We start from the raw sequence: 44,149 nt of genomic DNA on the forward strand, positions 1-44,149 counted from the left end.
GTATGGTCCCGTAAGGCCCCACCCGGTTCGGTCCGATACGACACTGGAAAAAGGCACACACTTTACGTTCCACGTAGATCAGCACGAGGGCGATCACGGCGTATCCCACGAGCAGGCAAAGCCCAATTAGGATAAACTCAACCAGCGTGGCAGCAGCGTGCGGGAGAAAACTCCTCAAGAGTTCATCTACCCATTGTGTTATAGTTGAGAAATCAAACATATACTAATTTTAGATTTAATGATTTTAGATTTTAGATTCCAGCCGCACAAGGCCGACGCTTCCTAATTTCCTACTTTCAACTTTTAGTTTTTATCTTTTAACTTTTATCTTCCAAGTTATCTGTCAATGTCCGGAACAACGTAGTCCAGCGTACCGCCGATAGCGATCAGGTCGGCGATTTTACCGCCTTTCGTGATCAGGTCGACGATGGATACCAGTGGCAGGCACGGGGAACGGAATTTTACCCGGTAAGGGTATTTGTCTCCCCGGCTTTCGAGGTAAACACCGAACTCACCCCGGCTGGCTTCCACGCTCTTGAAATAGTGACCTTCCGGCAATTTGATCAGCGGTTTGGTCTTTACGGCGTAGTCTCCCGCGGGGATGTTATCTACTAGTTGTTCCAGTATATGTAATGATTCGAGAATCTCTTCCATGCGCACCATGTAACGGGCAAACGAGTCTCCTTCCGGGTAGAGGATTTCCTTGAAATCCACCTTGTCATATACCCCGTACGGCGTGTGTTTACGCACGTCACATGACCACCCGCAGGCGCGTCCCGTCGGGCCGGATGCCCCGTAACTGATGGCGTCCTCTTTCTTGAGAACGCCGACGCCTTTCAGACGTTGTTGGGCGATCACGTTGCCCGTGAACACGTCGTGATATTCCTTGATCATCGGGGGGAGGTATTTGATGAACTCTTTGATCCGGTTGATCAGGTTCGGGTGGATGTCTGCCATCACGCCACCGATCACGTTGTAGTTCTGAATCAGTCGTCCTCCCGTGGTTTCTTCCATGATGTCCAACACCTTCTCCCGGTCACGGAAACCGTAGAAGAAAGCGGTCAGCGCTCCCATATCCATGCAGAGGCATGACCAGAACAAGAGGTGAGAGGAAAGACGGTTTAGCTCGTCCATGATGGTGCGGATGTATTTCACCCGTTCCGGGATTTCCAGGCCCATGGCTTCCTCGATGCACATACAAAGCGCGTGGCGGTTCTGGTGCGCGGCAAGGTAATCCAAACGGTCTGTCAAAGCCAGCGTTTGCGGGTAGGTGAGGCTTTCACACAATTTCTCGATGCCTCGATGGATGTACCCGCAGTTGACATCCACCTTTTTCACGATCTCTCCTTCCAGTGATACCCGGAAACGGAGTACACCATGAGTGGCGGGGTGTTGTGGCCCGATGTTCACCACGTACTCGTCTTCTTCAAACAAGATGTTCTCTTTCTCGCTGACTTCCCCGTCGTGGGAATTAGCCTCGAACGTGGGGGTTGCATCCAGCGTTTCTTCGCTTTCCAGAGGTACCGGGTTTATTTCGGGGTCTGCATTGTAGTCTTTACGTAACGGATAGCCGACCCAGTCGTTCCGCAGGAACAGACGTCGCATATCAGGATGGTTGATAAACCGTATACCGAGAAAGTCGTACACTTCACGTTCGTTCAGGTTGGCCGTGGCCCAGATGTCCGAAACTGTGGGCAGTTCCGGGTTTTCCCGGTTGGCGGTGAACGTCTTTAAAAATAATTTATGCTCGTGAGCCGTGGATTGTAACAGGCTGATCACGCCTAACGTGTCGCCCCAGTCCATTCCCGTCATGCAGATCATGAAGTCGAAAGAGAGATCCTGGTCCCCTTTTAGCCGGAGAGCCAGTTCCCTGTACTTGGCGGGCTCTACCGTCACGGTAAGGATACCGCTCTCGTCGATCTCTGCCTCGGGGACAATATTTTTTATTTTATCTACTAACATGTACTAATTTTAGATTTAATGATTTTAGATCCTATTGATTAAGTGATTTAATGATTTAATGATTAAGTGATTTTAATCACCCAATCATCGAATCGGCAATCACGGAATCTTTTTCATTCTAAATTCTACATTATTCTTTGTTCTCTTTTTCCTTGTGGTTTTTGCCACCGAGGAAACGTTCCACTTTTACCTTACGTTGCAGTTGGATCATCCCGTAGAGGAGGGCCTCCGGTCGCGGGGGACATCCGGGGATGTAAACGTCAACGGGGATGATGGAGTCAACCCCCTTCACCACGTGGTAAGAGTTTTTGAACGGTCCACCGGAAATGGCACATCCCCCCACGGCAATCACGTATTTGGGTTCGGCCATCTGGTCATAGAGACGTTTCAGCACGGGGGCCATCTTGTGTACGATGGTTCCCGCCACCATGATAAAGTCGGCTTGGCGCGGGCTGGCTCGTGTTACCTCGAACCCGAATCGGGAGAAATCGTAACGTGCCGCTCCCACTGCCATGAATTCAATACCACAACAGCTTGTCGCGAAGGTAAGCGGCCAGAGGGAATTCGAGCGTCCCCAGTTGATAACATCGTCAAGGCATCCCACGATAACATTGGTGCCGGATGCCCGAAGTTGTTCAAGATATTCGTTATCATTGAACTCTTCATATTTCATGGATTTAATTTTTACTTCCATTCCAATGCTCCTTTCTTCCACGCGTAAGCCAATCCGAGAATAAGGATCAGCATGAAAAATAATACATTCAGTAAACCGTTAATTCCGGCATCCTGAACGGTGACCGCCCAAGGATAGAGAAACACGGTTTCCACGTCGAACATCAAAAACAAGATGGCGAACAGGTAGTATCCTACCTTGAACTGCATCCATGATTTTCCTCGCGTAGGCACGCCACATTCATAGGCTTCCCCCTTCTGTTTGTTGAAGGTACGGGGAGAAATGGCCCGAGCAATGCTCATAGCGATAACCACCAGCAAAATGGCTGTAATCAACACAACCACGAATAAAGTAAGATTCATAATTATAAAAAGTTTCAGGTTTTCAAGTTTCAGGTGACAAGTTTAGTTACAGGGGAAAAATACGGCAAGTTGCAAACTTGTAACTGCAATTTGCTGGGCTATCGACCAACCTGTAACTTGTTTGATCTCGGCTAAACAATGATTTCTCGCAGGGCAAAGACGTAGTATTTGGTCTTCCCGAGAGTCGAATACGGGTGAAAATACAAGTTGCGTTTGGAGTGTGCTACCGCAGTGTTGTTCTTGCTATTCCTTTGCAGGAAAGAGGGAACCAATTGTGATTTGGAGTCCGGGACAACATGGGAGTAACCCAGTGTGAGTTCGCAACTTTCGTGAAGAAAGAGTAATAGGGGAACCGTGGAGACTTCACAGATTTCGTTCCGGCAGAATTTACGTTCTAAACAGGTTTCTTTGAAGGACAGATTTTGTCCTTTTGCTAATATCCCGCTGGAACTTACCAACACGAATAACACGATCAATATACTATTCTTCAGCACGTTCAACATCATTCTTTTTACTTAAGGTTCGCAAAGATAACCTAATTTTGAATTTTGGTTGAAAAATGTGTGGTAAAGAATGTTAATCGTGAGATTAACATTCGGGGCCATAAGGTTTATAAACCATATTTTTTTCTTACTTTTGTAATCTCTCCGGGAAAGGAGAATATCTCGGGGGTAATATATGAAATTAGGGAAAAAATATGAGTGACACCATTCATCACGAGTGTGGTTTCGCATTGATTCGATTGCTGAAACCATTGGATTATTATCAGAAGAAATACGGTTCTTACCTTTACGGGCTAAACAGGTTGTACATATTAATGGAGAAACAGCGTAACCGCGGCCAAGACGGCGCGGGAGTCGTGGGGTTGAAACTCGACATGGAACCGGGGTACAAGTATATGGACCGCGTACGTTCCTGTGACGCGAACCCGATACAGGATGTGTTCGACCGGATTCACGAACCGTTTACACCGGAGATTCTCCGGGAGAAGAATGCTGTTTGGGCAAAGCAGAACCTTCCATTTGTTTCCGAGGTTTACTTGGGGCATTTACGTTACGCGACTTTCGGAAAGAATAATATAGATTACGTTCACCCACTGAAACGGGCAAGTAACTGGCGGGCGCACAATTTAGCGCTGGCGGCGAACTTTAACCTGACGAACGTGGACGAGCTGTTCGAGAGTTTGATTCGGGCGGGACAGTACCCGCGAAATTATTCCGATACGGTGACTCTGCTTGAGAAGGTAGGCTATTTTCTGGATAGCGAGATTCAGGATTTGTACCGTTTCTACAAAGAAAAGGGATTTTCGAAACAGGAGATTACCCCGTTGATTGAACGTACGGTTGATTTACCCAAGGTCCTTTCCCGGAGTAGCGAGGATTGGGACGGGGGATATGCCGTAGCAGGAGTGGTCGGGCATGGCGATGCTTTCGTGATGCGTGACCCGTGGGGGATACGTCCGGCTTATTACTACAAAGATGACGAGGTGGTCGTGGTGGCATCCGAGGCATCCGTGATCCAGACCGCTTTCCAAGGCATGAACATGGAAATTTCCGAGATCCGTCCGGGATACGCCCTGTTGATCAAGAAAGATGGAACCGTGACCGAGGAACTCGTGCGTGAACCACGACAACGTGCCAGTTGTTCGTTCGAGCGTATCTACTTCTCCCGCGGGAATGACAGGAATATATACCGGGAACGGAAAAAATTGGGCGAGTTATTGACGCCTCGTTTAGTAAAGGCCGTGGATGGCGATCTCGACAACACGGTGTTTTCCTTTATCCCTAACACGGCGGAAACTTCCTTCTACGGGATGGTGAAAGGAATCCAGCAGTACATGGTGGAGGAGAAAAAACGTTTGATCCGGGAGGGAAAGGCAACGTGGAGCGAGGAAACGCTCGACGAGATCATTTGCCGCGAACCCCGTATCGAGAAAATAGTGATCAAGGATGCCAAGCTGCGCACGTTTATTACCTCGGATTCCGGACGTGACGGGCTGGTGGGACACGTGTACGACGTGACCTACGGGGCAGTGCAGCCCACGGATAACCTCGTGGTGATTGATGACTCGATCGTGCGGGGAACTACTTTGAAAAAGAGTATTCTGCGTATTCTCGATCGTCTTGGCCCGAAACGTATCGTGGTGGTGTCTTCCGCCCCGCAGATTCGTTACCCCGATTGTTACGGGATCGACATGACCCGGATGAACGAGTTTATAGCGTTCAATGCGGCCATCGAGTTGTTGAAGGAACGAGGCATGGAGGGATTGATTGACGAGGTGTACCGGAAGTGTAAAGCACAACAAGGACTGCCCAAAGAGCAGGTGGTGAACCACGTGAAAGAGATTTACGCACCTTTTACCGAGGAAGAGATTTCCGACAAGATTGCCGAGATGGTGCGTGACGAGCATCTGAATGCCGAGGTAAAAGTGGTTTTCCAGTCTGTCGAAGATTTGCACGTGGCTTGCCCGAATGACACGGGTGATTGGTATTTTACCGGAAATTATCCCACTCCCGGTGGTAATAAGGTGGTCAACACCGCTTATATCAACTGGGTAGAAGGGAGGAATGAAAGATCTTATTAATTTTAGATTGAACCCCCTCTAGCTCCCCCTTGGAAAGGGGGAGAACTCGCTGCATTGTCACTTCGTGCCATCTCCTTCTTGCGCCTGTCTCTCCCCCTGTGTAAGGGGGAGTTGGTGGGGGTAGTTGGAAAGTTAAAAGATAAAAACTAAAAGTTGAAAATCAAGAAGCGTCGGCCTTGTGCGGCTAAAATCTAAAATTTAAAATTACCAAGTTTTTACTTTCCCGTTCAAAGTTATTGCAATTTGTTTGTAAATGTTTAAATTAGTAGCGGATATTAAAAAGATCGGCTATGAAACAAGTTGTGTCATTTATTCTATTATTTGTATTTTCCATTTGTTACGGGAATGACCCGTTAGTTGCACAAATGCGTAAAGAGAGGCAAAAAGGGAAGGAAAAGAAGATCGTTCGGGAACAAGCGGTGGATTTGTTGCTGAAAGAGCAGCAAGTAGCCGCGGAACGAGCCGCTTTGAAAGAATTGTACTGGGTTCTGGGAGGGGAAGATTGGCGGGCGAAGGAGAATTGGCTGAGTGACCGGCCTGTTGAGGAGTGGTACGGGGTGAAGCGGAACTATGATAACGGGAAATTGAGTATATATCTGGGAGCAAACGGTTTGAAGGGAGTTCTGCCGGGAGCTATTTTCAGGCTGAAGACATTAGAGGTGCTTAACTTGTGTAATAACGAGATCACAGGGAGTATGCCAACGGATATTGGAGAGTGTACAGCGTTGAGGCAGTTGTCACTGAACGGCAATCGTTTGACGGGAGAAATACCTGTCGGGATTGGTAAACTGGAAAATCTGGTGACGCTGGATCTTTCTCGTAACCAGTTGTCGGGGAAGATCCCGGAGGAAATCGGAGGGCTTAAGCAATTGAAATACCTTCGGATGGGTACGAATAGATTGACGGGGGACATTCCGGCTGCCATTGGGAACCTCTCGTTGTTAGAGTGTGTGGATATTCCTTCGAATTTGCTGACAGGAAAAATTCCGGACGAGCTTATGTTTCTGGAAAACTTGGAAGAGATAAATATGTTCGGTAATCGCCTACGGGGTGAGTTGCCTGCTGACTGGAGCCGGCTGAAAAAGTTGAGAATTTTATCATTGGGACAAAACCGGATAGACGGAGAGATTCCCGCCTCGTTGGGGAGCGTAAAAACTTTGCAAGATATTTCACTGGACAATAATTTATTGCGAGGGGCGATCCCCACTACTTTAGGGCATCTGAAGGAATTGTGGGCGTTGGTTTTGTCGACTAACCGACTGACGGGAGAGATCCCCGGCGTGTTATTCACTTTGCCGAAATTGTATCGTCTGGAATTGTCTGATAATGGCCTTTCAGGTTCGTTACCCGCTGAAATCAAGGAGGCAGTGTCGTTTACATCCCTTGATTTGAGTAATAATCGTTTGAGCGGGCCGTTGCCGCCGGAACTTTGTGAGTTGGTGCGATTGAATTACTTGAATTTGCAAAATAACAGGTTTTCCGGACCTTTACCCGCTGAAATCGGGAAAATGACGGGATTGACTTTACTGGACTTGACATCGAACAGGTTTTCGGGGCCTCTTCCGGAAGAGATAGGGCGATTGATTCACTTGCGGTCGTTATTGCTCTCGGAGAACGAGTTTTCCGGGGAGTTGCCAGAGACGTTGGGGAATCTGATAAACTTGAGAAATTTCTACATGAAAACGAATCGTTTGTCCGGACCATTCCCAGTGGCGTTAACGAAGTTGGTCAAGCTGGAATACTTGAACTTGAGTTTTAATAATTTCTCGGGGACGATCCCCGCGGAAATCGGGAATTGGGAAGAACTAAAACATTTGTATTTATGGAAGAATCAGTTTAGCGGGAGTATTCCCCCGTCGATTGGTAAGTTGAGAAACTTGACTGAATTGAGTTTGGGAGAGAACCGTTTGTCGGGCGAGCTACCCAAGGAATTGGGGCAGTTGGAGAATTTGGTTAGGTTGTTCTTGAACAATAACACGTTCACCGGAAAGTTGCCCGCCGAGATGACACGTGTGCGGAGTTTGAATTTCTTGAACTTGCAGAATAACCGTCTTGCTGGTAACTTACCGGACGAAATTGGTGATTGGGAGTCGCTGGTGGAGTTATACTTGGCGAATAACGAGATCACGGGGACACTGCCGGCCTCGATCGGTAGGATGAAACGGTTGAAGACCTTGGACGTGTTCGGGAACCGGATGAGTGGGGTGTTACCGCCGGAACTGGGAGAGATGGAAGGTTTAGAGAGGTTGTACCTGACAAATAATCATTTTAACGGGGCCTTGCCTCCCGAGATCGGTAATTTGAGACGGTTGAGAATATTGGCTATGCCGAATAACGAGTTTTCCTCGCTCCCGGAGGAAATCGGGAATATAGAGTCGTTGGAGGAATTGAACGCTTCGAATGCTTTCACCGGAGGTGTTTTACCCGCGAGTATCGGGAATTTGCGGAATTTACGACTTTTGTTGTTGGGGAATAACAAGTTATCGGGCGAGATTCCTGCCGGGATCGGGGAGTTAACCTTGTTGGAAAGGATGGATTTGTCAATGAATAAGTTGAGCGGTGAGATTCCTGCCGGGATCGGTTACTTGGATAAATTGACAGTTCTGGCTCTCCTAGGAAATAACTTGACCGGAACGATTCCAGCTGAAATTGGGAATATGCGAAGTTTGAACATCCTCTATCTTGGTAGGAATATGTTGGAAGGGGAACTACCTGCCGAGTTGGGGTGGCTTTCTGAGTTGGAGATGTTGGATGTTGGGGTGAATAAGTTGACAGGGACGTTACCCGCAGAATGGGGAGAATTGAGAAAACTAAAAAAAATGGCTCTCTTTGCGAATAAGTTTAGTGGGGAAATCCCAGATGAATGGGCGGGAATGAAACGGTTGGAAGATGTCCTTGTGCAGAATAACGAGTTGACGGGAAAGGTTCCGGATTTCTTGTTTCATTTACCCGCATTAAAACGGTTGTGGTTGGGAAATAATTTCTTGGAGTTGACCGAGGAACAAAAGGAGTTGACCGGTAAGGATAGGCGGTATCTTTTATTGCCACAGGGGGAAAAGTAGGGAATAGTCTCGTGAGTTTGAAAACAAGAGGCTGACTTAAGAGTCTTGTTTGTATTAACCAGCTACCCCCTCCAGCTCCCCCTTACACCGGGGGAGAGCTGATTACCAAATGGTATTCCCTCCTGTGTAAGGAAGGCTTAGATAAGGTCGTCGCTTCATGATGGGTTACTTGAGTATGAGTGGTTCCTCGATAATGATTTCAGCACGACTCGTGTTTTCTACCGCAATTTTCGGTCCCGGAATGAGGGGACTGTAATCAAGTACGTGTCTGATGCGGGTTCGTTGGTCGGGGGTAATACGATCACGATAGCCATAATAATAGTCCATTATGTTATATGACGTGAAGGTGGTTCCATTGCGATCTTGGCGCTGTGCTGCTTGGGCAAAAGTTAGTCGGGATACACTCGCTAACCAAGTGTCGTAAGCCGGGCGATCATAATCGGGAGTATCTTCACAGTAATCGGTTGTTTGCCCGTTGTCTCCACCGGAAAATACATGGAATAACCCGAGATAATGCCCCAGTTCATGGGCGAGTGTGGTGGGCCATACCGGTTGTGGGCCGTAAGCCCCGGTCTCTGCTTTATCTACAAATAACTTGTTTATCATCACGGCTTGTACGGAGTTGGTGGGAAGACTGGTATAATATGTATCATTTCTTCTTAAACCCGGCAGGGATTTGCCTTGCGGGGTGTACGGGGTCATGGCGATTCCCGTCACGTTTTCTTCGGTAAAGGAGCAGATGATAACGTTGATATACTTGTTGGGGTCCCATGTTATTTGTGTGCCGTTGTATGTGTTGTATCTTAAATAATTATCGACATTGAACGAGGTGGATGAACTTTGAACGGTATTTATTCCGGGTTCAACCAAGGGAGTTCCTTCAGGCGTGGTGGTGGCAAGGGTGAATTGCAGGTTGAGATTCTCGCTTTTCCCGTTGTTGCCCCGGTAGAAGTTATTCACGTAATCCATACATTCCTGAATGTAGGCGGCGGTGACTTTTGCATCATTTGCGGAACCGTCCGAGTACACGTGGAAAATGACCGGAAGTTCGAAGTAGATTTCTCCCTTTTGGGTCACGGTAAGGATTTTTTGTTGGTCTGAGTTGGAGATCGTGACGGTCCCCGTACGTTCGGTTGTGGTCGTGTTGACTTGCGTGTTGATCACAAGTGTATCTCCTTGCGGCGTACTGATTTTGCTTGCCCGGCACCAAGAGGTTGGGCTGGCAAATGACCAGTCTGAACCACTCCGAAGAGCAATGCGGATGGTTTGTTGCTCGCTGCTTACCTGTATTTCGTTGCCTGTTGATAATTCTATTCCCTCGAACTTGTCCTTCTCGCAGGAAGTGACAAGTAGGAACAGAAGGTAAATAAGAATGTATTTTTGCATGTTTGTAGGTTTTATTTTTTCATGTAGCGGTCCATTTCCCGTTTGGCGTCTTTTTGTTTGAGGGTTTCCCGCTTGTCGTACTCTTTCTTTCCCCGGGCGAGGGCGATGCGAAGTTTGGCAAAGCCTTTTTCGTTAAGAAAGAGACGGACGGGGACAATGGTAAGTCCCGATTCCTTGGTCTTGCGTTCGAGCTTGACAAGTTCTTTCTTTTGTAGTAAAAGTTTACGTTCGCGGCGTTCGATGTGGTTGTAGTAGGTACCTAGTTTGTACTCGGCAACGTACATACCCTTAATCCACAGTTCGCCGTTGTGGAAGTAACAGTAGGAATCCACCAACCCGGCTTTCCCGGCCCGGATGGATTTGATTTCGGTACCGGTGAGCATGATACCGGCGGTGTATTCTTCCAAGAACTCGTAGTCGAAGGATGCTCTTCTATTTTTTATATTAATGTCGTTTTGCATAGGTTTTGACGTTTAAGCGTAAATAGTGGGTATTCTGAACATAATCATCAACAATTGCTGGATGATGATCGGGGACACGATCACGAGTAAGCCGATGATGACGATGGCGCTTTTGCGGTATTGTACGTCGAGGGCTGTCAATTGGTTCAACCCGACGTAAAGGGTACGCAGGCACAGCAGGCTACATATTGCCATGAGTTGGGATATAAATCCTTCCGAGAATCCACTGGAAAGGCAGTGGAACGGGATGAAGACGGCCGAGCTGTACACGGCAAGGCGAAGGGCCATCCGGTTGGCTTCAGCCACTTTATTAGAAAGATATTCCCGGGTCACCCGGTAGGCGATGTAGCTCCCCACGACGGAGGCCATGAACAGGATGATGCCGGTTCCAATGGCGTAGAGAGGTGAGGTTGACAATAAACGTAACAATATTGCACATACAGAAGAAAGCATGGATAAAGGCACGAGGAAATTCTTGAAAAGTTCGATTCCCTCAATGTTCTCCCGGCCGATCACCTGCCATTCCGTTTCGGGGTGAAGTAGTAGTTTCCGGGGCCTTGTGAATATGCTTTTGATGTCCAATTTCTTCATAGTAACGCGAAAATACTGTTTTTTATCGAGATTAATTCATAAGGTTCGTAAAGTTTGTAAAGTTTATAAGGTCCATGGATCTTATAAACTTTACAAACTTTTACATGAAAACGTAACCATCCTGTAACAAATCTTTCATTTCTTCGTTAAATTTTACGTGAAACAGAGAGTCGAGTATTTGGCTGGTGAGGTGAATGAAAAGAAGTTTAATGTTTAAAACGAAAGGTGTATGGAAACTTTTTTTGCTTCAATTCCCATTCTGGTGTTAATCGTTTTGATGGGGGTATTCAAGGTGGCGGGGGATAAGAGTAGTATTATTACTTTGTTGATCACGGCTTTTTTGGCCATTTTAGCGTTTCATAGTCCGGTTCCGGACACGGTGAATTCTTTTCTTTACGGGATGTTGAAGGCGTTGGTGCCTATTCTGTTTATTATTCTGATGGCGATATACAGTTATAACGTTCTGTTACAGACGAAGAAGATCGAGGTGTTGAAACAGCAGTTTTCTTCAATTTCGACGGACAAGAGTGTACAAGTGTTATTGATCACGTGGGGATTCGGTGGGTTGTTGGAAGGTATGGCGGGATTTGGGACGGCGGTAGCTATCCCGGCGGCAATTTTGATCAGTCTCGGGTTCCGGCCCGTGTTTTCAGCGTTGGTGAGTTTGATTGCCAATAGTGTACCGACGGCTTTCGGGGCGGTGGGAGTTCCGGTGATCGTGCTGGCACAGGAAACGGGGTTACCCGTGATCCCGTTAAGTACGGCGGTGGTGTTACAGTTGTCGGTGTTGATGTTGCTCGTACCTCTGGTGATCACTTTTCTGGCTGACCCAAGAATGAAAGCATTGCCGAAAAACCTGTTGTTGAGTTTGCTGGTAGGTGGGGTATCGCTTGCGACACAATATCTTGCAGCACGTTATATCGGGGCGGAGACTCCCGCGATCGTGGGGGCGATTGCTTCTATTATCGTGATTGTTGTTATTGGTAAGTTGATGGGAAAAGGCGGGGAGAAACTGATACCGATGACGTATTCGGGAGGGGAAGTGTTCCGAGCCTGGGCGGTGTACGTGTTGATCATGGTATTGATCCTGTTCACGAGTCCCTTGTTTCCGGCGGTGCGGGAAATGCTGTCGGGGGTTTGTAGTTCCACGATGAGTTTCATGATTGGCGGGGAGGAACGGAAGTACACGATTCAGTGGCTCACGCAGGGCGGGGTGTTGTTGTTTATCGGTTCGTTCGCGGGTGGATTGATACAAGGAGGCCGGGTAAAGGATTTGCTGGTGTTGTTGTGGAGGTCTGTGGTGCAGTTGCGGAAGACGATAGTGACGGTAATTTGCCTGGTCGGTTTTTCGTCGATCATGGAGACTTCGGGGATGATCAACCAGTTGGCGGTGGCCTTATCGGCAGCCACGGGTGCCTTGTACCCGCTGTTCGCACCCACGATCGGGGCCTTGGGTACATTCCTGACGGGAAGCGACACTTCGGCGAACATCTTGTTCGGTAAGTTGCAGGCAGGGGTGGCCGGACATATCGGGGTGGACCCGAACTGGCTGTCGGCAGCGAACACGGCGGGAGCGACAGGAGGTAAGATTATCTCACCGCAAAGTATAGCGATAGCCACGTCCGCTTGTGACGAGCAGGGAAAAGAGGGGAGTATTCTAAAAGCTGCCTTGCCATACGCTCTGGTTTACGTGGTGATTACCGGGGTGGTGGTTTATGTTTTTGCCTGATGAGATGTATTTCTGATTGATTTTTTGGATAGAAACTTGTAATTTTATAAGCTGTAACTTGTAACTAATTAATATAGTATGAAAATAGGATTATTTATTCCCTGTTATATTAACGCGATTTACCCGAGTGTGGGGGTGGCCTCATACAAGTTGCTGACCTCGCTGGGATTGGATGTCGATTACCCGCTGGATCAGACTTGCTGCGGGCAACCAATGGCGAATGGTGGATTCGAGAAGGATTCGACCGAGCTGGCCAAGCGGATGGAGGGATTGTTCGAGAAGTATGATTACGTGGTGGGACCATCGGCCAGTTGCGTGGTTTTCGTGAAGGAGCATTACCCGCGGTTGTTGAACCGGGAGGAACATGCTTGTATCAGTAGTCGTATTTACGAGATTTGCGAATTCCTGCATGATGTGGTGAAGGTAGATAAGCTGAATGCCTCTTTCCCACACAAGGTAAGTATTCATAATAGTTGCCACGGGGAGAGGTTGTTGCATCTTTCTTCCCCGAGCGAGTTGATGATTCCCCGTTATTCCAAGTTGCGGGATTTGTTGTCGCTGGTGAAGGACGTGGAAGTGTTCGAGCCTAAGCGGGTGGACGAGTGTTGCGGTTTCGGGGGAATGTTCTCGGTGGAGGAACCGGCGACGTCCGTGTGCATGGGACAGGATAAGGTGCATGATCATATGTCAACCGGGGCGGAATACATCACGGGAGCGGATAGTTCTTGCCTGATGCACATGGAAGGGATTATTCGCCGGGAGAAATTGCCGATAAAGACAATACACGTGGTGGAGATATTAAGTCAAGGGTTATAAACTTTATGAACTAATTTTGAAAATAACGTAAATCAAATAAATATGAGTTCACACGCTAAAGCTGCCAAGAAATTTATAGCTGACCGGGAAAGAACAGCATGGCATGATCAAGCGCTGTTTTTCGTGCGGGAGAAACGAGACCGGATGGCCCATGATGTTCCCGAATGGGAGGCGTTGCGGGAGATGGCAAGTAATATGAAACGACACACGATTGCCAATTTACCCTATTATCTTGAAATGTTCGAGAAGAACGCCACGGCAAACGGGATTCATGTTCACTGGGCGAAAAATGCCGAGGAACATAACCGGATTGTTTACGAGATTATCCAGAAACATGGGGGAAAGAATCTCGTGAAGAGTAAGTCGATGCTGTCGGAAGAGTGCGGGTTGAGTCCTTATCTGGAGGCTAGGGGAATTGATGCCGTGGAGTCGGATTTGGGTGAACGGATCATGCAGTTCATGGGTACACCGCCAAGTCATATTGTGTTGCCTGCCATTCACGTGAAACGGGAAGAGGTGGGGAAGGTGTTTGAGAAAGAGTTGCACACGGAACCGGGGAATAGCGATCCGACTTACCTGACTCACGCGGCTCGGGCTGCCTTGCGGGAGAAGTTCCTGCACGCGGATATTGCCATGACGGGTGTTAATTTTGCCGTGGCCTCGTCAGGGGCTTTTGTGGTCTGTACGAACGAGGGAAATGCTGATATGGGAACTTCTTTTCCAAAAGTACATATCGCGATCATGGGGCTTGAGAAAGTAGTGCCGGATTATGACGCTCTGGCCCTGTACGTGCGCTTGTTGGCCCGCTCTGCCACGGGACAGCCTTCAACGACGTATACCTCCCATTACAAGAAACCGGTGGAAGGGCAGGAGATGCATATCGTGATCGTGGATAACGGGCGAAGTGATATTCTGGCCTGTACGGAACACGTGAATATGTTGAAGTGTATTCGTTGCGGGTCATGTATTAACACTTGTCCCGTGTATCGTCGGACGGGGGGATATTCTTACTCGTATTTTATACCGGGTCCCGTGGGGATTAACTTGGGTATGTTGAAGTCGCCGGAGAAGTATTCAGGGAACGTGTCGGCCTGTTCGCTTTGTTATTCCTGTTCGAATGTTTGTCCGGTGAAGATCGATCTGGCTGAACAGATTTACAAGTGGCGGCAGAATCTGGCGCCCTTGCATTTGGCTGATCCGTCGAAGAAGTTGATGGTGAAGGGAATGAAGTTTATCATGAATCATCCCGGTTTGTTCTATAATGCTATTGCTGCCGGACGTGTTGCCGAGCGTATGCCTCGATTCGTGTTGTATAATTCTCTCGATGCGTGGGGTATCGGACGGGAACTTCCGGAGTTTGCGAAGGAGACGTTTAACGAGATGTGGAAAAAGGGATTGAAAGCCGATTAATTTACGATTTATGAATGACGATTTACGATTGAAAAAGTGTTGGCCTTGTGCGGCTGGAACTAGAAAGTTAAAAGTTAAAAGATAAAAACTAAAAGTTGAAAGTCAAAAAGTGTCGGCTTTGTGCGGCTGGAATTTAAAATTAAAAATTAGAACATGGGTAGTAAAGAAGATATTTTAGCAAGGCTGAAAAAGCATGCGGTGGATCAAGTGGAACGACCGGAGATGACGTTCGAGCCGTTGACGTTTTCTGATCCGCTGGTACAGTTCGAGAAGATCATGAAGGCAGTGGGAGGAAATTGCGTGGTGTTGGAGAAAGGGCAGGACGTGAACGAGGTAATCCGGAATGTGTTCCCCGATGCCAGGTCGATCGCATCGAATTTACCGGAAGTTACATGTGCTACGGTGAATCCCGATATGTTGGATGATCCGCGGGAATTGAACGGTACGGATGTCGGGGTGATCCGGGGTGATTTCGGAATTCTGGAAAATGGGATGGTATGGATTAACCAACGTACCCGTTACAAGGCTCTCTTTTTTATTTCCGAGGCCTTGGTGATCCTACTTGACCGGAATCGTCTGGTGAATAATATGCATGAGGCATACAAGCAACCCGCTTTTGATGATTTTGGGTACGGTTGTTTCATTTCCGGTCCCTCGAAGACGGCCGATATTGAACAGGCGCTAGTCATCGGGGCGCATGGGGCAAGAGCCGTGACGGTGATATTGGAGTAAAATAATAAAGGCCATTTTTAAATGGTCTTTATTATTCTTCGTCTTTTTTCTTTAATTCTTTCGAGAAGAAGAAATAGGCAACGATACACACGATTAATGGGAAAACGTAAACCAATCCCGGAGAAAAGATAGCGAAATACCACGGCATTCCCCATTCTTCATGGGCTGATATTTCTAAGGCTTTATAGCCCACGTGTACAATTCCGATCGAGAGGAATGCAACGGCGGCAATCCCGAATAATTTTTGATTTTTGGCAGCTTTTGTTTTGTCCATAGCTTGATTCGCCTACGGCGAGTTACAGGTTAATAAGTTGCAAGTTACAAAATACAAGTTTGCAGGTTAGTGATAAACTTGTAACCTGCAAACCTGAAATTTGTAACTATTTTTTATAAAGGTGTTTGATTCCAACCCGGTGTCCGGCTACCGCAAAGTACAAAATGAATAGGTAGCAAGGCAACATCATCCAGTAGGCTCCTTGGTGTCCCATAGAAGCGGTTAGCGAACCGTATAACATTGGAAGTAAGGCTCCTCCGGCGATAGCCATGATAAGCAGGGCCGATCCGGTCTTCGTGTGACGTCCCAACCCGAAGATGGCAAGCGGGAAGATGGCGGGCCACATGAGTGAGTTTGCCAGACTTAACAGCGTCAGGCACCAGATGGAGATCTCTCCCGGCAACATGACGGTACAGATTCCGAGGATAACTCCTAGGGCAGCACAGCAAGCAAGGGCTTTTTCCTGACTGATGTATTTCGGAATGGCGATGATTCCGATGATGTAACCGACAATCATGGCGATCATACCGTAAGTCGGGAATATCCGGGCGGTATCCATGTCCATTTTCATGGATTGGGCATAACCAATGATCGTGTCAATAGCAATCACTTCAACTCCCACGTACAGGAACAGGGTCACAATTCCGATCCAGAGGTGGGGAAAACTGAATATGCTTGATTTCCCGCTGTGTTGCAGGCTACCTTCTTCTTCTTCCGGATCCTCGATTTGGGGAAGCGGGGAGAAACGAACGAATAGTGCCAGTACAACGAGCGATACCATGATCACGACGTAGGGTACGATGGATTTGGAGGCCAAGATGTTGAGTTCCGCGGCTTTTTGAATGGCATCCATTGTTTGTAATTTTGCCTCAAGTAAGTCGATGTCTTTCAGCATGATTGATCCGAGGATCAGCGGGCTGATAGCTCCGGCCACCTTGTTACAGATACCCATGATGCTCACGCGCTGGGCGGCACTCTCGGCGGGGCCAAGCTCGATTACGTAAGGGTTAGAAGCTGTCTGAAGTACGGATAGTCCCGTACCCATGATGAATAATCCAAGCAGGAATAACCCGTAGGTGCGAGTCATGGCGGCCGGGATGAACAGTAATGCACCGACGGCCATTACGAGAAGGCCAAGCATCATACCGTTCTTGTATCCTGTTTTCCGCAGTACCCAGGATGAGGGCAGTGCCATGACAAAGTAGGCAATGTAGAATGCGAAGGTCACCAGGTACCCCTGCCACTCATGTTGCAGCTCGCAGGCGATTTTAAGATAAGGGATCAAGGTGGCGTTCAACCACGTGACGAACCCGAAGATAAAGAAGAGGATACCGATAATGATAATCCCCATACTGTAAGAATTTTTCTTTTGTTCCATCATCTTTTCGTTAAAATATACATAAACACGTAAACACTTTCAAGAATCTACAAAGTTATTAATTTTTGATAATGATGAATGAAATTGGGAAAAATTATTCGTGCGGCCGCGGGGAAGGTGTATATAGAAACCGGAGTACAATGATAAGTTCCTGTACCCCGGTCATTCAAACTAGAAATAGTAATCAATAATCAACTTATTATTAGAAATGTTTTATCTGGCTTTACGTTTCGTGTTAAGGTTTTTTGAGAGAGAGTTTCCGGTATTTGTCGAATGTACTCTGGATGTACTTCTTTTCCTGACTGTCGGGTAAATTCGGGATGACTTTTTCCCCGATGGCGGCTAGACGGGAATAGTTGTCCTTACTCATGGTGTCTTGCAGGGACATCAAGATAATCGGGTATTCCTGTAAATCACTCGCTGTGAGAGAGGCTTGCCTGTTTTCCATGGAGGCGATAACTAAGTCGGTTAATTTACGGCCTGTTTCCTGAAATTGGGGTTGAGCATCAGCGTCTTTTGTTTGCCAGCGTATTGCCCTGTAAGCGAAAATGTACATTTTTAGTTCTTGTGTGCCGGCTGTTGGTATCTTTGATTCGATAACGGAGGCCAGTGTTTTAACATTGCGGTCCGATACCATCTCGGCGAGAGGTAACATCGTGTTTAATGATTGCTGTTGTTTGATGTTTAGTCCCGGGATTTGTTGTTTTAACAGGCTTACCGGGACAGCATCTTTTTTTTGATAACCAAGGATATAATCCTCCAGTATCTTGCTGTATTTACGGAATAGGTAATTGTCGACTTTTTCCGTTCCCACGTTTTCCCGGATGGAGGATAGATTTGCCAACAGGAAGTCGAATACCGGGGAACCGATTTGGCAACTTTCATCTTCATAGATCGGCCAGAATTCTTTTTTTACCTTGTCTTTGTCTGTCAGGCGGGAGAGTAGTTTGTTATATACTTTTCCGGCTTTTTCATCCTCTCCGGCTTCGGACAAGATTTCCTTGTAGGTCATTAATTCCTGTTTGTTCATTTTGCCTTTTTCATACCGGTCGCTCAGGTAGGGGAGGGATGTTTTTTCATTTAGTCCTCTCTCTACCCGTTGAATGAAAGTTTCCAGCTCATCACCACCAACTACTCTGTGCTGTATGGTTCCGTCAGGTCGGAAGATGATGAAAGTCGGGTAAGCGTGTACCTCGAATTTGTTGGCCAACTCTTTGCCTTCTCCTTTTTCCATGTCATATTTCACGCAGACAAAACGGGAATTGAAGTAGTCGCCGGCTGCTTTTTGTGGGAACACGTTGTTGGTCATGTTTTTGCATGGCCCGCACCAAGAGGTGTAGCAGTCCATGAATACCATCTTTTTCTCGGCTTTGGCTTGTGCTAATGCCTCGTTAAATGTTAGGTCCCGAAAATTGACACCATCTTGTGCGAACGCTACATATTGCACTAAAATGCAGGTAATAAATAGGTATATTGTTTTCATTCTGATACTTGTTTTAGATGTTACATTTTGTTTCCAGTGTTGTTTCAAGTTCCCCGCTGTTGTGTCCTGAGAATATGATTTTGCCTTCCGGGTCAATGACCAAGAAAGTAGGAATACTTGTTAAATTATAGGCATCACGGGTATTTTTACTTAGTTCCGGGGTAGCGAGGTATTGATTCCAGGGTAATTTCTCTTCCCCAAGGGCCTTTTGCCAGTCCTTTTCATTTTTATCTACCGACAGGCTGATAAAGGTCACTTTTTCCCCGTATGTTTTGTACATTTCCCGCAAGTGGGGAAAGCTGGCACGACATGGCCCACACCAAGATGCCCAGAAATCGATTACCGTGTAGCGGTCTTTTTTCAGTTGGGAAAGAAGCGATTCCTTTTTCCCGTCCGGAGTAATTATTTCTCCTTCTTGTAACGCTTTACCTTGCACGAATACTTTGGCTTTTTGCAGGTCTTGACGGAATTGTTTCAGCGCGGCACAGGTGTCCTGATAAGAGACGAATAGCTCTGCCAATTCATCCAAATAGGTTTGGTCGTAAGTAAACGGCTCTTTTTTCAGTTGTTCCGCGAGGTGAAGGTTTACGGCTAGATTCCGGTTGTTTTTAATGAATTCCTTGGTTAAGTTTTCCAATTTTATTTGTTGTTCCTGTAACGTCTTAAAATCTTCTATACGTGAGTTCTCCATGTAAGCCCGGTCAAGTGTCCGGATATTGTGGCGCAGGGGAATGGTTTGTTGCTGATACCGGGAAAAAATGTCTTGTGTGGTGGAACCTTTCAGCATGTAGTTCTTTTCTTTACGGATGTCATAGCGCCAGAAAGATTCCGGTAAGCTGTCGATGTGAGGAGTTTGAAATGTTAGTTCCCCGTTTTCCACGAAAAAGTCGATTTCCGCATATTTCGTCAGATTCTCGTTTCGTAACCCTTTCCGGTCGATGATATCCTGATTGTTCATGCTCAAACGACAATATACGGGTTCATGGGCCTTCCCTTGGAGTTCAAATTTCCCGTTAATAACATATCCCGTGGCAATTCTGTTATTATATCTCCCGTTAGGGGCTAAAATAATTTCCGTGCTATCCATGGCTCCCGGAATCGTTCCGCGAATCACGAAATGATCCATCGGCTTATAGTTACAGGCTACGATTGTCGCGAGTAATATAAATAGTGATAAATATCTCATAACTTGTGATTTAAATTGTAATACGACGTTTTTTTTGAAAATGGAGAAATCCCTTTTTTGTCATTCTCCATTTTCTATTTTCAATTATTTTGTGCGTCCCGTACGCAGCGAATTCGCATGAGTTTATCCAAAGGTGTCGTTCCCCGGTAAACGGTAGAATAAGAATAAAATAATTTGCGGAAATAAACGGTTGTTTCTTCCAGGCCGTTGTTTTTCTTTTCGGTTGCCGTCCAGTAATATCCGGATTCTTCCACGCTATTTAGATATAAAGACGGGGAATAGGGACCTGTTAAGCAGGCACACCCGCAGATTTGTAATGCCATACCCAAACCTTCTGTTCCTTGACGGAGTAAGGTTGCTTGGTGATTTCCTCGCCATCCTTCCTCGCCGACTTCTTTTGTTGACATACCTAATGCGATTTCAAGATTCTGCCAATCTTCGTCGGTAGGCAGTCGCCATCCTTCCGGACAGACTTCTAATGCTTCTTCCCAAGTATACAGGTTACCGTATTTTTTATAATCGGATTCGAAATCAAAATCGGCATACCATGAAACAACACTCCGGGGATTTCCATAATTATCCATCAGGGGACCTCCATATTCATTTTCATAATACGGGCTACCGTATTTTAAATTTGAGGTCATCCAATCTAAATTTCCCAGACGAATCCATCCGTAAGTGGTGTTATCTCGACTATCGGTCCATTCACCGGAATCTTTGGGCGAGATTTTGGGTAAGTTATCATCATCATTACAAGAAATGACTATACCCCACAGCATACATATATAAATCAAGTATTTTTTCATAACATCTTAGAATTGAATGTTGGTTGCGTCAACCAATGGTTTGATTATTTCATACTTTTTCATCACTGCCTCGTAACTGCCATAGCGACTGCGGAATTCTTCATCTGTTATGGTCAAACAGGCTTTGATGTAGGAAATTGCGTCTTCTTCTGTTGTCGGAGTCTTGGTTTCATTGGTATTCTCCAAGAATCCGACTTCGTAGAATAATTCAATATCCTCATCCCCTAAACCATACGGGAAATCATAATACGCTTTGTCATCATTGTAATATACCCAGTAGGGACGTTTTCTTGTTACATTGAAGAATTCTTCAGCTAGACCACCGTAATAATAGTAACTCGGGTCGCCTCCCCAACTGGCAAGAATGATGTTGTAACAGATGGATTGAGCGTATGTTGTTTTATCAATACCTTCTTTCCATAGAGAGCTGACATTTAAGGCCAGACAACGCATGTTCGAATAGCTTGACGGGGAAGATTGATATTGATAGACGCCTGATTTTTCGTCATATTGATCAATTTTGTTCACGGCAAGAATAGAATAGGGTAAAATATTTTGCACGTAAGGAATCAGATAAGTTTGTAAAAAGTCCGCTGTTTGTTGTTTTTGGTTTTGTGTCTCTAAATAATCGAAAATAAATCGTGAACCCTGCACGCTTGTCATCGACCATTCCAGACCGATTAATTCTGTTTCGTAATAGGGGTTACCGTAGGCGTCCAGTCCCTTGTATTCATGTCTTAGTGTATCGTTGAACAGGAGATAGCATCCGGTGTTTTCATAAAAACTCCGTCGCAAAACAGATTCTTCGTCCGTGGCTTTGGGGTCCGGGGCAAAAGGATCACGGGTTCCACTAAGTGTTAAGTTATCTTCTTTCTGACAAGCTGTTATGCTTAGTAGGATGGCAAATAGCCATAAATATATTTTGTTCTTCATATTCGTCTGTTTTATACATACTTTTTTATATCTATTCTTGAACGGGTGGAGTTACATCATCCGGTTCTTCGGGTGTGTAATCTGTGCTTGTTCGAGTGGGACGATGATTTGTTCCCAAGTTATTTTGGAAGTCCAGAACTTCTTTGGGTAAGGCTAACGTGTAAGCCGGATCATTGGTTTCAAGCATGTAACGTTTCGTGTACAGCGGACCGTTGTAATCAAAGCTCGTGTAATAGTGGGTAATCGTTTTCGAGTAAGGATATTTTTCACATACCAGATAGCGACGCAGATCGTACCAGCGATGTCCTTCCAGGCAAAGCTCACATTGGCGCTCTTCCCGGATCAGGGTTACCAATGATTCCCCGCTTTCTGTGGGCATTGTACTGTTTATTAGTCGTTTATCCCGTAATGCTTTCAACAGGGTTCTGGCTATTCCCTCTTCTCCCATGTAGGCCGCGGCCTCGGCGGCATTTAAATACGCTTCTGCAGTTCTGAACAAGAACTGATCGGAAACTTCTTTGTAGCCTAAATTTTCCCATCCGGCAACTTTTTTGAATACCCAGGCGTTCATGTAACCTGTGAAATCCCATCCGCCACCGATGATGTCTTTCATGATATAGTATTGCATCCTCAAATCATTTTCCCCTTCCCTGAAAGCGGAGACAAGATCGTCAGAGATCGTGTATACCGGGCAAGCCACCCATTTGCCGTAACTGAATCTGCGTTGTTGGTAGATGGAAGAGGCTAACAGGTGTCCACCCATGGAAAATATGGTTTCCGGGGAAGATTTGGTTAACACGTCTCCGCTCCCGGAAGATAAGGTGTTTAAATCTAGTAGATTATCATTTTTTGCCAGTGCTTTTTGAGCATATTCATAAGCTTTTTTCCAATTTTGCATGTACAGGTATGTCCGACTTTTCAACAAATACACGGCGGTAATGTCGGCTCGGTAGGGACGATTTTTAATTGTAGTATTGATCAAACACGTGTCGGCTTCATCCAGATCTTTTAAAATTTGATTGTATGTTTCGCCCACGGTGTTTGTCGTGTATTCTTTGTCTTCCACGACGGGGCTTAGTTTTATGGGAATACTTGGTGCTGATAGATTTTCCGGGGAATAAGGTTTCCCGTACATATTTACCAGCGTGAAGTAGTATAAGGCTCTTAAAAAATGGGCCTCTCCCTTGATTCTGCTTTTTTCCAATTTCTGTTCTTCGTTTGCAGCGTGTTGTTCGTCAATGGCGTCTATGACCATGTTGCAGATGTTTATACAGTGATAAGCTTTGTTCCAGTCTTCATCTTCTGCGTTACGAGAACTGCCTTCTGCATTTAAACCGACGTCCTGTTGCCACGTGTGCCAGCCGAACATTTCGTCTTGAACACCGTTAATATCTCCCCGGTCATCCCAGCTGAATACGGTTAACTCGTCAGACATATAATGAGCAGTTTGGAAATATTTATTTTCAACTTTTAGCATACTGTTGGCACTCCAGATTCTTCCCACCGGCAGGTAAGCCTCTCCTAACAGGACTTCATCCAAATCAGTGTAACTTTCCACCTTGGAAAGATCCTGAGAATATTCTTCCAAGAAACTGGAACAGGAGCCAAGTAATAAAGTTATACAAAATATACCTAATATCTTTTTCATATCTCAATAGCTTTAAAATGAAACGGTTAATCCAAATGAATAATTGGGTCGGTCACTTAATTGTATGGTGGCAAAACCGCTTTGGGTTGGTGTTTGGCCTTTTAACTTGGAAGAGCAAATCGTGAATAGGTTGGCTCCCGATAAAGTTAAGGCAAGACGAGATAGATTTAATTTCTTCAAGATAGGGTCTGCAAATTCATACGTGACGCTTAGATTGGAACATTTCAAGTAATTCCCGCTTACAACCCGGTGATCCCCGTAATCATGCATATTCCACACGGAATTGGCAATGGTTTGTATATCTGAATAATCAGATTTGTCGCTCCAATGACGATTGTATTTCCAGTACGCATCACTTCCTTGGCTAATAATTGCCGGTATGTCTGTATGAAGTTCATCCCCGGACTTTTTCCAGCGTTTTAGGTAATCTTTACTAACGTTATTTTCTGCCCGGATTTCGTCGGCACTCATTGTCGCGTCGGCCTTGGGGGAATACATGGCGAATAAACGGATTTTATTACCCATGCTGTAAGCAAAAGAACCGCTCAGACGAATATTTTTCCAGCGAACACTTGTGTTCAAACTACCGGAAATTGTCGGTTCTCGATTGCCGGATGCTTTCAAGACACGAGTATAAGTGTCGTATTTGCTTAACCCGCGAAGTTCTTCTTTGTTGTCTTCTCCGTCATCGAAAATGGGGCCTCCGTCAACAGGGCTTAATCCCATGAATTTGTAAGAGTAGAATGTTCCGATGGCTTTTCCCTTTACCAGTGCGGTTCCTTCCAGGAAATTGTTAAGTTCGTATTGGTTGGCATCCGGATCACTTTCCATTTTGTTGAACGTCTTGGAGAATGAAGTGGATAATGTCCAGCGAAAATCCTTCGTGTTGATCGGTGATACGGTTAAAGCCACGCTATAACCGCTGTTGTCCACGTCACCCCCGTTTACGACGTAGGAGTTTCCATCCACCCCGTTCATGGATGCAATCTTTTTGGTCATGAAGGCATCTTCCGTGTGTTTCCAGTAATAGGAACTCTCGATTTGTAATTTATTTTTAAATAAAGAGAATTCCAATCCTAAGTTATATGATCGGGTGGTTTCCCATTTTAAGTCCGGGTTCGGGTAACGTTCCACGGTGGCAACATTCTCGTTATAATATGCGTTTGTCGGTTTTTTGGAAATAATCATTAGTGGAGTCTGGTCACTCAACATATTTCCTTGATACCCGAAAGAGGCTTTTACCCGTAGAAAGTCGATCCATGAAAATTGTTGAATCCATTCATGTTCTGATAAATTCCACATGGCAGAGGCAGACCAGATGGGCAATAATTTGTCATTACTTTGATCCCCGAAACCGTTAGAACCGTCAACACGTGCATTTGCATTTACCGTGAAGAAGTTGAAATAACTATAAGATACGGATGCATAGAACGAAATCGTGTTACTTATCTCGTTTGTGATTGTCGGGACATTACCGGCTAACCAGGTTCCGTAATTCGGGTAGTCGCTCAGACTGATATTGTCCACGAAACTCATTCCCCGGTCTTTGAAATACCCGCGGGTGACATTGCTATATCCTTTGTAATGTGAAGAACTCATTTCGAAACCGACAGAGCCATTAATATTGTGTTTGTCATTAGCACCAAAATATTTGTTGGCATTTAATTGCAGGCGGATCGTGTAAGAGTTATTATTTGATTCTTTCCGGCTGAGTTCGCCCCCGTATGGTAGTTCGCTACTACCTCCTTCACTAACATATTCCTCGTAATAATCATCCCAGACTTCGGTGTAAGGCGTGGGTAAAATCCCGTATTCTGTTCCTCTCAATAATGCCGCGTGAAAGGTTTTCTCTCCCCACCAGCCCTCGATTGTCGTGTGGGAGGTTGAGTAAGAGGCGATGGCATTGGCATTTAGCCAGCTGTTGAATTTGAATTGTAAATTTGCGTTCACCGTCAGCCCGGCTCCTTCTTGTCCGTAAGAACTGTTATCCAGTTCATTCAGTATGTTGTAATTGTAATATTCCCAGTTACTATATTTCCTCTCGTAATAGGCGTATTCTCCGTTGTCCTCGAAGGCGGGGATTGCCCGACTTGTTTTGTAGGCGTATTGCATGGGGGCGATTTCTTCCTGATAATAATCACGAGAGGATACGTTCCCATTCATACTTAATGAGGCTGTTAACCACGGGGTTAGATTTGCATCAAGGTTTAAGGCTGCCGTGTAACGTTCATTGTGGTCTTTCCAGATCACGTCATTATCCCGGTTGTAGCCGATAGAGGCATAGTACCGGGCCTCTTCCGAACCTCCGGAAATACTGATTGTGTGCTGGTGGGATAAACTGTTGCGCATCAGCAAGTCAAACCAATCCGTGTTGACGGTTTCCAAACGGGCCACTTCCTTGTCAAATTCCGGTATCGTCAGTTCATGGTTGTATAATTTATTTATAAGTCCCTCGTAGCCCACCATGGACATATCACTGGGAAATTGGTAGTGATTGGCAACTAATTCTCTAGAGAACTGGATGCGTTCTTTTGAGTTCATGACATTGATCTGGCGATCGGAGTAACTTGGGCGTTGTCGTAGGGTCATGGTCATGGCGTAAGTAACAATCGGGCGACCGATACGTCCTTTTTTAGTCGTGATTACAATAACCCCGTTTGCCGCTTTCGTCCCGTAGAGAGCCGTTGCCGCGGCGTCTTTTAATACGTCTATACGCTCAATATCTTGTGGGTTAATCCCCGCGATGGCATTCCCGATACGGTTGATGTAGTCCGGGTCATTTAATTCTTCGGGGGAGATCGGAACGGGATCTTGTACGACAATTCCGTCCACCACCCATAACGGTTCACGGTTTCCGATCAAGGTGGATGTACCGCGAATACGTAGCTTTGGAACGACACCGACTTCACCGGAATTACTCATGACCATCATGTCTGGTACTCGTCCTTGCAGCATCTGGTCTATGGATGAAGTTCCGGGGATCATTAGTTCATCCATGTTGAATGAGTTGACTGCGCTTGTATTTTTCCGGCGGTCAACTACTTGATAACCGGTGACAACCACCTCGTCCATTTCTTGGGAATCTTCTTCCATGACGATAATTAAATCTTTTTCTCCTTTGTAGGAAATGGTTCGAGTCTTCATTCCAACGAAAGAGACAATCAGTTCAATGTCGGCATCTTTAGACGGAGCGATAATAAAACGTCCGTCTTTATCCGTGGCGACTCCTATTGTTGTCCCTTTGATGAGAACGGTAACCCCGGGGAGTGGCATCTTATTTTTATCTGTAACAGTGCCTCGGATTTGAAGAGGATTACTCGTATCGGTTTGTTTCGCCGGACGGATGATGATCGTGTTATTGTCAAATCGATACGTGAATTCTTTCTGTAACATCTGGTTCAGAACATCGGTAAGTTTCATTTTTAATTGAGGCATCTGTACCATTTTTCGGATGTTCAGTTCATTTTCACTGTAAAAAATATCATATTTCAGTTGTTGCGTGATGAGGTCAAATACTTGTTCCATCATCATTTGTCGTGTTGTAAATGTAACACTGTCTCCTTGGGTCAATGGGTCTGCTTTACAGGTCTGGTAACCTGTAAACAAACTTAGTGCAATGAATGTGACAAGCATGACCCCTTTTTTTAACTTTTCTTGTAGATAAAAAAATGTGATCTGACTCTTTTTTTCCATAATTTTGTAATTAAATTAATATTAGCCTTTTATTTTGCCGACTGCAAAATGGAAAATAAAAGGTGGTATTGATAAGGGAATGGGTTATTTCGGAACTCATTCCTTTTGTTTTTCTATTTTCTTTACGGTGATCGTTCTGCCATCAATGTCAAATGTAATATTTGTTGTTTCTTCCAGATATTTTAATGTTTTTTCCAACGGGTAATGTTTATTAATAACTCCCCGGAAATGCATATCCCTGATTTCTTCTTGTTGGTAATGCATTTGGAAATCGTACCATCGTTCTAATTTTCTCACGATGTCTTCAAAACGGTAACCTTTAAAGTAGAATTTCCCGTCAAGCCATGAGGTGTAGAGTTCGGTTTCAACTGTTTTTATCTCGATCTCTCCCGTGTTGTTGTTTAGTGAATATTGTTCGGATGGTTGTAATATTTTTTCTTCATGATCAGCTATTTGTATGGCCACTTTCCCCTGTACTAAGGTTACTTGCCAGCTTGGATCTTCTGGGTAGGCTGAAACATTGAAACGGGTACCCAGTACGGTAACTTTCTTGTCACCCGAGTGAACAATGAAAGGTGAATGTTCATTTTTTTTGATGTCGAAAAATGCCTCTCCTTCAAGATAAACTTCCCGACAGGCGGAGGTAAATTGAACCGGGAATTTTAACGTGGATTCCGAGTTTAGCCATACGGTTGATCCGTCGGCCAGCTTTAAAGAGAATTCTCCACCTTTCGGAATAATCAGTTGATTGTATTCGGTGGGGAGGTTTTCTTCCCCGAGAGAATCAATATTATAATATAGGGCATTACTTACAGAATCTTTCGAGATTTTTACTCCTAGATCTTTTATAGAGATATTTTGTTCCATATTTTCAAGGTAGAAATGTTCCCCCGTTGCCAGTATTAATTTTGCTTTAGGTGGAACGGACCGAATGTCTGTGTGATCGGTATCAGATGTATCGGATTGTTGAAAATACCATAAGTAAGAACCCAAGGATAATGCCAGCATGAAGACAGCTGCGTATTTAAAAATACGAAGTTTTAATGATGGCTTGGAATACCCTTTACATCTTGATTGTACGTTTTTCCATGCGGAATTAACCTCGTCATTTTCATTCTGCAAGGAATAAAAAGCTCTTCTGATCAGAAAGTATATTTGTTTATTCATGTTTTTCCAGTTTCATTTCGTTTAAGGGGATCGAAACCGGAAAATGGGTGACCCTAAAATGAAATATTTTTCATCTTTTTTTCAAGTAGCTATTAATCAATAATAAAAGGTAAGCTCTGTCATCTAATTTTTCTCTGAATTTACGGTAAGCTTTTGATAAATGAGTTTTTACCGTGTTAACGGATATATTCAGTTCCTCTGCGATGTCTTTATACTTTTTACCATCAATGCAATTCATGACAAAAACAATTCTACATTGTTCGGGAAGTTCTTGCAGGATCTTTTTCGCTTTTTCTAATTTCACGACCTCTTCTTCTGAATATTCCGATTCTTGTAGATAAGTGATGAATTCGGCAAGACGGGGAAAATGAGTGCGTTCCATCAATTGTTTTTTCAGGTAATGTAGCGCTCCGTGTCGCACGGTAGAATAGAGGTAAGTCTGGATTGTTGTTTTGATTTCTAATGTTTTACGATTATTCCATAAATATACGAAAGCATCTTGGACAATATCTTCACTGATTTGTTTATCTATCACGATTCCTTGGCAGTAACCACGCAACGGGGCATAGTAATTTTTAAAGAGTTGCTCGAAAGCTCTTGTATTTCCTTTAAAAATTTCACCATAATCCATTGTACTCGTGTCTTTTTTTGCCTCCATATCAGTTTGTTCTCATTCAGTTCACGTCTTTTTATATTCTTCGGGCATAAATTTATATCGACTTGGAGGGTAAATTTATGAAACAAATTTTGTAATTTGAAATATATTCCGGTTAAATATTTTGTTTAGAAAGTATAGAAAAAAGAAACCGGAATACAGAAATAGTTCCTGTACTCCGGCCATCCAAACTAGAATGATCATCAACTTATGATCAGAATTGATTTTTATATTTTGGTTTTATGAACGTTAAATTTTCTCCAGCATAATTTCTAATTCCCCACTGTTACTCCCGGAATAGATGATTTTACCTCTCGGATCGATGACTAAAAATGTCGGAATACTATTTAGGTTGTAGTTTGTTCGGGTGTCTTTACTCAATTCCGGGGTGGCGAGATACTGATTCCAAGGGAGTTTTTCTTCTTCCAGCGCTTTCTGCCAATCTTTTTCACTTTTATCCACAGACAAGCTGATAAAAGTTACTTTTTCTCCGTATGTCTTGTGCATTTCCCGCAGGTGAGGGAAACTTGCCCGACAAGGTCCGCACCATGAAGCCCAGAAATCAATCACCGTGTGATGATCTTTTTTGAGCTGGGAGAGTAGGGTGGCTTTTTTCCCGTCAGGAGTAGTCATTTCTCCGTCTCGTAACGCTTTACCTTGTACGAAAGTACGGGCTGTTTGCAGGTATTGACGAAACTGTTGTAATGCGAGGCATGTGTCTTGATAGGGAGCGAAAAATTCGGTTAGTTCATCCAGGTACGCCTGATCATAAGTGAAAGGCTTTTTTTTCAATTGTTCCGCGAGATAGAGATTTACAGCCAAGTTTTGATGACTCCTTATAAATTCTTTCGTTTGGTTTTCGAGCTTGATTTGTTTGGCATACGAGGTTTTGAAGTTTTCAACATTCCCGTTTTCCATGTAGGCTTTGGTGAGGGATTCGATTTCATGGCGCGGGGATATGGTTTGTTGTTGGTATTGATAGAATATATCCTGTGCAACAGAACCTTTCAACGTGTAATTCTTCTCTTTGCGAATATCATACAGCCAAAAAGATTGTGGCAGACTATCGATATGGGGAGTTTGAAAGGTCAGGTTGCCGTTCTCAACAAAAAAGCCGATCTCCACATATTTATTGGGGCTTTTGTCTTTTGATTCTTTGTTTGTATTTGCGTGCTGATCGTTCATGCTTAGTCGGCAATACACGGGGGTATTTACTTTTCCTTGAAGTTCAAATCTTCCATTGATGACATATCCTGAGGCAATTTTCTTATGGTATTCCTTGTAAGATGCCAAGGTCACTTCGGTACTATCAATGGCTCCGGGAACCGTACCGCGTAACACGAAATGATCTGTCGGTTTTTCGATACAGGCAGCCATCGAACCGAGAAATAAAAGTGATAATAGATATTTCATGATGATCTATATTTAAATGATTAAGAAATAAATAAGTATGTTAGCGGGAACGTTCTTTGTAAGTTTTGAATGTAGTCTCCACGAACATTTTGTATTGACTCTCCGGTAATTGGGGAATCACTTTTTCTCCGATTGCGGCAAGCCGGGCGTAGTTGGATTTGCTAATGTGTTTTTCCAGAGTCAGAAATACAAACGAGTAATCGTATAGTTCCTCAACTGTTAAGGAGGACGCTTTATTTTCTATCACGGGAATGATTTTTTTGATCAGTCTTGTACCAAGTTTGGCGAGATGCGTTGTGTCCGGTTCTTTCATTTGCCATGTGATCGCCCGGTAGCCCATGACATACGGGATGATTTCTTTGACATCGTTTTTGGTTACATTTGTCTCGATTATTTTGGCGATCTTGTCTATTTTTTGTTGATCGACTAGTGTTGCCAGATTGGCCATTTCTGTCAATATCTCCTGTTGATTTATATTTAAAGTCGAGACTTGTCTTTTTAATTCGGAAACGGGAAGGGAATTTTCTTGCTGGAACCCGCGGATATAGTCGTTTAGAGCTTTTTGATATTTGGGGAATAAATAGTTGTCTACTTTTTCCGCTCCGACATTTTCCCGGATAGAAGTTAGATTTGACAACAGGTAATTGAAGAGAGGGGTACCGATCTGGCAGCTCCGGTCTTCGTAAATACCCCAAAATTCCTTTTGCATCTTGTCCGAGTCAGATAGTTGTTCTAGTAATTCGTTATATATTTGAGCCGCTTTTTCTTTGTCATTGGCTTCCGATAAACATTCTTTATAGGCGAGTAGCTGCTGTTTACTCATTTCTCCTTTCGCGTAAAGTTGGTGCTGGTAGGGAAGAGTATTTTCTTCTTCCAGCCCCTTTTGTACCCTTTCAATAAATCCTTCCAGATCGCTACTCCCGGTCAGTTTATGTTGTACCGTGCCATCCGTGCGAACAATTAAAAAAGTGGGATAAGCGTGAACACCAAATTTTTTACTTAATTCTTTGCCTTCCCCTTTTTCCATGTCAAACTTGACACTTACGAATCTGGGGTTGAAAAAGTCCCCGGCTGCTTTTTGAGGGAAAACCTCATTCATCATTTTTTTGCATGGGCCGCACCATTCCGTGTAGCAATCAATAAACAAGAGTTTATTTTCCTGCTTCGCTTGCGCAAGTGCTTGTTCGTAGGAGAGATCCCTAAAATTTACCCCATGCTGTGCGAGTAGCGGGAACGTGAATAAAATACAAATGGCAAAAGATATTATTTTTTTCATACGTGATTTTTTTGATTTAATACAATACGGTGATTATACGAGTTATTATTCCCTAACTAATTGTTTGAATGTTAACCGTAGGGCATCGGCATCATTACCGCTAAAGACAACTTTACCCTCCGGGTCCACCAGCATCAGACGCGGAATGCTGAGTAAATTGTATTTAAACGACAATTCCATCATGCTTTCTCTTTGTGCGGCTCTTAATTGCGCCCACTCCATTTTTTCTTCTTTCAAGGCTTTTTGCCAGTCTGCATTTTTTTCATCTACCGATACACTGATCACATCCAGCACTTCCCGGCTGTACTCGTTGTAGAGTTTTTTTATAGAGGGAATGGCAGCCTTGCAAGGTCCGCACCAGGATGCCCAAAAATCCAGAATCGTGTAACGTCCCGGTTGGATATGCTCCGATAATTTCACGTTTTCTCCTGTCGGGGTTTCCAGCGAGAGATCGGTGTATATTACTCCTTTATATTGAAATTGTGCAAGTTCCATCCTTTTCAAAAAACGTGGCTTGCGTACGGAATCTTCCACGTGGGCCGTGATACGTGACAATTCCTCCAACTCTTCCTTGGTGCGGGAAAATTCCGTGTTTATCAATGTTTCTGCAATGTATAGAGATAGGGGAGATGTCGGGTATTGGCGAATAAAATCCATGCGGGCCGCGTCGACTTTTGCCTGACGGGAGAGCAATAACGGGTATTGTTCCTCGTAAAGTTTACTGTATTCTTCCGGAGAATATTGGTGTTTGTAGAACCTTGCTTCCAGTAATTTAGACGAGGGAATGTCTGCGTCTGCCTCCAAAGGTTGTAACACTTCACGATAGTGATTGAATTCGGTTTGTAGCGGTCCGCCTGTTACCTTAGCTTTCCCTCGAGTAGAGAGAGGATGCATGAAGATAATGTAGGATAGACTATCGTAATGCTCTGCTTGTAACTCCATTTTTGAATTATCGAGAAACAAGAGTGTACCGTTATTTTTGATTTCTTTTTTATCGGTGACAAGGTCTTTGTTACTGATGGTTATTTTGCAGAACACGGGAGAGGGGGTAACACCTTTTAATTCAAATTGACCGTTACGTACCGTGTCTATACTTAGGTTGATTTCATTGAACGGGTCCTCGATCTGGTTCAATTTAACGATCATCCCGTCCTTCAAACCGGGAAAACTTCCCCGGATGACATACCCTCCCTGTTTGTCGCAGGCACCACATAATAACAGCGCCACGACAATGTAATATAATTGTCTCATTTTGTGAATGGTATTTGTGAAAATGGAGAAAGTTTTGGTTTATCATTCTCCATTTTCAATTTTCATGTTTAATTGTTTTGTGCGTCTCTCACGTAACGTACGCTCATGAATCTTTTATATACATTCTGAACGTAATCTTTTTCCTCGATGGTGGTACTCGTTCGTTCTATCTGTGAAGAATTGAAACGAATTCTCCGGTAGTACACGGCGGTTGATTGCGTGTAGCTTTCGTCAACCGTGCTGCTCCAGTAATACCCGTATTCACGGACTTGACGTAGGTATTGAAAAAGAGGAGTTCCCGGTTGTAAACTGACATATCCGGCAAGGAGTAAATGTATGCCACTTCCCGTTTCATCCTGTTGTATGAGTTCACCCTCGACAGAACCTCGCCATCCTGTATCGTCGAGTTCACCGGGAGACATTCCTAAAACTTTTTCCAGTTTTTTCCAATCCTCATCCGTGGGTAATCGCCATCCTTCTGGTGCGTTGGCAATGGCATCCTCGTACGTGTATAGATTCCCGTACATATCGTAATCGGCAATGGCTTGATCTTTATCACTGATACTGATTAGGTCACTCCATCCCCATGAATCTTTTAATTCGTAATACGGGGTTCCGGCTTTGAAATTAGAGGTCATCCAGTCCAGACCGTCATAGCGGACCCAAGTGTATTCGTTTCCCTCGTCATCCGTGAGGGTTCCGGTGCTTTCCGGTTTCACCTGTGGCAAATGATTATCGTCATCATCACACCCGATGCAGAAAGTCATCAGGGCAAGACATATTGTATAGATTATTTTTTTCATATCCTTCTCGTGTTAAAATTTAAATCCCATATCCATGACAATATTTTTAATGATATTGTATTTTTGAATGATGACCGGGAAATTGGCATATTTTTCCTTGAATTCCTGTTCTTTGGTATTGAATAAAGCTTGCGTGAAGGCCGTCACGTCATTGCTTCTTGACGGGAAACTGGAATAGTAGGAGGATATGAAACCGTAGGCATACAAGTCATCCCCCGTGGGCCTGCTTATTCCTAGATCCGAGTAATATTCCCCGTAATATTCACTGCAGAATGAATAAAATTCGGTGAAAACACTTGATTCCAAATTTTTTATTTTATTGCTTGCAATATCCAGAAGAATACTTTGCCGGAAAGTGTAAATTTCATCCTCGCTCATCGTGGGGATTTTGTCGCAACTAATGGCCAAACAACGCATTCCGTTATAAAAATCGTAGTATTTGTACGTGTTTTGATCCCGGTTGTACGTGTAGATTTGCCCGGCAAGTAAGATGGAGTAGGGGCGTATCTGGCTCCCTAAATGGGAAAGTATCTGATTTTCCGCGAAATCAATACCCGTTTCCTTGATCGTTTGGCCTTGCAGGTAGTTGAACTTCAGTCCACTGGTAAGGCTTGTCATGGAGTATCCCAAGTCGATGATTTCCGTGAACCAGTAAGGTGTTCCGTCTGCATTTGTACCTCTTTGTTCGTGGCGTAAAGTATCGTTGAAGAGTAGATGCACCCCGTTAGTTTCGTAAAAATTTCTACGTAATACAGATTCGGGATCGGTGGCATCGGGTGAAATGGTAAAATAATCATCACGTGCCCCCGTTGGCGCCAATGTATCTTCTTTACCGCAAGAAATAATGAATATACAAAGGGTTATAATATAATATATTTTGTTCATGGCTTTCATGTTTAATGATTAATGGTTTCCACCGGAATACGATCCGGACGTTCGTTTTTACTTAAATTGTTTTGGAAATCCAGAACTTCTTTCGGGAATGATAATGTATATGCCTTATCGTTTGCCTCTAACTCGAAAACCCGGGTGCGTATGGCAACATAGTCATAAACAGATAAACTCAGTTCATAATCCGTAAAGACGTGTTGAAAGCTTTTTGACCAAGGATATTTTTCGCATACGGTGTAACGGCGTAAATCATACCAGCGGTGGCCTTCCAAACACAATTCTCTTTGACGTTCATGACGGATTAAATCAATCAAGGCGTTACCGCTTTCGGTGATTGCCGGGGGCGTGCTGAAACGTTTCGCCTGTAATAAACCGAGAATCCGGCGAGCGGTGGGTTCGTCATCGTCGAACGCGGCAGCCTCGGCCAAATTCAGATAAGCCTCGGATGTTCGGAACATGAAATTGTCCGACACGCTACAAGCTTCGTTATAATGACTTCTTCCCCAGTATATTTTTTTGTAATAATAACCGAATGTTCCTTCCGTGATGTAAAGGGATTTTCGCAAATCATTGTCATTATCAAATGCTTTAATCAAGTCCTCTGACACGTAAAATGGGTATTGTTCCTCGTTACTATCACTCCCGTAGATGTAGGAGGATAGTAAATGTCCCCCCATGGAGAATAGTACTTCGCTTGATTGCGAGGTGAATACATTGTCCTGTCCGGCGAACGATTTCAGATCGGTCAGGTTATCGTTTCTGTCAAGTACGTATTGTGCGTATGTCCGGGCATTTTTGTAATCTTGCATATAAAGATACACGCGACTCATTAATAAGTAGGTAGCTGTCAGGTCTGCCCGGTAGACAGACTTACGACTGGTTTGGGCAAGACATTCTTCCGCTTTTTTCAAATCCCGTATAATTTGTTCGTAAATCTCGGACACGCTGCTACACGTGTAATCCTTATCCTCAATATAGGAGGTGAGTTTTAATGGGATCCCCTGTGTTTGGGCTGCTTTTGACGGGGCATAAGGTTCTGCATACAGGTTTACCAGCGAGAAATAATACAGGGCTCGCAGGAAACGAGCCTCTCCTTCTATCCGGATCTTATTTAATTCTTCCTCGTTTCCTTTTGCACTGACATTTTCCAGTTCATCCAGAATCATGTTAGTTGCATTGATGTATTGGTAGGTCGATTTCCAGAATGAATTTTCTGTTCCGATCATGGTTCCTTTAATATCAATGCCGACATTTCGTTGCCAAGTGTAATACCCGAATATACTACTGCTCATTGGGTCGAAAGCGGAACGATCTACTTGCGATCCGTTTTGCTGTAATTCGTCGGACATGAAATGAATGAAATAACTGTACGGGTCGCCGTTCATGGAACTTCCTCCGGAGCTGGTACTGCTGATCTTGCCGGCGGGGAGATAAGCGCTTCCTAGTAATAGTTCGTCAAGGTCGGTAATGTTTTCAACTCTTGCCAGATCCTGGGAGTATTCTTCCAAGAAACTCGAACAGGCACTCATGGAGAGTAATAGTAATCCGATAAATAATATATTTTTCATGGAATCCTGTTTTTAAAATGAGACACTTAAACCGAATGAATAAGTCGGACGTTCGGATAATTGTATTTCGCTGAATCCTCCTTGTGTGGGTGTTTGACCTTTTAATTTGCTGGAACAAAGCGTGAACAGGTTAGTGCCTGATAACGTCAGGGCCAACCGTGACATCCCTATTTTCGGCAAGATACGCTCCCCGAACTCGTACGTGAAACTAAGACTGGAGCATTTCAGATAGTTGGCACTGACCACTCGTGCATCCGAATAATCATACATTGTCCAAGCGTCCGAGGCAAAGGGTTGTATATCATCAAAAAGATTGGAGTAATGGGTATAGTATCTATAATACGCAGCACTTCCGTAAGACATCAAAGAGGGGATATTTGTGCTTTTCTCGTCCCCCGGCTTCTGCCAGCGTTTTAGAAAATCACGGTGAACATTGAATTCCGGTTTTATATTGTCATTAAACATTCGGAACAAACGGGTTTTGGCACCTAAGCTATACGAGAACATGGCGCTCATACGCAAGTTCTTGTATCGTAGCGTGGTACTTAATCCACCGGACATATAAGGCTCCCTGCGTCCGGATGCTTTTAACACGCGGGTGAAGGTTTCATATTTGCTTAACCCACTTAACTCGTGTTTGTTGTTTTCCATATCGTCAAACATCGGTCCTCCATCCACGGGACTGATCCCGATAAACTTGTAAGAGTAGAATGTGTTCACGGCCTTATCCTTCACGACCACGGTCCCGTTTAGAAAATCCGAGTAATTATAGGTTTGTGCGTCCGGATCGTTCTTCACTTTGTTGAAGTTTTTGGAAAATGAGGTCGATAATGTCCAGCGTACATTCTGTCTGGAAATGGGAGAAACGGTAATATCGACGCTGTAACCCTTGTTTTCCACGTCTCCACCGTTAATTACGTAAGAATCCACGCCGTTCATGTTTGCCACTTCTTTTGTCATAAAGGCATCCTTCGTGCGTTTGTAATAATACTGTCCTTCTACTTGTACACGATTGCGTAAGAGGGAAAACATTAATCCGGTATTGAATGAGCTGGTTTTTTCCCATTTCAAGTTCGGATTCGGATTCCGTGTAATTTTGGAGGTCATTTCATTATAATAAGGGTCCATTGGGTTCTTTTGGATCAACATGACCGGGGATTGATCTTCCAACATGTTTCCTTGGTAACCGAAAGAAACTTTCAGGGTAATATAGTCGATCCACTCCTTTTGCAGCATGTCATGTTCCGAGATGTTATACGCCCCGGATGCAGACCAGATAGGTAAGAATTTATTATTACTCTGGTCTCCGAACTTGTTGGAACCGTCCACGCGGGCATTCACGTTTACTGTGAAATAGTTTTGATAACTATAAGAGAGAGTAGCATACCCGGATAGCATATTCGTCAGATTATCCGTCACGCTCGGGACATTGCTTGCCAACCACGAACCGTAAGTCGGGTAATCTGAAATACTGATGTTACTGACGAACATTTTACCCCGGTCGGGATAATACCCGCGATCCACGCTTTTGAAACCGTTGTATCGAGAGGAACTTAATTCGAACCCGGCACTGGCATTGATATTATGCTGTTCGTCGGCTCCGAAATATTTGTTGGCATTAACCTGTAAACGAGCCGTGTAAGAGTTACTACGGGTTTCATTTCGAGTCAATTCACCCCCGAAAGGTAACACGCTATTACTGTCTTCGCCGGGGGTGGGAATTGTTCCGAATTCCGTTCCCCGAAGAGAGGCGGCATAGTATGTCTCTTCTCCCCAGTAACCTTCGATCTCGGCGTTGGAATTCGTGTAAGAAATGATGGCATTTGCGTTCAGCCAGTTTGTAAAATTGAATTTAAGGTTGGCATTTACGGTAATTCCGGACGTGTGTTGATCGGTATAACTGTTTTCCAGTTCGTTCAAAATGTTATAATTCCGACGTGAACTGTTGCCTGTCATTTTCTTGTAGTAAGCGTAATTCCCGTTTTCATCGTAGGCAGGGATTGCCCGGCTGGCATTGTATGCGTAATCCATCGGGTTTATGGCATCTTGATTGTATTCCCGGTGGCTGACATTCTCTTGCATCTGGAAAGAGGCTGTAAACCATTTGGTCAGTGTGGTTTCCACGTTTAATGAGGCCGTGTAACGTTGATTGTAATTCCCTTTGATAACATCGTTATCTCTGGAAAAGCCGATAGAGGAATAATAGCGGGTTTTCTCGGAGCCTCCTGAAATACTAACGGTGTGTTGATGGGAAAAGGTATCTTCAGTCAAAAGCTTGAACCAATCGGTATTCATGGTTTCAAGTTTGGCAACCTCTTGGGAAAATTGCGTATCCGTGAGTTTTCCGTTGTACAGGTCATTCAAAAGTCCCTCGTAACCTACCGGGTTTACACTCCCGTTGTACACGTAATGCTGGTCAAATAATTCACGGGAAAGTTGGATTCTTTCTCTTGAATTCATCACGTTAATTTTCCGATCCGTGTAGCGCGGGCGTTGCCGGAAAGTAGTGGTCATGTTGTAGCTGATAATCGGGTCTCCGACACGTCCTTTTTTCGTTGTGATCACGATTACCCCGTTGGCCGCTTTCGTCCCGTACAAGGCGGTAGCGGCGGCATCTTTCAGAATATCGAGACGTTCAATGTCTTGCGGGTTTAGTCCGGCAATGGCATTACCGATCCGGTTGATATAATCGGGGTCATTTAGTTCCTCTGACGAGATGGGTACAGGGTCCTGCACGATGATTCCATCCACGACCCACAACGGTTCCCGGTTCCCGACCAATGTCGATGTTCCCCGGATTCTGATTTTGGGGGCAACACCCACTTCTCCGGAATTCGTCATTAAGATCATGTCTGAAACTCGTCCTTCCAGCATCTGGTCGATGGAGGTGGCACCCGGAATCATAATATCATCCATTTTTACTGAAGTGATGGCACTCGTGGATTTTTTCTTATTAATGACTTGATAACCGGTGACAACCACTTCTTCCATTTCCTGTGAATCTTCTTCCACCACGATGGTCAGGTCCTGTCCCTTGTAAGGAATGGTCTGGGTTTTCATTCCGATAAAAGAAACGAGTAACACGATGTTGGAATCTTTCGGCTGAACCATTTCGAATTTCCCGTTCATATCCGTGGAGACTCCTGTGGTGGTTCCCTTGATTAGCACGGTCACGCCGGGTAGGGGAACTTTCTTTTTATCCGTGATGGTACCTCGTATTTTCTTGATCTGTTCCTGTTGTTGAGGTTCTGCCTTACGAATGACGATCACTTTGTCGAGAATGGAGTAGGTGTACCCGCTATTTTTCAGGCAAGCATCGAGAATGGTTCTCACGTCGGAATCCTTCACGTTCATGGTGATTGATCCGATATGATCCAATTCCTCCACGTTATAAACGAACGTGTAGTCGCTCTGCTGTTTTATGATCCGGATGATTTCCCGGATGTTACTATTTTCGACTGAGACCGACAATCTGGCTTCTTGGGCGTAAATCCCAGCCGACAAATTCATGCAGAATAATAGCATCAACAAGCTGCTTAATTTCATAATTAACAGTAGTTTTTTTAATTTTTCACGCGTACAAGCGTGAATAAAACAATCTTTTTTCATAATTTTGTTTTACTGATTTGTACTAACACTCGCTTTGACCGGGGAGTGTGGTTTACGAATTATAGCGATGGGACGTGCTGCCAACATGTCCCGTTTCTATTTTCAGATTACTGGATGTATATGGTTTTTCCCTCCTTTCTGCACGTGACTACGTGCGTCTCTTCAATCAATTTCAGAACCTTGTCAATATCTTCGTAACGAGATGTCTCGATGGTGAATTTCCGTTGTTTCAGGCTTTCTTTTTCGAAAATAACTTTGAATTCGTACCAGCGGGATAATTCCTGCATGATTTCTCCCAGTGGTTTTTCGTCAAAATAGAACATATCCCGTACCCATGCCGTTACGACGTTCGTGTCAACCTCTTTTACTTCGATGTGGGCGTTTCCCGATGTGGTGATGGCTTGCTGGCCGGGGGAAATGATTGTCGTTGTTAGGCCATTGCCTACTTCCACTTTCCCGTTCACGAGGGTAGTTGCTACATTTCCGTCGGGAGCGGAGGCGTTCACGTTGAACGTGGTTCCCAACACGGTGACCGTGGTGCCCGCGGCCTCAACGATGAAACGGCGGGTGGTGTCGGGTGTCACCTCCAGATAAGCCTCTCCTGTTAAGCGGATTTTTCGCTCCTTTCCCTTGAATTGAACGGGATAGGTCAGTGTACTTTCGGAATTGAGTTTCACGGTTGTATTGTCGGAAAGACGGACGGTGTATTCCCCGTATTTGGGAACGATAATCGTGTGATAGATTTCATCAATTTCAACCGTCTCTTTTTCTGCGGTAGCATAGTCGATTTCTTGTTTTTCCGCATGTAAGGCAGCATTGTTATTTAAAGCCAGCACGGAAGATTGCGGGTCATCCAGCGTGATTTTATTTCCGTTTTCCAGTACAAGCTGCACGGCAGAAACAGGTTGGGGAGAGGAGATTATTTCTTCGTTCGGTTGTGTAAGATAGTAGTATGTCCCTGTTATGGCAAGAACTAACACGGCGGCACTTGCCACCAGACGGTAGAGGGTATGTCGGAATGGCCGGGAGCCTTTTTTCCCGGTACGATATTTTTTCTCGAATAAATTCCAACCTTCTGCCGTGGATGGTGAAGTCGCATTTCCATTGAATGATTTTTGGCGTAATTGTTCATAAAAAGCCTTGTTTTTTTCGTCTCTTTCCATCCATGCAGAAAGTCTCCGTTCTTCTGATTCGGGCAGGATTCCCAAACGCTGGAGAGCGATGAGGCGGGCAACTTCTAGTTTCGATAAAATATCTTTTTCCATCTTTTCGTTCCGTTTATTTTTTATGGAATATCCAATTTTCACTTTGAATACGGATGAGGGTGAAAACCGGGTGAGTCGATTTTTAATTTTTTTTCGGAAAGATATATCATATACCTTGGAAAACCCTTGAACCATGGTTGCGAGGCCCTATATAATAATATGAATATATCTTCCCGGTTAGCTAATATACTACATGATATGCCTTACTTGCAAGAATAATCTTATCAAAGATCTATTTTATCGAAGATGAATGCTCTATGAATGCAGGATGAATGCTTCGTGGTCTAAATGAACTATCAGGAAAGTACTAGGAGAATGATAAATTGACATAGCCTAAAGCTGGGGTAAAGCCGGCCTTTTACTAGGGTAATAATCTCCTCGGGGCCTTTCATCACCCTTTTATCGCCCTTTCATTACCCTTTGCCAATATACCGGAAAAGGTGGGGAGAGGTGACGATAAGAGGTGTGGGAAATTATTAGGGATATAAAACTATGGTATAACGGTTGTATAACCGTGAGTGGGGCTGAACGGGCATTGGTTTTCCGGATTAAAATGGATTTTTGAATTGTTACATTGAAAAAAAATTTATACCTTGTCAACTCATTTTGACAAGGAAAATTAATCATTAAATAAATAATAAATATGTTTGATAAAAGCGTGTATGTAAATAGAAGAAAGCAACTTATCGACAAGATGAGTGGCGGCTTGGTATTGATACTGGGTAATGAGGAAGCTCCTGCAAATTATCCGTCTAACACGTATAAATTCCGTCAGGATAGTTCTTTCCTTTATTTCTTTGGTTTGAACATGCCCGGGTTTGCCGGGTTGATGGACGTGGATTCCGGGGACGTTTGTCTGTACGGAAACGACGTGGACATGGACGATATTATTTGGATGGGACCGCAACCGAGCGTGAAGGATTTGGCTGCCAGCGTGGGTGTGACTTGTTCCGCTCCTTTCGGTAAATTGGCCGAGGCTTTGAAAGAGGCCATCAGCCAGGGACGCAAGATTCATTTCTTACCGCCTTATCGCTATCACAACATGTTATTGTTGGAGGATTTGTTGGGTATTCATCACTCGCTGATTAAGAATTATTCTTCTCTGGAATTGATCAAGGCCGTGGTGGCATTGCGTTCCGTGAAGGAGGCTTGCGAAATCGAGCAAATTAACTTGGCTTGTAATATTGGTTACGAGATGCACGTGGCTGCTATGAAACACGCATTGCCGGGACAGAAAGAGCAATATATTGCCGGGTTGATCGAGGGAATTGCCGCCTCTTACGGAAGTCTGGTTTCTTTCCCCGTGATCCTTTCCCAGAATGGCGAGACGTTGCATAATCACGATCATAGCAAGACATTGACCGTGGGACGTATGATGCTGACGGATGCCGGGGCGGAGAATAATATGAATTATTGTTCCGATTTTACCCGTACGGTTCCGGTGGGCGGACGTTTCGATCAACGTCAGAAAGATGTATATAATATTGTATTGGCTTGTAACAACAAGGCGATGGAGATTGCCCGTCCGGGAGTGACGTACCAGTATGTGCATCTGGAAGTATGCAAGATTCTGGCTCAAGGGTTGAAAGACCTTGGCTTGATGAAAGGCGATGTGAATGCTGCCGTGGCAGCTGGGGCTCACGCATTATTCATGCCTCACGGGTTAGGTCACATGATGGGACTTGACGTGCATGACATGGAGGATTTGGGACAAATCTACGTGGGTTATGACGACGAGACTCGTCCAATCAATCAGTTCGGTACTTCTTCTTTACGTATGGGTCGTAAGTTGCAACCGGGATTCGTGGTTACCGACGAGCCGGGTTGTTATTTCATCCCCGCTTTGATCGACCAGTGGAGAGAACAAGGATTGCACAAGGAATTCTTGGTATATGACAAGATCGAGACGTACAAGGACTTCGGTGGAATCCGTCTGGAAGATGATATATTGATCACGGAGAACGGGTGTAAATGTATGGGTGACCGTCGGGCGCCGATTACCGTGGAAGAGGTGGAAAATACGATAAATGGATAAAAATTATAAAGAGCAGATATGAAATTCGTTGTATCAAGTAGTAGTTTTTTGATGCGGTTGCAGGCCGTGAGTAAGGTGATTAGTGGAAAACCTGCGCAACCGATTCTGGATAATATTTTGTTGGTAGCCAAGGATGATACGTTGTACGCCACGGCATCCGACAAAGAAACGACAATGGAGGCCAAGATCGAGTTGGATAACCTGGAAACTCCGGGAAGTATCACGATCCCGGCGAAGTTGTTGCTGGATATTTTGAAAGAGTTTCCGGAACAACCCTTGACGTTTGATATTAACACGGGGACGAACGAGGTAAAGATTATCTCGGATAAGGGAGAGTTTTCCGTGCCGGGAGAGAGTGCTGAGGATTATCCGGTACAATCCGGAATGGACGAGAGTGTGAATACGATTGCAACGAATTGCGGTATGTTGTTGGAGGGGATTACCCGTACGGTTTTTGCCACGGCAAATGATGATTTGCGTCCGGTGATGAACTGTATCTTGATGGAGATGGGACCGGAGAATTTCACGTTCGTGGCTTCGGATGCTCACAAGCTGGTACGTTACAAACGTTTTGACGCCAAGACGGACGGGGATCAGTTCGCGTTGATCCTGCCGAAGAAACCGTCTTTGTTGTTGAAGAATATATTACCGAAGGATGATAGCGAGTTGCGTTTGCAATTCAACGAGAAAATGGCTTGTTTCACTTTCGGAAATTACAAGATGGTTTGTACGCTGGTGGAAGGACGTTTCCCGAACTATAATTCCGTGATCCCGCAGAATAACCCGAAAAAGATCATTATCGAAAAGAAGGAGTTGTATAATTCATTAAGACGGGTTTCCGTGATGGCAAACCAAGCCAGTAACTTGGTGAAGTTTGACTTGAGTAACGGAACGATCGTGATTTCTGCTCAGGACGTGGATTATGCCATGTCAGGACACGAAACGATTACTTGCCAGTACGAGGGAGAAGAGATGGCCATCGGGTTCAAGTCTCCTTTCGTGCAAGAGATATTATCCAACCTTAACACGGAATCTCTGGTATTGGAG

At 44.6% G+C, this 44,149-nt stretch carries 34 protein-coding genes; 8 read left to right on the forward strand and 26 right to left on the reverse strand.

Annotated elements, in window-relative coordinates; genetic code table 11:
- The 5 genes from AB5542_RS13390 to AB5542_RS13410 form a co-directional block, all read right to left on the reverse strand.
- Positions 1–220 (reverse strand): NADH-quinone oxidoreductase subunit H (locus AB5542_RS13390; RefSeq protein ID WP_368243124.1); only part of this gene is annotated, 220 nt, incomplete at its 3' end.
- A gap of 116 nt (positions 221–336) precedes the next feature.
- Positions 337–1,962, reverse strand: coding sequence for an NADH-quinone oxidoreductase subunit C (locus AB5542_RS13395; protein ID WP_087422138.1), 1,626 nt, complete (start codon positions 1,960–1,962; stop codon positions 337–339).
- 130 nt (positions 1,963–2,092) lie between these two features.
- Positions 2,093–2,656: an NADH-quinone oxidoreductase subunit B gene (locus tag AB5542_RS13400; RefSeq protein ID WP_027199792.1), complete on the reverse strand. Its 564-nt coding sequence runs from the start codon at positions 2,654–2,656 to the stop codon at positions 2,093–2,095.
- Positions 2,647–2,997 (reverse strand): NADH-quinone oxidoreductase subunit A, encoded by a 351-nt coding sequence (locus AB5542_RS13405; protein ID WP_087422139.1) that lies wholly within the window; start codon positions 2,995–2,997, stop codon positions 2,647–2,649. The genes AB5542_RS13400 and AB5542_RS13405 overlap by 10 nt, the downstream gene beginning before the upstream one ends.
- Positions 2,998–3,128: 131 nt before the next feature.
- Positions 3,129–3,503: a hypothetical protein gene (locus AB5542_RS13410; RefSeq protein ID WP_279038744.1), complete on the reverse strand. Its 375-nt coding sequence runs from the start codon at positions 3,501–3,503 to the stop codon at positions 3,129–3,131.
- Between the two features lie 191 nt (positions 3,504–3,694).
- Here AB5542_RS13410 and AB5542_RS13415 point away from each other — a divergent pair, with 191 nt between their 5' ends.
- Entirely contained in the window at positions 3,695–5,581 is a 1,887-nt protein-coding gene (locus AB5542_RS13415) for an amidophosphoribosyltransferase (protein WP_087422249.1), read from the forward strand.
- A gap of 290 nt (positions 5,582–5,871) precedes the next feature.
- Positions 5,872–8,643 carry a hypothetical protein gene (locus AB5542_RS13420; RefSeq protein ID WP_279038745.1) on the forward strand — a complete coding sequence of 924 codons (2,772 nt, stop codon included), beginning with the start codon at positions 5,872–5,874 and terminating at the stop codon, positions 8,641–8,643.
- Positions 8,644–8,808: 165 nt separating this feature from the next.
- Here the strand turns inward: AB5542_RS13420 and AB5542_RS13425 are convergent, their stop codons facing one another.
- Genes AB5542_RS13425 through AB5542_RS13435 form a run of 3 tightly spaced genes read right to left on the reverse strand, consistent with a single transcriptional unit; the run spans position 8,809 to position 11,081 of the window.
- Positions 8,809–10,029 (reverse strand): zinc-dependent metalloproteinase lipoprotein, encoded by a 1,221-nt coding sequence (locus tag AB5542_RS13425; protein WP_279038746.1) that lies wholly within the window; start codon positions 10,027–10,029, stop codon positions 8,809–8,811.
- Positions 10,030–10,040: 11 nt separating this feature from the next.
- Entirely contained in the window at positions 10,041–10,490 is a 450-nt protein-coding gene (gene smpB / locus AB5542_RS13430) for an SsrA-binding protein SmpB (protein ID WP_027199788.1), read from the reverse strand.
- Positions 10,491–10,502: 12 nt separating this feature from the next.
- Positions 10,503–11,081: a hypothetical protein gene (locus AB5542_RS13435; protein ID WP_087422143.1), complete on the reverse strand. Its 579-nt coding sequence runs from the start codon at positions 11,079–11,081 to the stop codon at positions 10,503–10,505.
- A 229-nt stretch (positions 11,082–11,310) separates the two neighbouring features.
- Between AB5542_RS13435 and AB5542_RS13440 the strand changes: the two genes are divergently transcribed.
- From AB5542_RS13440 to AB5542_RS13455, 4 genes are all read left to right on the forward strand, one after another.
- Complete coding sequence (locus tag AB5542_RS13440) at positions 11,311–12,810, forward strand: L-lactate permease (protein ID WP_279038757.1); 1,500 nt, start codon at positions 11,311–11,313, stop codon at positions 12,808–12,810.
- A gap of 78 nt (positions 12,811–12,888) precedes the next feature.
- The gene (locus AB5542_RS13445; RefSeq protein ID WP_118301950.1) at positions 12,889–13,626 is read left to right on the forward strand and encodes a (Fe-S)-binding protein; all 738 of its coding nucleotides are present in this window, start codon (positions 12,889–12,891) and stop codon (positions 13,624–13,626) included.
- A gap of 42 nt (positions 13,627–13,668) precedes the next feature.
- Positions 13,669–15,036 carry a lactate utilization protein B gene (locus AB5542_RS13450; RefSeq protein ID WP_279038758.1) on the forward strand — a complete coding sequence of 456 codons (1,368 nt, stop codon included), beginning with the start codon at positions 13,669–13,671 and terminating at the stop codon, positions 15,034–15,036.
- Positions 15,037–15,189: 153 nt separating this feature from the next.
- Entirely contained in the window at positions 15,190–15,768 is a 579-nt protein-coding gene (locus AB5542_RS13455; RefSeq protein WP_087422147.1) for a lactate utilization protein C, read from the forward strand.
- Positions 15,769–15,799: 31 nt separating this feature from the next.
- Here the strand turns inward: AB5542_RS13455 and AB5542_RS13460 are convergent, their stop codons facing one another.
- The 18 genes from AB5542_RS13460 to AB5542_RS13545 all read right to left on the reverse strand — a co-directional run bounded on the left by AB5542_RS13460 (position 15,800) and on the right by AB5542_RS13545 (position 41,067).
- Positions 15,800–16,042, reverse strand: coding sequence for a hypothetical protein (locus AB5542_RS13460; RefSeq protein ID WP_087422150.1), 243 nt, complete (start codon positions 16,040–16,042; stop codon positions 15,800–15,802).
- Positions 16,043–16,148: 106 nt separating this feature from the next.
- Complete coding sequence (locus tag AB5542_RS13465) at positions 16,149–17,420, reverse strand: sugar MFS transporter (protein WP_229128289.1); 1,272 nt, start codon at positions 17,418–17,420, stop codon at positions 16,149–16,151.
- A gap of 235 nt (positions 17,421–17,655) precedes the next feature.
- On the reverse strand, positions 17,656–18,903 hold the full coding sequence (locus tag AB5542_RS13470; RefSeq protein WP_279038759.1) for a thioredoxin family protein: 1,248 nt from the start codon (positions 18,901–18,903) through the stop codon (positions 17,656–17,658).
- A 13-nt stretch (positions 18,904–18,916) separates the two neighbouring features.
- Positions 18,917–20,089, reverse strand: a complete 1,173-nt coding sequence (locus tag AB5542_RS13475; RefSeq protein ID WP_087422152.1) for a TlpA disulfide reductase family protein — start codon at positions 20,087–20,089, stop codon at positions 18,917–18,919.
- Between the two features lie 80 nt (positions 20,090–20,169).
- On the reverse strand, positions 20,170–20,895 hold the full coding sequence (locus tag AB5542_RS13480) for a fibrobacter succinogenes major paralogous domain-containing protein (protein ID WP_087422153.1): 726 nt from the start codon (positions 20,893–20,895) through the stop codon (positions 20,170–20,172).
- Positions 20,896–20,901: 6 nt separating this feature from the next.
- Positions 20,902–21,828, reverse strand: a complete 927-nt coding sequence (locus AB5542_RS13485; protein WP_087422154.1) for a hypothetical protein — start codon at positions 21,826–21,828, stop codon at positions 20,902–20,904.
- 31 nt (positions 21,829–21,859) lie between these two features.
- On the reverse strand, positions 21,860–23,476 hold the full coding sequence (locus tag AB5542_RS13490; protein WP_279038760.1) for a RagB/SusD family nutrient uptake outer membrane protein: 1,617 nt from the start codon (positions 23,474–23,476) through the stop codon (positions 21,860–21,862).
- 12 nt (positions 23,477–23,488) lie between these two features.
- Entirely contained in the window at positions 23,489–27,169 is a 3,681-nt protein-coding gene (locus tag AB5542_RS13495) for a SusC/RagA family TonB-linked outer membrane protein (protein WP_279038761.1), read from the reverse strand.
- A 96-nt stretch (positions 27,170–27,265) separates the two neighbouring features.
- On the reverse strand, positions 27,266–28,336 hold the full coding sequence (locus AB5542_RS13500; protein WP_279038763.1) for a FecR family protein: 1,071 nt from the start codon (positions 28,334–28,336) through the stop codon (positions 27,266–27,268).
- Between the two features lie 70 nt (positions 28,337–28,406).
- Positions 28,407–28,994, reverse strand: coding sequence for an RNA polymerase sigma-70 factor (locus AB5542_RS13505; protein WP_118301957.1), 588 nt, complete (start codon positions 28,992–28,994; stop codon positions 28,407–28,409).
- 246 nt (positions 28,995–29,240) lie between these two features.
- On the reverse strand, positions 29,241–30,404 hold the full coding sequence (locus AB5542_RS13510) for a TlpA disulfide reductase family protein (RefSeq protein WP_279038765.1): 1,164 nt from the start codon (positions 30,402–30,404) through the stop codon (positions 29,241–29,243).
- A 40-nt stretch (positions 30,405–30,444) separates the two neighbouring features.
- Positions 30,445–31,680, reverse strand: coding sequence for a thioredoxin domain-containing protein (locus AB5542_RS13515; protein WP_279038766.1), 1,236 nt, complete (start codon positions 31,678–31,680; stop codon positions 30,445–30,447).
- Positions 31,681–31,725: 45 nt separating this feature from the next.
- A complete protein-coding gene (locus AB5542_RS13520; RefSeq protein WP_279038767.1) occupies positions 31,726–32,931 on the reverse strand; it encodes a TlpA disulfide reductase family protein in 1,206 nt (401 codons plus the stop codon).
- A 68-nt stretch (positions 32,932–32,999) separates the two neighbouring features.
- A complete protein-coding gene (locus AB5542_RS13525; protein WP_279038769.1) occupies positions 33,000–33,734 on the reverse strand; it encodes a fibrobacter succinogenes major paralogous domain-containing protein in 735 nt (244 codons plus the stop codon).
- 12 nt (positions 33,735–33,746) lie between these two features.
- Positions 33,747–34,619 carry a hypothetical protein gene (locus AB5542_RS13530; protein ID WP_140402617.1) on the reverse strand — a complete coding sequence of 291 codons (873 nt, stop codon included), beginning with the start codon at positions 34,617–34,619 and terminating at the stop codon, positions 33,747–33,749.
- 11 nt (positions 34,620–34,630) lie between these two features.
- Complete coding sequence (locus AB5542_RS13535) at positions 34,631–36,193, reverse strand: RagB/SusD family nutrient uptake outer membrane protein (protein ID WP_087422163.1); 1,563 nt, start codon at positions 36,191–36,193, stop codon at positions 34,631–34,633.
- Positions 36,194–36,205: 12 nt separating this feature from the next.
- Complete coding sequence (locus tag AB5542_RS13540) at positions 36,206–39,739, reverse strand: SusC/RagA family TonB-linked outer membrane protein (RefSeq protein ID WP_279039095.1); 3,534 nt, start codon at positions 39,737–39,739, stop codon at positions 36,206–36,208.
- Between the two features lie 170 nt (positions 39,740–39,909).
- On the reverse strand, positions 39,910–41,067 hold the full coding sequence (locus AB5542_RS13545; RefSeq protein ID WP_162613849.1) for a FecR family protein: 1,158 nt from the start codon (positions 41,065–41,067) through the stop codon (positions 39,910–39,912).
- Positions 41,068–41,710: 643 nt separating this feature from the next.
- On the opposite strand from AB5542_RS13545, the gene AB5542_RS13550 reads away from it, so the two are divergent.
- Positions 41,711–43,102, forward strand: coding sequence for an aminopeptidase P family protein (locus AB5542_RS13550; protein WP_087422167.1), 1,392 nt, complete (start codon positions 41,711–41,713; stop codon positions 43,100–43,102).
- A gap of 18 nt (positions 43,103–43,120) precedes the next feature.
- Positions 43,121–44,149 (forward strand): DNA polymerase III subunit beta (gene dnaN, locus AB5542_RS13555; protein WP_368243127.1); only part of this gene is annotated, 1,029 nt, incomplete at its 3' end.

This window comes from Butyricimonas sp. RTP31003st1_G1_RTP31003_210430 (assembly GCF_040920905.1).
Taxonomy (GTDB): Bacteria; Bacteroidota; Bacteroidia; order Bacteroidales; family Marinifilaceae; genus Butyricimonas; species Butyricimonas paravirosa.

What these genes read in the sequence shown, in the direction of transcription:
- AB5542_RS13395 (WP_087422138.1), bottom strand. Translation starts at nt 1,962, where the DNA reads ATGTTAGTAGATAAAATAAAAAATATTGTCCCCGAGGCAGAGATCGAC.
- AB5542_RS13400 (WP_027199792.1), bottom strand. Translation starts at nt 2,656, where the DNA reads ATGGAAGTAAAAATTAAATCCATGAAATATGAAGAGTTCAATGATAAC.
- AB5542_RS13405 (WP_087422139.1), bottom strand. Translation starts at nt 2,997, where the DNA reads ATGAATCTTACTTTATTCGTGGTTGTGTTGATTACAGCCATTTTGCTG.
- AB5542_RS13410 (WP_279038744.1), bottom strand. Translation starts at nt 3,503, where the DNA reads ATGATGTTGAACGTGCTGAAGAATAGTATATTGATCGTGTTATTCGTG.
- AB5542_RS13415 (WP_087422249.1), top strand. Translation starts at nt 3,695, where the DNA reads ATGAGTGACACCATTCATCACGAGTGTGGTTTCGCATTGATTCGATTG.
- AB5542_RS13420 (WP_279038745.1), top strand. Translation starts at nt 5,872, where the DNA reads ATGAAACAAGTTGTGTCATTTATTCTATTATTTGTATTTTCCATTTGT.
- AB5542_RS13425 (WP_279038746.1), bottom strand. Translation starts at nt 10,029, where the DNA reads ATGCAAAAATACATTCTTATTTACCTTCTGTTCCTACTTGTCACTTCC.
- smpB (WP_027199788.1), bottom strand. Translation starts at nt 10,490, where the DNA reads ATGCAAAACGACATTAATATAAAAAATAGAAGAGCATCCTTCGACTAC.
- AB5542_RS13435 (WP_087422143.1), bottom strand. Translation starts at nt 11,081, where the DNA reads ATGAAGAAATTGGACATCAAAAGCATATTCACAAGGCCCCGGAAACTA.
- AB5542_RS13440 (WP_279038757.1), top strand. Translation starts at nt 11,311, where the DNA reads ATGGAAACTTTTTTTGCTTCAATTCCCATTCTGGTGTTAATCGTTTTG.
- AB5542_RS13445 (WP_118301950.1), top strand. Translation starts at nt 12,889, where the DNA reads ATGAAAATAGGATTATTTATTCCCTGTTATATTAACGCGATTTACCCG.
- AB5542_RS13450 (WP_279038758.1), top strand. Translation starts at nt 13,669, where the DNA reads ATGAGTTCACACGCTAAAGCTGCCAAGAAATTTATAGCTGACCGGGAA.
- AB5542_RS13455 (WP_087422147.1), top strand. Translation starts at nt 15,190, where the DNA reads ATGGGTAGTAAAGAAGATATTTTAGCAAGGCTGAAAAAGCATGCGGTG.
- AB5542_RS13460 (WP_087422150.1), bottom strand. Translation starts at nt 16,042, where the DNA reads ATGGACAAAACAAAAGCTGCCAAAAATCAAAAATTATTCGGGATTGCC.
- AB5542_RS13465 (WP_229128289.1), bottom strand. Translation starts at nt 17,420, where the DNA reads ATGGAACAAAAGAAAAATTCTTACAGTATGGGGATTATCATTATCGGT.
- AB5542_RS13470 (WP_279038759.1), bottom strand. Translation starts at nt 18,903, where the DNA reads ATGAAAACAATATACCTATTTATTACCTGCATTTTAGTGCAATATGTA.
- AB5542_RS13475 (WP_087422152.1), bottom strand. Translation starts at nt 20,089, where the DNA reads ATGAGATATTTATCACTATTTATATTACTCGCGACAATCGTAGCCTGT.
- AB5542_RS13480 (WP_087422153.1), bottom strand. Translation starts at nt 20,895, where the DNA reads ATGAAAAAATACTTGATTTATATATGTATGCTGTGGGGTATAGTCATT.
- AB5542_RS13485 (WP_087422154.1), bottom strand. Translation starts at nt 21,828, where the DNA reads ATGAAGAACAAAATATATTTATGGCTATTTGCCATCCTACTAAGCATA.
- AB5542_RS13490 (WP_279038760.1), bottom strand. Translation starts at nt 23,476, where the DNA reads ATGAAAAAGATATTAGGTATATTTTGTATAACTTTATTACTTGGCTCC.
- AB5542_RS13495 (WP_279038761.1), bottom strand. Translation starts at nt 27,169, where the DNA reads ATGGAAAAAAAGAGTCAGATCACATTTTTTTATCTACAAGAAAAGTTA.
- AB5542_RS13500 (WP_279038763.1), bottom strand. Translation starts at nt 28,336, where the DNA reads ATGAATAAACAAATATACTTTCTGATCAGAAGAGCTTTTTATTCCTTG.
- AB5542_RS13505 (WP_118301957.1), bottom strand. Translation starts at nt 28,994, where the DNA reads ATGGAGGCAAAAAAAGACACGAGTACAATGGATTATGGTGAAATTTTT.
- AB5542_RS13510 (WP_279038765.1), bottom strand. Translation starts at nt 30,404, where the DNA reads ATGAAATATCTATTATCACTTTTATTTCTCGGTTCGATGGCTGCCTGT.
- AB5542_RS13515 (WP_279038766.1), bottom strand. Translation starts at nt 31,680, where the DNA reads ATGAAAAAAATAATATCTTTTGCCATTTGTATTTTATTCACGTTCCCG.
- AB5542_RS13520 (WP_279038767.1), bottom strand. Translation starts at nt 32,931, where the DNA reads ATGAGACAATTATATTACATTGTCGTGGCGCTGTTATTATGTGGTGCC.
- AB5542_RS13525 (WP_279038769.1), bottom strand. Translation starts at nt 33,734, where the DNA reads ATGAAAAAAATAATCTATACAATATGTCTTGCCCTGATGACTTTCTGC.
- AB5542_RS13530 (WP_140402617.1), bottom strand. Translation starts at nt 34,619, where the DNA reads ATGAACAAAATATATTATATTATAACCCTTTGTATATTCATTATTTCT.
- AB5542_RS13535 (WP_087422163.1), bottom strand. Translation starts at nt 36,193, where the DNA reads ATGAAAAATATATTATTTATCGGATTACTATTACTCTCCATGAGTGCC.
- AB5542_RS13540 (WP_279039095.1), bottom strand. Translation starts at nt 39,739, where the DNA reads ATGAAATTAAGCAGCTTGTTGATGCTATTATTCTGCATGAATTTGTCG.
- AB5542_RS13545 (WP_162613849.1), bottom strand. Translation starts at nt 41,067, where the DNA reads ATGGAAAAAGATATTTTATCGAAACTAGAAGTTGCCCGCCTCATCGCT.
- AB5542_RS13550 (WP_087422167.1), top strand. Translation starts at nt 41,711, where the DNA reads ATGTTTGATAAAAGCGTGTATGTAAATAGAAGAAAGCAACTTATCGAC.